Annotated in this window: 52 protein-coding genes and 3 tRNA genes (2 of these 55 cut by a window edge); 33 read left to right on the top strand and 22 right to left on the bottom strand. The window is 68.8% G+C overall.

Going from position 1 to position 55,947, the window contains the following annotated elements:
- The 5 genes from ACWGLC_RS02115 to ACWGLC_RS02095 form a co-directional block, all read left to right on the top strand.
- On the top strand, nt 1–381 hold the 3' portion of the coding sequence (locus ACWGLC_RS02115; RefSeq protein ID WP_452098349.1) for a GAP family protein. It extends 276 nt beyond the left edge of the window; 381 of the gene's 657 nt are visible here — the last part of the coding sequence; its start codon lies beyond the left edge, outside the window; its stop codon occupies nt 379–381.
- Nucleotides 378–2,099, top strand: a complete 1,722-nt coding sequence (locus tag ACWGLC_RS02110; RefSeq protein WP_452098348.1) for a SulP family inorganic anion transporter — start codon at nt 378–380, stop codon at nt 2,097–2,099. Before ACWGLC_RS02115 ends, ACWGLC_RS02110 begins: the two co-directional genes overlap by 4 nt.
- 100 nt (nt 2,100–2,199) lie before the next feature.
- Nucleotides 2,200–2,688 carry a DUF1269 domain-containing protein gene (locus ACWGLC_RS02105; RefSeq protein ID WP_452098347.1) on the top strand — a complete coding sequence of 163 codons (489 nt, stop codon included), beginning with the start codon at nt 2,200–2,202 and terminating at the stop codon, nt 2,686–2,688.
- 54 nt (nt 2,689–2,742) lie between these two features.
- Nucleotides 2,743–3,885 (top strand): AI-2E family transporter, encoded by a 1,143-nt coding sequence (locus ACWGLC_RS02100; RefSeq protein WP_452098346.1) that lies wholly within the window; start codon nt 2,743–2,745, stop codon nt 3,883–3,885.
- A gap of 256 nt (nt 3,886–4,141) precedes the next feature.
- Nucleotides 4,142–4,684 (top strand): hypothetical protein, encoded by a 543-nt coding sequence (locus ACWGLC_RS02095; protein ID WP_452098345.1) that lies wholly within the window; start codon nt 4,142–4,144, stop codon nt 4,682–4,684.
- 22 nt (nt 4,685–4,706) lie between these two features.
- Here ACWGLC_RS02095 and ACWGLC_RS02090 read toward each other — a convergent pair whose 3' ends face one another.
- Nucleotides 4,707–5,522, bottom strand: coding sequence for a recombinase family protein (locus tag ACWGLC_RS02090; RefSeq protein ID WP_452098344.1), 816 nt, complete (start codon nt 5,520–5,522; stop codon nt 4,707–4,709).
- 246 nt (nt 5,523–5,768) lie between these two features.
- Between ACWGLC_RS02090 and ACWGLC_RS02085 the strand changes: the two genes are divergently transcribed.
- The 6 genes from ACWGLC_RS02085 to ACWGLC_RS02060 all read left to right on the top strand — a co-directional run bounded on the left by ACWGLC_RS02085 (nt 5,769) and on the right by ACWGLC_RS02060 (nt 8,918).
- Nucleotides 5,769–6,245 (top strand): hypothetical protein, encoded by a 477-nt coding sequence (locus tag ACWGLC_RS02085; protein WP_452098343.1) that lies wholly within the window; start codon nt 5,769–5,771, stop codon nt 6,243–6,245.
- A 137-nt stretch (nt 6,246–6,382) separates the two neighbouring features.
- Nucleotides 6,383–6,997, top strand: a complete 615-nt coding sequence (locus ACWGLC_RS02080) for a maleylpyruvate isomerase N-terminal domain-containing protein (RefSeq protein ID WP_452098342.1) — start codon at nt 6,383–6,385, stop codon at nt 6,995–6,997.
- Nucleotides 6,998–7,007: 10 nt separating this feature from the next.
- Nucleotides 7,008–7,133, top strand: coding sequence for a hypothetical protein (locus ACWGLC_RS02075; RefSeq protein WP_452098341.1), 126 nt, complete (start codon nt 7,008–7,010; stop codon nt 7,131–7,133).
- Between the two features lie 130 nt (nt 7,134–7,263).
- Nucleotides 7,264–8,166, top strand: coding sequence for an SDR family oxidoreductase (locus ACWGLC_RS02070; protein WP_452098340.1), 903 nt, complete (start codon nt 7,264–7,266; stop codon nt 8,164–8,166).
- 6 nt (nt 8,167–8,172) lie between these two features.
- A complete protein-coding gene (locus ACWGLC_RS02065; RefSeq protein ID WP_452098339.1) occupies nt 8,173–8,430 on the top strand; it encodes a trehalase-like domain-containing protein in 258 nt (85 codons plus the stop codon).
- Nucleotides 8,427–8,918: a hypothetical protein gene (locus ACWGLC_RS02060; protein ID WP_452098338.1), complete on the top strand. Its 492-nt coding sequence runs from the start codon at nt 8,427–8,429 to the stop codon at nt 8,916–8,918. Before ACWGLC_RS02065 ends, ACWGLC_RS02060 begins: the two co-directional genes overlap by 4 nt.
- Before the next feature lie 114 nt (nt 8,919–9,032).
- Here ACWGLC_RS02060 and ACWGLC_RS02055 read toward each other — a convergent pair whose 3' ends face one another.
- Entirely contained in the window at nt 9,033–9,659 is a 627-nt protein-coding gene (locus tag ACWGLC_RS02055) for a TetR/AcrR family transcriptional regulator (protein ID WP_452098337.1), read from the bottom strand.
- 87 nt (nt 9,660–9,746) lie between these two features.
- Here ACWGLC_RS02055 and ACWGLC_RS02050 point away from each other — a divergent pair, with 87 nt between their 5' ends.
- Nucleotides 9,747–10,292 (top strand): DUF4442 domain-containing protein, encoded by a 546-nt coding sequence (locus ACWGLC_RS02050; protein WP_452098336.1) that lies wholly within the window; start codon nt 9,747–9,749, stop codon nt 10,290–10,292.
- Nucleotides 10,293–10,491: 199 nt separating this feature from the next.
- On the opposite strand, the gene pntB is transcribed toward ACWGLC_RS02050, so the two are convergent.
- From pntB to ACWGLC_RS02035, 3 genes are all read right to left on the bottom strand, one after another.
- Nucleotides 10,492–11,913 carry a Re/Si-specific NAD(P)(+) transhydrogenase subunit beta gene (gene pntB / locus ACWGLC_RS02045; protein ID WP_452098335.1) on the bottom strand — a complete coding sequence of 474 codons (1,422 nt, stop codon included), beginning with the start codon at nt 11,911–11,913 and terminating at the stop codon, nt 10,492–10,494.
- A 4-nt stretch (nt 11,914–11,917) separates the two neighbouring features.
- Entirely contained in the window at nt 11,918–13,504 is a 1,587-nt protein-coding gene (locus ACWGLC_RS02040) for a Re/Si-specific NAD(P)(+) transhydrogenase subunit alpha (protein WP_452098334.1), read from the bottom strand.
- 376 nt (nt 13,505–13,880) lie between these two features.
- Complete coding sequence (locus ACWGLC_RS02035; RefSeq protein WP_452098333.1) at nt 13,881–15,188, bottom strand: alpha-hydroxy-acid oxidizing protein; 1,308 nt, start codon at nt 15,186–15,188, stop codon at nt 13,881–13,883.
- 191 nt (nt 15,189–15,379) lie between these two features.
- Here ACWGLC_RS02035 and ACWGLC_RS02030 point away from each other — a divergent pair, with 191 nt between their 5' ends.
- Nucleotides 15,380–16,633 carry an alpha-hydroxy acid oxidase gene (locus ACWGLC_RS02030; RefSeq protein WP_452098332.1) on the top strand — a complete coding sequence of 418 codons (1,254 nt, stop codon included), beginning with the start codon at nt 15,380–15,382 and terminating at the stop codon, nt 16,631–16,633.
- 97 nt (nt 16,634–16,730) lie between these two features.
- On the opposite strand, the gene ACWGLC_RS02025 is transcribed toward ACWGLC_RS02030, so the two are convergent.
- Nucleotides 16,731–16,813 (bottom strand) — tRNA-Leu (locus ACWGLC_RS02025).
- Between the two features lie 221 nt (nt 16,814–17,034).
- Between ACWGLC_RS02025 and ACWGLC_RS02020 the strand changes: the two genes are divergently transcribed.
- The 7 genes from ACWGLC_RS02020 (at nt 17,035) to pknB (ending at nt 26,612) form a co-directional block, all read left to right on the top strand.
- Nucleotides 17,035–17,907 (top strand): DUF3662 and FHA domain-containing protein, encoded by an 873-nt coding sequence (locus ACWGLC_RS02020; RefSeq protein WP_452098331.1) that lies wholly within the window; start codon nt 17,035–17,037, stop codon nt 17,905–17,907.
- A gap of 89 nt (nt 17,908–17,996) precedes the next feature.
- Entirely contained in the window at nt 17,997–18,455 is a 459-nt protein-coding gene (locus tag ACWGLC_RS02015) for an FHA domain-containing protein FhaB/FipA (protein ID WP_452098330.1), read from the top strand.
- Nucleotides 18,452–20,062, top strand: coding sequence for a PP2C family protein-serine/threonine phosphatase (locus ACWGLC_RS02010; protein WP_452098329.1), 1,611 nt, complete (start codon nt 18,452–18,454; stop codon nt 20,060–20,062). The genes ACWGLC_RS02015 and ACWGLC_RS02010 overlap by 4 nt, the downstream gene beginning before the upstream one ends.
- A 2-nt stretch (nt 20,063–20,064) precedes the next feature.
- Nucleotides 20,065–21,525, top strand: a complete 1,461-nt coding sequence (locus ACWGLC_RS02005) for an FtsW/RodA/SpoVE family cell cycle protein (RefSeq protein ID WP_452098328.1) — start codon at nt 20,065–20,067, stop codon at nt 21,523–21,525.
- Nucleotides 21,526–21,532: 7 nt separating this feature from the next.
- Entirely contained in the window at nt 21,533–23,005 is a 1,473-nt protein-coding gene (locus ACWGLC_RS02000) for a penicillin-binding transpeptidase domain-containing protein (RefSeq protein WP_452098327.1), read from the top strand.
- On the top strand, nt 23,002–24,567 hold the full coding sequence (locus ACWGLC_RS01995; protein ID WP_452098326.1) for a protein kinase domain-containing protein: 1,566 nt from the start codon (nt 23,002–23,004) through the stop codon (nt 24,565–24,567). Before ACWGLC_RS02000 ends, ACWGLC_RS01995 begins: the two co-directional genes overlap by 4 nt.
- Nucleotides 24,564–26,612: a Stk1 family PASTA domain-containing Ser/Thr kinase gene (pknB, locus tag ACWGLC_RS01990; RefSeq protein WP_452098325.1), complete on the top strand. Its 2,049-nt coding sequence runs from the start codon at nt 24,564–24,566 to the stop codon at nt 26,610–26,612. Before ACWGLC_RS01995 ends, pknB begins: the two co-directional genes overlap by 4 nt.
- An 83-nt stretch (nt 26,613–26,695) precedes the next feature.
- Here pknB and ACWGLC_RS01985 read toward each other — a convergent pair whose 3' ends face one another.
- Complete coding sequence (locus ACWGLC_RS01985; protein WP_452098324.1) at nt 26,696–27,376, bottom strand: aminodeoxychorismate/anthranilate synthase component II; 681 nt, start codon at nt 27,374–27,376, stop codon at nt 26,696–26,698.
- Nucleotides 27,377–27,468: 92 nt separating this feature from the next.
- Here ACWGLC_RS01985 and crgA point away from each other — a divergent pair, with 92 nt between their 5' ends.
- Complete coding sequence (gene crgA / locus ACWGLC_RS01980; RefSeq protein ID WP_344995699.1) at nt 27,469–27,735, top strand: cell division protein CrgA; 267 nt, start codon at nt 27,469–27,471, stop codon at nt 27,733–27,735.
- A gap of 317 nt (nt 27,736–28,052) precedes the next feature.
- Nucleotides 28,053–28,520, top strand: coding sequence for a PH domain-containing protein (locus tag ACWGLC_RS01975; protein ID WP_452098323.1), 468 nt, complete (start codon nt 28,053–28,055; stop codon nt 28,518–28,520).
- Between the two features lie 33 nt (nt 28,521–28,553).
- Here ACWGLC_RS01975 and ACWGLC_RS01970 read toward each other — a convergent pair whose 3' ends face one another.
- Both ACWGLC_RS01970 and ACWGLC_RS01965 read right to left on the bottom strand, forming a co-directional pair.
- A complete protein-coding gene (locus tag ACWGLC_RS01970; protein ID WP_452098322.1) occupies nt 28,554–29,300 on the bottom strand; it encodes a rhomboid family intramembrane serine protease in 747 nt (248 codons plus the stop codon).
- 100 nt (nt 29,301–29,400) lie between these two features.
- Nucleotides 29,401–29,931, bottom strand: coding sequence for a peptidylprolyl isomerase (locus tag ACWGLC_RS01965; RefSeq protein WP_344995688.1), 531 nt, complete (start codon nt 29,929–29,931; stop codon nt 29,401–29,403).
- Nucleotides 29,932–30,053: 122 nt separating this feature from the next.
- On the opposite strand from ACWGLC_RS01965, the gene ACWGLC_RS01960 reads away from it, so the two are divergent.
- The 4 genes from ACWGLC_RS01960 (at nt 30,054) to ACWGLC_RS01945 (ending at nt 33,586) form a co-directional block, all read left to right on the top strand.
- Nucleotides 30,054–30,740, top strand: coding sequence for a hypothetical protein (locus ACWGLC_RS01960; RefSeq protein ID WP_344995685.1), 687 nt, complete (start codon nt 30,054–30,056; stop codon nt 30,738–30,740).
- Nucleotides 30,737–31,219, top strand: a complete 483-nt coding sequence (locus ACWGLC_RS01955; protein ID WP_344995682.1) for a GNAT family N-acetyltransferase — start codon at nt 30,737–30,739, stop codon at nt 31,217–31,219. The genes ACWGLC_RS01960 and ACWGLC_RS01955 overlap by 4 nt, the downstream gene beginning before the upstream one ends.
- Before the next feature lie 39 nt (nt 31,220–31,258).
- Complete coding sequence (locus ACWGLC_RS01950) at nt 31,259–32,581, top strand: TrpB-like pyridoxal phosphate-dependent enzyme (RefSeq protein WP_452098321.1); 1,323 nt, start codon at nt 31,259–31,261, stop codon at nt 32,579–32,581.
- A gap of 78 nt (nt 32,582–32,659) precedes the next feature.
- Nucleotides 32,660–33,586, top strand: coding sequence for an SDR family NAD(P)-dependent oxidoreductase (locus ACWGLC_RS01945; protein ID WP_452098320.1), 927 nt, complete (start codon nt 32,660–32,662; stop codon nt 33,584–33,586).
- Between the two features lie 194 nt (nt 33,587–33,780).
- Here ACWGLC_RS01945 and ACWGLC_RS01940 read toward each other — a convergent pair whose 3' ends face one another.
- The gene (locus tag ACWGLC_RS01940) at nt 33,781–35,646 is read right to left on the bottom strand and encodes an ABC transporter ATP-binding protein (protein WP_452098372.1); all 1,866 of its coding nucleotides are present in this window, start codon (nt 35,644–35,646) and stop codon (nt 33,781–33,783) included.
- A 244-nt stretch (nt 35,647–35,890) separates the two neighbouring features.
- Here ACWGLC_RS01940 and ACWGLC_RS01935 point away from each other — a divergent pair, with 244 nt between their 5' ends.
- On the top strand, nt 35,891–37,495 hold the full coding sequence (locus ACWGLC_RS01935) for a fatty acid desaturase (RefSeq protein ID WP_344995670.1): 1,605 nt from the start codon (nt 35,891–35,893) through the stop codon (nt 37,493–37,495).
- A gap of 63 nt (nt 37,496–37,558) precedes the next feature.
- Nucleotides 37,559–38,194, top strand: a complete 636-nt coding sequence (locus tag ACWGLC_RS01930) for a TetR/AcrR family transcriptional regulator (RefSeq protein ID WP_230929640.1) — start codon at nt 37,559–37,561, stop codon at nt 38,192–38,194.
- 3 nt (nt 38,195–38,197) lie between these two features.
- On the opposite strand, the gene ACWGLC_RS01925 is transcribed toward ACWGLC_RS01930, so the two are convergent.
- Nucleotides 38,198–38,959: a PaaI family thioesterase gene (locus tag ACWGLC_RS01925; RefSeq protein ID WP_344995664.1), complete on the bottom strand. Its 762-nt coding sequence runs from the start codon at nt 38,957–38,959 to the stop codon at nt 38,198–38,200.
- A gap of 11 nt (nt 38,960–38,970) precedes the next feature.
- Here ACWGLC_RS01925 and ACWGLC_RS01920 point away from each other — a divergent pair, with 11 nt between their 5' ends.
- Nucleotides 38,971–39,789 carry an SDR family NAD(P)-dependent oxidoreductase gene (locus ACWGLC_RS01920; protein WP_344995661.1) on the top strand — a complete coding sequence of 273 codons (819 nt, stop codon included), beginning with the start codon at nt 38,971–38,973 and terminating at the stop codon, nt 39,787–39,789.
- Nucleotides 39,790–39,939: 150 nt separating this feature from the next.
- Here ACWGLC_RS01920 and ACWGLC_RS01915 read toward each other — a convergent pair whose 3' ends face one another.
- Genes ACWGLC_RS01915 through ACWGLC_RS01905 form a run of 3 tightly spaced genes read right to left on the bottom strand, consistent with a single transcriptional unit; the run spans nt 39,940 to nt 42,831 of the window.
- The gene (locus tag ACWGLC_RS01915) at nt 39,940–40,635 is read right to left on the bottom strand and encodes a PaaI family thioesterase (RefSeq protein WP_452098319.1); all 696 of its coding nucleotides are present in this window, start codon (nt 40,633–40,635) and stop codon (nt 39,940–39,942) included.
- Nucleotides 40,636–40,657: 22 nt separating this feature from the next.
- Nucleotides 40,658–41,392: a PaaI family thioesterase gene (locus ACWGLC_RS01910; RefSeq protein ID WP_344995655.1), complete on the bottom strand. Its 735-nt coding sequence runs from the start codon at nt 41,390–41,392 to the stop codon at nt 40,658–40,660.
- Complete coding sequence (locus tag ACWGLC_RS01905) at nt 41,383–42,831, bottom strand: FAD-dependent oxidoreductase (protein WP_452098318.1); 1,449 nt, start codon at nt 42,829–42,831, stop codon at nt 41,383–41,385. The genes ACWGLC_RS01910 and ACWGLC_RS01905 overlap by 10 nt, the downstream gene beginning before the upstream one ends.
- A 53-nt stretch (nt 42,832–42,884) precedes the next feature.
- On the opposite strand from ACWGLC_RS01905, the gene ACWGLC_RS01900 reads away from it, so the two are divergent.
- The 3 genes from ACWGLC_RS01900 to ACWGLC_RS01890 all read left to right on the top strand — a co-directional run bounded on the left by ACWGLC_RS01900 (nt 42,885) and on the right by ACWGLC_RS01890 (nt 45,717).
- A complete protein-coding gene (locus ACWGLC_RS01900) occupies nt 42,885–43,439 on the top strand; it encodes a nuclear transport factor 2 family protein (RefSeq protein ID WP_344995649.1) in 555 nt (184 codons plus the stop codon).
- A 10-nt stretch (nt 43,440–43,449) separates the two neighbouring features.
- Nucleotides 43,450–43,917, top strand: a complete 468-nt coding sequence (locus tag ACWGLC_RS01895; RefSeq protein WP_344995646.1) for a hypothetical protein — start codon at nt 43,450–43,452, stop codon at nt 43,915–43,917.
- A gap of 114 nt (nt 43,918–44,031) precedes the next feature.
- Nucleotides 44,032–45,717 carry an MFS transporter gene (locus ACWGLC_RS01890; RefSeq protein WP_452098317.1) on the top strand — a complete coding sequence of 562 codons (1,686 nt, stop codon included), beginning with the start codon at nt 44,032–44,034 and terminating at the stop codon, nt 45,715–45,717.
- A gap of 2 nt (nt 45,718–45,719) precedes the next feature.
- Here the strand turns inward: ACWGLC_RS01890 and ACWGLC_RS01885 are convergent, their stop codons facing one another.
- The 5 genes from ACWGLC_RS01885 to gyrA all read right to left on the bottom strand — a co-directional run bounded on the left by ACWGLC_RS01885 (nt 45,720) and on the right by gyrA (nt 50,560).
- Nucleotides 45,720–46,931, bottom strand: coding sequence for an MFS transporter (locus tag ACWGLC_RS01885; RefSeq protein ID WP_452098316.1), 1,212 nt, complete (start codon nt 46,929–46,931; stop codon nt 45,720–45,722).
- Between the two features lie 79 nt (nt 46,932–47,010).
- Nucleotides 47,011–47,083 (bottom strand) — tRNA-Ala (locus ACWGLC_RS01880).
- A gap of 83 nt (nt 47,084–47,166) precedes the next feature.
- Nucleotides 47,167–47,240, bottom strand: a tRNA-Ile gene (locus ACWGLC_RS01875).
- Between the two features lie 98 nt (nt 47,241–47,338).
- Nucleotides 47,339–48,028 carry a DUF3566 domain-containing protein gene (locus tag ACWGLC_RS01870; RefSeq protein WP_344995637.1) on the bottom strand — a complete coding sequence of 230 codons (690 nt, stop codon included), beginning with the start codon at nt 48,026–48,028 and terminating at the stop codon, nt 47,339–47,341.
- A gap of 3 nt (nt 48,029–48,031) precedes the next feature.
- Entirely contained in the window at nt 48,032–50,560 is a 2,529-nt protein-coding gene (gene gyrA, locus ACWGLC_RS01865; RefSeq protein WP_452098315.1) for a DNA gyrase subunit A, read from the bottom strand.
- 159 nt (nt 50,561–50,719) lie between these two features.
- On the opposite strand from gyrA, the gene ACWGLC_RS01860 reads away from it, so the two are divergent.
- Nucleotides 50,720–52,066, top strand: coding sequence for an alpha/beta fold hydrolase (locus ACWGLC_RS01860; RefSeq protein WP_452098314.1), 1,347 nt, complete (start codon nt 50,720–50,722; stop codon nt 52,064–52,066).
- Between the two features lie 57 nt (nt 52,067–52,123).
- Here the strand turns inward: ACWGLC_RS01860 and gyrB are convergent, their stop codons facing one another.
- The 3 genes from gyrB to recF all read right to left on the bottom strand — a co-directional run.
- On the bottom strand, nt 52,124–54,244 hold the full coding sequence (gene gyrB, locus ACWGLC_RS01855; RefSeq protein ID WP_452098313.1) for a DNA topoisomerase (ATP-hydrolyzing) subunit B: 2,121 nt from the start codon (nt 54,242–54,244) through the stop codon (nt 52,124–52,126).
- Between the two features lie 88 nt (nt 54,245–54,332).
- Complete coding sequence (locus ACWGLC_RS01850) at nt 54,333–54,887, bottom strand: DciA family protein (protein WP_452098312.1); 555 nt, start codon at nt 54,885–54,887, stop codon at nt 54,333–54,335.
- Nucleotides 54,884–55,947, bottom strand: partial view of a DNA replication/repair protein RecF gene (gene recF, locus ACWGLC_RS01845; RefSeq protein ID WP_452098311.1) — the 3' portion only. The gene runs 235 nt beyond the window's last position; only the last 1,064 of its 1,299 coding nucleotides appear in the window; its start codon lies beyond the right edge, outside the window; its stop codon occupies nt 54,884–54,886. Before recF ends, ACWGLC_RS01850 begins: the two co-directional genes overlap by 4 nt.

Here is a 55,947-nt window from a genome sequence, read left to right as displayed (position 1 = left end):
AGATCACGCGCTGACACCTCACCTCCGAAGTGGATGCAGGCGATCGACGAGTTCACGTTCGTCAAGGCGACCGGTCTTGGGCTCGTACTGTCCGCGGTGAACCCCAAGAATCTGCTGCTATGCGTGTCAGCGGGCGTCGCGATCGGCGGCGCCGATCTGCCCACCGGCAGCGTGATGGTGGTGTGGCTGGTCTTCACGATCTTGGCGGCCTGCTCCGTCCTGATACCTGTCGTCGGCTACGCGGTGGCCGCTGATCGCATGTCCGGCGTCCTCGATCGCACCAAGACCTGGCTGCAGATCAATAACCACGCCGTGATGGCGGTCGTGTTGCTGATCATTGGTGTGACAGTCTTCGGCAAGGGCCTCGGCGGACTGTCATGACAACGCGGGCCACCTCAGCATGGCCGGTCTTCGGCTCACTGCAGGGTTATCGCGCATCGTGGATCCGCCCCGACATCATCGCCGGGATGACCGTGTGGGCCGTCCTCGTGCCAGAGGCGCTGGCATACGCGACCATCGCGGGCGTCCCCCCGGTGATCGGGCTCTACGCGGCCATCCCCTCCCTGATCCTGTACGCGGCAGCGGGGAGCTCACGGCACCTCGTGGTCGGGCCGATGTCGGCCACCGCCGCATTGTCGGCCGCGATAGTCGCGCCGATCGCCGGCGCTGACGACGGTAGGTTTCTCGCGCTGTCGACGGTGCTGGCGATCACGACCGGCATCGTCGGCCTGATCGCCGGTTTCGCCCGTCTCGGATTTATCGCGTCATTCATATCCGAACCAGTGCTCAAGGGCTTCATCGTGGGGCTCGCCTTGACCATCATCATCGGGCAGGTACCCAAGCTCCTCGGGGTCGAAAAGGTCGAGGGAAACTTCTTCGCACAGGCGTGGGGCGTGATCAAAGGGCTGCCCGACACCGAATGGCGAGCCATGGTCGTCGGCGCGGCGTGTCTCATAGTGGTAGTCGGATTGAAGCGATGGATGCCTCTGGTACCCGGGGCCCTCGTCGCCGTCGCGCTCGGGATCGGGCTCGTAGCCCTCTTCGGACTCGACGAGAAGGGCGTGGCGATCGTCGGGCAGATCGATTCCGGCCTACCTGACCTCGGATTGCCCGAGGGCCTTTCGTTCCACGACTACATTGACCTGCTCGGCCCCGCGGTCGGAGTGTTGTTGATCGGGTTCGCGGAAGGCCTGGGAGCCGCCAAGACCTACGCGGTAAAGAATGGCTACACCGTAGACCCCAACCGTGAACTACTCGGTCTCGGTGCCGCCAACCTCGGCTCAGGGCTCAGCTCGGGCATGGTGGTCAACGGGAGTCTGTCCAAGACTGCAGTGAACGGCGGGGCGGGTGCCAGGACGCAGGTCAGCGGTCTCGTCGTGGCTTTGATGGTGGTATTGACGCTGCTATTCCTCACCGGGTTGTTCGAGCAACTACCGGATGCGGCATTGGCTGCGATTGTGATCGCTGCTGTGGTCGAGCTCGTTGATTTCACTGCTTTGCGTCGCCTGTACCGGGTCTGGACTGATCGACTCGGAAGTATCTACGGGCAGGCTGCGCGTCCGGATTTCGCAGCTGCAATCGCCGCGATGCTGGGCGTGCTGCTGTTCGATACGCTCCCTGGACTGATGATCGGGATTGGCATCTCCATGCTTCTGTTGCTGTACCGGTCGTCGCGACCGCACGTCGCGACGCTGGTGGAAGACGGCGATCGGTGGGTGGATATCGAAACGCATCCCCGCGCCGACGACCACAACGGCACTGACAATACGGGGGTGTTGGTCGTGCGGGTCGAGAGCGGTTTGTACTTCGCAAACGCCGACTTCGTGCGCACTCACCTCGAGCAGCGGTGCACCCCAGGGGTACGGCACATTGTTCTGGATGCGCAGACGTCGCCGTTCATCGACGTCAGCGCAGCGCAGATGCTCCTCGAACTGCGCGATGCACTAGCCCGCAAGGGAGTCACACTGCGAGTGGCGCGCGGTATCGGCCAGTTCGACGACGTCTTGAAGCAGACCGGCTCAGACACTATGCCGCTAGCGGTATATCCGACCGTGCGTGCCGCCGTCGCGGATCCCGACGGAACCGGTCACCCCAGCTGACATCTGACGGGATTCACCCCTTGCGTATGAAGAAGGCGGCGCTGCGGCGTCCTAGCGTCCTTGATGTCAGCGTAATCATCTCTCTGGAACGAGGACGATCATGGCCGGAACATTAACCGTATGGAAGTTCGACACCGACTCCGGTGCCGATGCAGCTGTCGAAACGCTCAAAAACCTGCAAAAGCAGGAACTGATCACTGTGCACGATGCAGCCGTCGTGAGCTGGGCCGCGGGAGCGAAGAAGCCGAAGACCAGGCAGCTCAATAATCTCGCTGGGATCGGTGCGCTGGGAGGAACTTTCTGGGGACTATTGTTCGGCATTCTGTTCTTTGTACCGCTTCTCGGTGCAGCAGTCGGTGCAGGCATCGGGGCCTTGTCCGGTTCCCTGTCTGACGTCGGAATCGACGACAGCTTCATCAATCAGCTCAAGGAAAAGATCACGCCGGGGACATCAGCTCTATTCGTCCTGACTTCGGACGCCAAGGTAGACCGGGTCCACGAAGAGTTCAGGGATCAGAGGGCCGAACTGGTGTCCACGAACCTGACCCATGACCAGGAAGCGGCGCTACGCGAGGTATTCGCCGACTAATTCCGGCGTGGCCCAATGACGCACTGACGGGTAGATCAGCCAGGAGGGCCCAGGATGAGCGCGCGCTACACCCCAGTTGACACCCGACCAACGTCACTTCCTTGGGCAATACCTCGTGGACTGATCGTCCTCCTCGCTGTGGCTGCCACGGGTATCTCGGTCGCCGTGGCGAGGGGGCTATCGGGCCTGCTCGGGCCACTATTTCTTGCATTGATGCTCACCATCGCCGCCCAGCCAGTGCGCGCATGGGCGCAAAAGCGCGGACTTCCGTCGTGGGCTGTGGTCATACTCACCACCACCACCGTTTACGCCATTCTTCTCGGGTTAATCGGCGCGCTTGCACTGTCAGTCGCCCAGCTTGCCACGATCCTGCCCACCTATACAGGCAGCCTGGCCGAAATACTCGACGGAGCCCGCTCGATGCTGGGCAACGCCGGTGTAGACGACGGACGGATCGACAACCTGCTGTCCAGTATCGATATCGGCAAAATTGTTGGATATATCGACGGACTGCTGGTCGGCCTACTCGGAGTGGTCTCGAATCTTGCATTTCTCGTAACACTATTGCTGTTCATGGCCGTGGACGGGACCACCATCTCGCACCGTATGCACGTTGTCGATCGCATGCGTCCCGACATTTTCCACGCCTTGTCCGTTTTCGTCACCGGCACACGCAAATACTTACTCGTATCTACAGTATTCGGACTTATCGTCGCAGTGATAGATGGCGCCGCGCTATGGTTGCTGGGTGTGCCATTGCCCGTACTCTGGGCCCTGCTTTCCTTTATCACCAACTACATTCCGAACATTGGGTTCCTCATCGGACTCATCCCACCTGCACTGCTCGCGTTACTCGAAGGCGGGCCGATCCTCATGCTGTGGGTGATCCTCCTATATTGCGCCATCAACATCGTGATTCAATCCATCATTCAACCCAAGTTCGTCGGCGATGCTGTGGGACTAAGCATCACGGTCACATTCTTGTCACTGGTCTTCTGGACAATGGTACTGGGAGCACTCGGCGCGCTACTGGCCGTGCCGTTAACACTCCTAGTCAAAGCACTTCTCATCGACATCGACCCATCCACCCGATGGCTAGATGCCCTAATCGGCGATACGCCAGCCAAACCTGAATTAGAATCAGACCCCATACCTGAACACGTCGGCGGCGACGATCCGCCACGAAACCATTTGTGAAGCCAGAGCAGCGCACAAAATGCGACGTCAACCGCCAGAATAGCCTTGCGCGGTCAACAATATAGATCGATCAGCGCATTTTATAACCTTTCAGCTACGGGGCCTGACCGAAACAACCAGACCACGTCCGACAATAGGGCGATAAACGCTTTCAGCCCGTATTTTCTTGGATAGGGCTCCGTAATTCAATGCTCTTCACTCTACCCCTTGAGTGGTCTTGACCTGCAAGAGCATCGATGTTGATTAGGAAAGTTACGTGGGCGTTCAGCCAACCGCCGCCGACCGAGAAATCCGTCGTATACACCGGATGCTACGCCCAGGGTTCGGGACCGAGGCGGCCGTTTACGGCATTATTATGGTGAGCGGCCTCATCGCCGTTTCATCTGCGCACGGCGAGACCTCCGCAACTGTGCTGACTACCGTCGTAGTCACAATCATCGTGTTTTGGGGAGCACATGTATACGCCGGGACCGTTGTCCGTCTAGGAACAAAGGCGGATATTCGTGGCGTTGAGGTCGTCGGAATGAGGATGGCGTTCGAGCAGTCGATTCAGCACTCACTCGGGATGCTCACCTCAGCCACGCTGCCCACTTTGATCCTACTAGCTGGGACGACGCGACTCATCCCCGATGGGATGGCGAACGATGCCGCCCTTTGGTCTGGGGTCGTCCTACTCGCATTCCTGGGCTACGTCGCTTTCCTCCGCCGCGGAAGTGCCCCGCTCGTCAGAACCGCCGGCGCCTTAGGAACAGCTGCCTTCGGTGTAGTCTTTGTGGTTCTCAAGGCCGTCATTCACTGAACACCCACCGAGTTACACCACTCTATGGGGCACTACTGCGGCCGTGCATGGACTTACTGCGTGTAGTTCGTTGGAGTGCCCGGTATAGCGTGGAGCGGCCAACTCCGAGATCTCGAGCGATTGCCGATGGGCCCTCCCCCGCCTCAACGCGGTCTCGGGCCTTGTTGATTTGCTCGTCTGTCAGGACGCGTTTGCGTCCCTTGTACTTGCCCTTCGTTTTCGCGATGGCGATGCCCTCGGCCTGGCGTTCCCGGATGATGGCCCGCTCGAACTCCGCAAACGCCCCGAGCAACGAGAGCATCAGATCCGCTCGAGGATCCTGGGCGCCAGCAGCATAGGTGGCCCGCTCGTGCACGAACTCCACACTCGCACCCTTCGCGGTGACCTCACCGACGATCTGCTTGAGATCAACCAAGGAACGAGCGAGTCGGTCCATCGAGGCGACAATCAGCTCGTCACCGTCTCGCAGGTACCCGATGCAGTCCGCGAGCTTCACGCGGTCCGCACGAGAGCGAGCCGACTGCTTCTCGATATAGACCCGGTCGCACTCCCCCACCGCCTCGAGCTGACGCGCCTCGTTCTGATCGGCGGCCGACACCCTCACGTACGCCACCCGCTGCCCACGCGGACGCGAGGCCCGGCGAGTCGACTTCGGAGGCGGCTTCGGCTTTGGCGCTACCTCGACGATGTTCTCCGAGTCCGTCGACTCCACCCGAAAGTTCCAACCCAACTCGTCCCGGCGACGAAACCGAGTCCGCACGCTCCCGCGGCTGACGATGAGCACCTCCTCGCCACCATCGCCCGAACGGTTCAGCAACGTCCCGATCCGATCAGCCATCGAAAGACCCTTTCGCCGGGAATCTGTATCAATAGATACTAGATCCCACGAGATGACGTTTCATAAATGGGAAACCCGACCCTGCGACACAGCGAGAACGCCGTCGGCCCCTCCGTCCCACACGGGTGTACCCCACGGTACGAGGCCACCATCGCCGCCATATCAGGACTCGCCGGCGGCGCAGCCCGCATTAGAAATCCCGCCCGCACCGGTTGACGGCGCCTGCAACGGTCGTGCCGTCACGGCATGGCCACCGAGATGTTGCACACGTACATTCAGGACCACCACGCCGGGGCGGCCGCGGGCGTCGACCTGTTCCGTCGCGTCGCCGAGAGCCATGACGACGCCCACATCCGCGAGGTGGTCTCCCGGCTCGGGGACCAGACCGAGGAGGACAAGCGGTCCCTCGAAGACCTGATGACTCTGGTTGGCACTTCGCCCTCCACCCTCAAGGAGCTGCCCGCCCGCGCGGCGGAGAAGGTCGGTCAGCTCAAGCCCAACCAGCGGCTCGCCGAGCGGTCCCCGCTGAGTGATCTGCTGGAGCTCGAGGCGCTGACGCTGGCCGTGACCGGCAAGGAACTCGGGTGGAAGTCACTGATTGACATCGCCGATCCGCGACTCCCCCGCGCCACCCTCGAGGAACTGGCCACCCGCGCCCGAGAGCAGGGCGAGCAACTGGAGAAACTCCGGCTGCGGTGCACGGACGCGCTGCACCAGGACTGAGCGGGGGCCCGGGCCACAGCTGACCGAACCGCGCCAAGGGGCTGCTGTCGCGGTGAAACTGTCGAGCGCGCGGAGATGGCCTCCCGATAGCGCTGTGAGCATTGACTACCCCGATATGCGGCAGGAAGACTTGCCCGATGATGCATCGAACGTGGTTCGATCTGGCGGCCGAGGGATTCATCCATGTCACCGAAGGCCTCCGCTCCACCGATCTCACGCGGCCCGGATTGGGTGACTGGGACCTACGGGCTCTCCTCGGTCACACCACCCGGGCGTTTCTCACCACCGAGTCCTATCTCCGGTCTTCGGCCGGCACGTCAGCACCGGATCTGGCAAGCCCGGCGGCGTACTTTCACGCCGCCGCTGCTGGCGGGCTCGCCGACCCTACCGAGGTCATCGCGCGGGGCCGGGACGCCGGGGCCGCGCTGGGAGAGAATCCAATCAACGCCGCGCTCGACATCGCTCAACGCGTGACCGCCGTGGTCGATGCCAGCCCCGATAATGCACTGGTCGCCACCCCTGTCGGGACGATGACACTCATGGACTACCTCCCCACCCGTGCATTCGAACTGACCGTCCACGGAATCGACCTCGCGTCGGCATCTCAGCAGCCGATCCCACATGCACACACCGAGGCCGCGGCCTACTGTGTGGCACTTCTCGCCGACATCGCGTCCCCGTCCGACCGCATAAAGACGGTGCTGGCCCTCACTGGTCGATCTGGACTACCGGCAGGATTCTCGCTTCTGTGATCAGACCTCAGTGACAATGGCCGACCCGCGGCTCCCCCAGGCCACCCTCGAGGAACTGGCCGCCCGCGCCCGAGAGCAGGGCGAGCAACTGGAGAAGCTCCGGCTGCGGTGCACGGACGCGGTGCACCACGAATGAGCGGGGGCCCGGGCCTCAGCTGACCGACCCGCCGCGGAACACACGGCATCGTCGTCGTCAGGCCCGCGACATCGACCACCGCGGACGCCGACCGGTGGGGCCACGCCTGATCCTCCCCTACGGTCGGGACATGAGCACCACGAGCGATATCGCACGGAATGCCAGAGCACTGACCAACGCAGAGGGCGGCTTCCCCGCGCAGGAGCAGGAGCCCCCCGGCCTGACCGGCGAGATGAGCCCGCGGCCCGACCACGGCGAGCAGAGCTACCGCGGTTCCGGACGGCTCGAGGGGCTGCGCGCACTCATCACCGGTGGCGACTCGGGGATCGGCCGCGCCACCGCCATCGCGTTCGCCCGCGAGGGCGCGGACGTGGCGATCGGCTACCTGCAGGTCGAACAGCCCGACGCCGAGGAGACAGCGGCGTGGGTGGAGAAGGCCGGTCGCAAGGCAGTTCTGCTGCCCGCCGACGTCCGGAATGAGCAGGAGTGCCGGAAGATGGTCCGCGACGCCGCCGCGCAGCTCGGCGGACTGGACGTGCTGGTCAACAATGCCGGCTACCAGCACGCGCGCGGCGCCGGCCTCGAGACGCTGGATACCGAGAACCTCGACCGGGTCATGAAGACCAACCTCTACGCCACCTTCTGGGCCAGCCAGGAGGCCCTGGAGTTCCTCGGCGAGGGCTCGTCGATCATCAACACCACGTCCATCCAGGCCTATCAGCCGGCCCCGCCGCTGCTGGACTACGCCTCCACCAAGGCCGCCCTGAACAACCTCACCGTGAATCTCGCCAACGAGCTGGGCGAGCGGGGCATCCGCGTCAACGCGGTGGCGCCCGGTCCCATCTGGACGCCGCTGCAGCCGGCCACCCAGGACGGCGAGAAGCTCGAGAAGTTCGGCGGCGACACCCCGCTGGGGCGGGCGGGCCAGCCCGGCGAGTGCGCGGGCGCCTACGTGTTCCTCGCCTCGCCCTCCGACGCCAGCTACGTCTCCGGCACCGTGCTCGGTGTGACCGGCGGCAAGCCGATCTTCTAGCAGCCGGTGTCCACGCCGCTCGAGCAGTACGCGCTGCTGTCGGTCCTGAACACCGCCGCGCTCGTCTCCCGCGACGGCAGCATCGACTGGCTGTGTCTGCCCCGTTTCGACTCCCCGTCCGTGTTCTCCGCCCTACTCAGCGGAGCCGAGGACGGACGGTGGTCGCTCACCGCGGTCGACGGTGAGGTGACCGGGCGCCGGTACCTCCCCGGCACGTTCGTCCTGGAGACCCGTGGCGCGCCCCGGGCGGAACGGTGCGGGTGATCGACTTCCTGCCCCGCGCCGCCGGCAGCGGCGACTTGGCGCGACGGGTGAGGTGCGACGACGGCGAGGTGGACGTCGAGCACGACGTGCGCATACGCTCCGACTACGCTCGGGCCACCCCGTGGACGCGCGCTGTCGACCTGGACGGCGGCGAACGGGCCCTGCTGGCCATCGCCGGCCCGGACGGGTTGATCGTCACCGGGCCGGAGCTGCACTGGCCGGACGAGGAGGAGGACACGCGGACCGGCTGCCGGGCCGACCGGCTCATGGGCCGGTTCTCGCTGACCGCCGGCGAGGTGCTCGACTGGGACATGTCGTGGTTCCCCTCCTACCAGGACCCGCCCCCACACCCGGACACCGACGAGGCGCTTCGGTCCACCGTCGAGTTCTGGGAACGCTGGTCGGAGGGCATGATCGTCACAGACTCGGTGCCCGAGCTGGTCTCGCGCCTACGTCAATACGAGGACCTGGGCGTCGACGAGATCTAACTCCACCACGTGGCCGCGGACCAGGGCCCGTTCCTCGAGCTGGCCGAGGAGGAGCTGCTTCCCGCACTACTCCGCCCCGGACCGCCGAGTTCCACGTGAAACTCGCCGCTCCGGTCAGGAGATGACTCCGGCGCGATTCACTTCGGCCTCGTACAGCGTCCGGATGGCCTGCGCGGCCTCATCGAGCGGGCTGATCCCCCGACGCGCCCGAGACACGGCCACCGCCCCTTCGAGAATGCACAGCGACTGCAGGGCGAGGCGATCCGCCGACGTCGCGGTCATCCCTCTCTCCCCCAACATCCGCGCTAACACCGACTGCCACCGCCCAAACGCCTCCCCCGCCTGCTCGGTCAGCTCGGGCAATGCCGGATCGGAGTCCACCACCACGGCGAGCACCGGACATCCCGCGCGGTAGTCGCTGGCGACCAACTGCTCGCGCCAGAGCGCGACGAACGCGTCCAGCGCGACAGCCGGATCGCCCTCCCCCGCCGCCCCGGCGAGCTCGATGATCGAGTCCGTCGCGAACTCGACCGCCTCCGACAGCAGTTGCGCGCGTCCGCGGGGAAAGTGGTGGTAGACGGACCCTCGCGGTGCACCGCTGGCCGCCAGGACCTTGTCGATGGTCGTCCCCGCCACCCCGTTTTCCCGCAACAGGACCGCGGCGGTGCGGACCATCTTCTCGCGCGTCGCACCGCGACGCGTCCGCCCGGCCTCCGGCGTACTCGATCTCCCTGTGGGCATGCCCTGCACTCTACGCACTATGCTCTATGCCATAGTAAAGCTGCGACAGGGCGAACCCATCGATCGTCCCCGGGGAACGGAGCAGGCATGTCACAGCAGGTCGGACCCATCAAGCGGGCACTGTCCTCCGCGCGGGGGATGCAGATCGGGATGAGCCTCTGGCCGCCCTATCTCGCGGCGGGCGTCCGCGTCGAGCACATCGCCCCGGACTTCAGCCGGGCTCGCGTGCGGCTGAACCGCCGGCCGTGGAACACCAACTACGTCGGCACGGCGTTCGGCGGCTCACTGTTCTCCATGTCCGACCCGTTCTGGATGTTCCTGCTGATGCGCCGCCTGGGGTCGGAGTACGTGGTGTGGGACGTCGCCGGTGAGATCGACTTCGTCTCCCCCGGGCGCACGGCCGTCCACGCGGAGTTCGAGGTAACCGCCGAGCAGGTCACCGAGATCCGCGACGCGGCCGCCGGCGGTGAGAAGGTACTGCGGTGGTTCAGCACCGACCTGACCGACGACAACGGCCAGGTCGTGGCGCGGGTGCGCAAGCAGATCTACGTGCGGCGCAAGCGTGATGCGGCCGCGCCGACTCTCGGCGGTGCGGCCGTCACGGCAACCGAGATGTCGGCCACACGGCCCTGAAGCCGCCTCCGTCGGGCTCTGCCCGGAACGGTCAGGCGAATGGCGCTCCGGGATCAGCGCCGACGCGATGGGCGCGGTGACCCCCCACCATCGACAAGAGGGTTTCGGCCACATCTACTCGCACGATGTGGTCGAAACCCTCTTATCGATGAGACCGGCGGGAGCTCGAGCGCCAATCGGTCGCGCCCCGCCCGCAACGTCAGGCGTTCGCGCCCTGCTGCTCCTTGACGGCGGTCAGGATGTCGCCGACGCGGTCCTTGGCGTCACCGAACAGCATGTCGGTGTTGTCGCGGAAGAACAGCGGGTTCTGGACACCGGCGTAACCGGCGGCCATGGAGCGCTTGAACACGATGACGTTCGAGGCCTCCCACACGTGCAGCACGGGCATGCCGGCGATCGGGCTGCCCGGGTCCTCGGCGGCGTCCGGGTTGACCGTGTCGTTGGCGCCGATGACCAGCACGACGTCGGTGTCGGCGAAGTCGTCGTTGATCTCGTCGAGCTCGAGCACGATGTCGTACGGCACCTTGGCCTCGGCCAGCAGCACGTTCATGTGGCCGGGCAGACGACCGGCGACGGGGTGGACGGCGAACCGCACGTCCACGCCGCGGTCCCGCAGGGTGCGGGTCAGGTCAGCGACCGGGTACTGCGCCTGGGCCACGGCCATGCCGTAACCCGGCGCGATGATCACCGAGTTCGCATTGGCGAGCATCTCGGCCGCGCCGGCCACGTCGATCTCGGTGTGCTCGCCGTGGTCCTTGCCCTCACCGGACGAGGCCTCGATACCGAAGCCGCCCATGATGACGGAGAAGAACGAGCGGTTCATCGCCTTGCACATGATGTAGGACAGGTAGGCGCCCGAGGAGCCGACGAGCGCGCCGGTCACGATCAGCAGGTCGTTGCCGAGCAGGAAGCCGGTGGCCGCGGCCGCCCAGCCGGAGTACGAGTTGAGCATCGACACCACGACGGGCATGTCGCCGCCGCCGATGGAGGCCACCAGGTGCCAGCCCAGCGCCAGGGCGAGGACGGTGACGACGACGAGCATCCACAGCGCCGGCGTGATCACGAACCACACCGTCAGCACGATGAACGCCACGATGATTCCGGCGTTGATCAGGTTCTTGCCGGGCAGGACCAGCGGCGCGGACTTCATCTTGGCCGAGAGCTTGAGGTAGGCCACGATCGAGCCGGTGAAGGTCACCGCACCGATGAACACACCGATGAACACCTCGGCGTGGTGGATGCCCAGCAGGGAGCCGGTCAGCTCACCGTGGAGCTCGGGCTCGAGGTAGCCGTTCCAGCCCACCAGCACGGCGGCCAGACCGACGAACGAATGCAGGAGAGCGATGAGCTCGGGCATCTCGGTCATCTGCACGCTCCGCGCGCGCATCAGGCCGATCCCGGCACCGACGATGACGGCGACGGCCATCAGGGCGATGCCGATCGTGGCGGGCTGGTGATCGAGAACCAGGACGACGGTGGCCACCAGGGCGATGGCCATGCCGGCGATACCGAAGGTCAGCCCGCGACGGGCGGTCTCATGCTTGGACAGGCCTGCCAGGGACAGGATGAACAGCAGCGCTGCGACGAGGTAGGCCGCGTTGGCGGCGGTCACGAGTGACATGGTCTCAGGCTCCCTTCGAGAACATGCCGAGCATGCGACGGGTCACGGCGAAACCGCCGAAGACGTTGATGGACGCGACGAGGATCGCGATGGCGGCCAGGGCCAGGCCGACGGAGTTGTCGATGCCCACCTGCAGCAGGGCGCCGACGACGATCACGCCGGAGATCGCGTTGGTGACCGACATCAGCGGGGTGTGCAACGCGTGGTGCACGTTGCCGATGACGTAGTAGCCGATCACGATCGCCAGCACGAACACCGTGATGTGCTGCGGCATATCGCCCGGGGCGATCGCGATCAGCACCAGCAGCAGCGCCATGCCGAGGCCGATCAGGCCCATCTTGGCGCCGGACGACATCTTCTTCTTCTCTTCGGGCACCTCGGCCGGCGCAGCGGCAGCCGCGACGGCCGGGGCTGCGCTGACCTGCACGGGCGGCGGCGGCCACATGAGCTCGCCGCCCTTGGTGACGGTGACCCCGCGCTGGACGACGTCCTCCATGTCCAGGGCCCACACGCCGTCCTTCTCGGGCGTGACGAGCTTGGTCAGGTTGACCAGGTTCGTGCCGTACAGCTGCGAGGCCTGCGCCGGCAGACGCCCCGCCAGGTCGGTGTAGCCGATGATCGTGACGCCGTTCTCGGTCACCACGACCTCGTCGGCGACACTGCCCTCGACGTTCCCGCCCTGGGCGGCGGCCATGTCGACGATGACCGATCCGCGCTTCATCGAGGCCACATCGGCGGCGGTGATCAGGCGCGGGGCGGCGCGGCCCGGTATCAGGGCCGTGGTGATGATGATGTCCACGTCCGCGGCCTGCGTGGTGTACAGATCGGCGGCAGCGCGGTCGTAGGCCTCACTTGTGGCCTTGGCATAGCCGTCGGAGGAGACCTCTTTCTCCTCGTCCGGAACCTCGACCGGTAGATACTCGCCACCAATCGACTTGACCTGGTCCGCGACCTCGGGCCGCGGGTCGGTCGCACGCACGATCGCGCCGAGGCTCGAGGCCGCACCGATGGCGGCCAGGCCGGCGACACCGGCGCCCGCGACGAGGACCTTGGCCGGCGGGACCTTGCCCGCGGCGGTGACCTGGCCGGTGAAGAAACGGCCGAAGTGGTGGGCGGCCTCGATCACGGCGCGGTAGCCGGCGATGTTGGCCATCGACGACAGCACGTCCATCGACTGGGCACGCGAGATACGCGGCACCGCGTCCATGGCCAGCGCGGTCACGCCACGCTCGGTCAGCAGGGTGAGCAGACGCTCGTTCTGCGCGGGGGCCAGAAGGCTCACCAGCGTCGCGCCGGATCGAAGTCGTCCGACCTCGTCCTCGGTGGGGACGGCGACCTTCATCACGACATCGCTCGACCAGGCAGTGTCACCGTCGACCAGCTCGGCACCGGACTCGGTGTAAGACGCGTCGGCGAACTCGGCACGCGTGCCGGCACCGGACTCCACGACGACCCGGTACCCCAGGCCGATCAGCTTGGCCACGGTCGCGGGGGTGGCCGCGACGCGGTTCTCCGCAGGGCCTGACTCCGCGACCACACCGATCACCGAGGGTGCCTCCGCGGCATCCCGGACGTCAGTGTCCGGGGTCATATCTGGGATCTCTTCAAGGCTCGAGGCCATTAGGGTTTCCTTTGACAGCGTTGTGAACGAGCCGGTGCTGCGCACCGGCTCCGACGTTCATCTCTGCGAGACGTATCTATTTGTCTCTCGGATCCCGAGACGTGCTCGGGCCCGAGCGCTCCAGTCAACGATCGACCGATCGGAGCTCACGAGGCGGTGCAGGGCAAAAGGGTGGCCCGTACCTCGTCCGCCGTGGCGGCGTCTCCCCCGGGAGCAGACGGGGGTGCCGCCTTGACTGCCGGGAGAACTTCCGGCTGAGCCTACGGGACATCGTCGCACCGATTCGACCCGGTACAGCCCGGGCGGCTCATTCTGTGAGACATCCCACAAAAACGTGAGGGGCGCCTCAGCTCAGAAGTGACCCGTCGATCTCGTCCCACGAGTTCACGCCGCTCAGCGACAGCGTCAGGTCGATCTCGGCGAGCAGGTTGTCGAGGACCTCACCGACTCCGCGCCGTCCCGCGATGGCGAGTCCGTAGAGGTGCGGTCGGCCCAGGGTGACGGCGTCGGCGCCGCAGGCCATCGCCTTGATGACGTCCGCACCACCGCGAATGCCCGAGTCGAGCAGGACGGTGGGCTCGGCGCCGACGGCTTCGCGGATCCGGACCAGTGCGTCGAGGGTGCCGACGGACCCGTCGACCTGCCGTCCGCCGTGGTTGGAGACCATCACCGCGTCGACGCCGTTATCGAACGCGCGCCGCGCGTCGTCCGGGTGCAGGACGCCCTTGAGCACGATCGGCAGACGCGTCCGCTCGCGCAATGTGGCGAGGTGATCCCAGCTGAGGGCGGGGTTGGAGAACGTGTCGAGGAAGGTCTGGACCGCGGCGCGGGTCTCGGGCGCGCGGAGGTTGTCGAGGAGTCGGCCCGGGTGGTTGCGAGCCATCTCCAGCATCGTCCGGACCGCCTGCGGCGTCACCGTCACCGGTTCGTCCTCCACATCGGTGGCCACCCGCTCGGCGACGAGCTCGGCGAACCGCGGATCCGAGGTGTACTGGGCGATGCCGACCCCGCGGGTGAACGGCAGCGAGCCCAGGTCGAGGTCCCAGGGCCGCCACCCGAGCAGCGTCGTGTCGAGCGTGACGACCAGGGCACCGGCATCGATGGCCTCCGCGCGGGCGATGAAGCTGTCGACCAGCGCCTCGTCCTTGCTCCAGTACAGCTGGAACCACCGCGGGGCGGAGCCCGTAGAGGACGCTTCGTCCATCGCGGCGGCGGTCGCCTCCATCGGCGAGGAGCCCTGCGAGGACAGGATGTAGGGCAGACCTCGCTCCGCGGCCGCCGCTCCCACATCGAGGTCCGCGTCGCGGGTGATGAGCCCAGCCGCGCCTATCGGGGCGACCAGCACCGGGGCGGGCAGCCGTCGGCCGAACAGTTCCACCGAGAGGTCACGCTCGGAGGTGTCCCGCAGCATCCGAGGCACGATCCGGCGGCGGTCGAACGCCTCGCGGTTGGCATCCATCGTGGCACCCGAGCCCGCGCCGCCGTAGATATACGCCCACGCCCGGCGGCCGCCCGGGCGCCGCAGCAGCGAACGCCTCGCCGCGGCCTCCAGGCGGCCCGCCTCGGTCGGCACCTTCGGCGTGATCCCGGAGATCCCCGCTCGGTAGATGACGTTCTGGCGGGCGCGTCCGAGCGGGTTCGAGGGTGCGGGCATGGCCGTCACGCTACCCGGGCCGCCCACCGGCCGCCGGGTCTGAACCTGTATCGCCCGAGCGTGACCGCAGCGCTCCCAGCGAGTGCGTCGCCTTGTTTCCGACCACGGTCGCCCGCCAGCACGATGACCCCTACCGTGTGACGTAAGGCACGCACTGTGCGGGAACAGACGACGAAAGGCGGCCGATCGTCATGGTCAAGCGTCAGGTACCGAAGCCGAGCGAGATCTTCGAACTCATGCAGTTCCGCAAGCCGAGTCTGGATTTCCGGGCCAACCGCCTGTCCCGCGCGCAGTCGATTCCGGATCTCCGTGCGATCGCCAAGCGGCGTACTCCCGCCGCGGCGTTCGACTACACCGACGGCTCGGCGGACCGGGAGATCTCCCTCGCTCGCGCACGAAAGGCGTTCGAGGATGTCGAACTCCACCCGGGCGTGCTCACCGACGTCTCGGACCTCGACACCACCACTACGATTCTCGGTGGCCCGTCCGCTCTGCCGTTCGGCATCGCGCCGATCGGGTTCACCCGGCTCATGCAGACCGAGGGCGAGATCGCCGGAGCCGGGGCTGCGGCCGCTGCCGGTATCCCGTTCTCCCTCTCCACCCTGGGGACCACGTCGATCGAGGACGTCCGCGCCACCGCGGCGGACGGTCGCCTCTGGTACCAGCTGTACGTGATGAAAGACCGCGACATCTCCTACGGCCTGGTCGACCGCGCGGCGGCGGCCGGATTCGACACCCTGCTCTTCACCGTCGACACCCCGATCGCCGGCAACCGCATGCGGGACGCCCGCAACGGGTTCTCCATCCCGCCGCAGCTCACCGCCAAGACGATCCTCGACGCCATCCCGCGGCCCTGGTGGTGGTGGGACTTCCTCACCACGCCGAAGTTGGAGTTCGCCTCGCTCACGACCACCGGCGGCACGGTCGGTCAGTTGCTCGACAGCGCGATGGACCCGTCGATCGACTTCGACGACCTCGCGGAGATCCGCCGGATGTGGCCCGGGAAGCTCGCCATCAAGGGGGTCCAGAACGTCGAGGACGCCCGAAAGCTCGTGGACCTGGGTGTGGACGCCATCATCCTGTCCAACCACGGTGGTCGCCAGCTCGACACCGCGCCGGTGCCGTTCCACCTGCTCCCGGACGTCAGGAAAGCGGTCGGGGGCGACGTGGACATCATCATCGACACCGGCATCATGCACGGCGCCGACATCGTCGCCGCCATCGCGATGGGCGCCTCGTTCACCCTCGTAGGCAGGGCCTACCTCTACGGCCTCATGGCCGGGGGCCGCGAGGGCGTGGACCGGGCCATCGAGATCCTGTCCTCCGAGGTGCGGCGCACCATGAAACTGCTGCAGGTCGGATCCGTGGAGGAACTCGAGCCGCGGCACGTCACCCAGCTGCGTTCGCTCGTGCCGATCGAGCACGGCGTGCAGAAACCGGTGTAGCGGCGGCACCCCAGGAGTGACGGAGCACAACCTGCCAGACAGCGAGCCGGGCAAATGAGTAATGTCCCGGATCATCTGATCCGGGACATCTCGACTGTGGGCGAAGGGGGACTTGAACCCCCACGTCCCGAAGGACACTGGCACCTGAAGCCAGCGCGTCTGCCATTCCGCCACTCGCCCGAGTAACGCTCGAATACGTTAACACGGCCTGTCCGATCACTACTAATCAGCAGGTGGGGGCTGGTACGCGGCTCCGCGCGGGGAATCACCGAACGAGTAGTCGCAACTCTGGCGCGTGCTTAGAGCGGCCTCCGCCTCTATGATCGACCGGATGCCGCCGAGGGCGGCTCGACCGGTCGTGCCCGAGAGGCCACGACATGTGGTGAGAGAGGAGGCGCGACGTGGGCATAGTCGGCAAGTTCGAACGGACCCTGCAGGGCGCTGTGGGCGACGCGTTCGCCCGTCTCTTCGGCGGCAAGGTGGTCGCGGCCGAGGTGGAGGCCCAGCTACGCAAGCAGGCGGAGGCCTCCCTCAAGGTGGTCGACGGCCACCTGTTGGTGTCGAACAGCTACACCATCACCCTGGCCCGGTCCGACTACGCGTCGTTCACCGAGGACGAGGCACTGGCCGTCAAGACCTTCTCCCGCCATCTCTCGGACCACATCGGCGAGCAGGGCTGGGAGACGTACGGTCCGGTGGCCGTGACATTCGTCGAGCGTGACGATCTCCACACCGGACAGATGCGCATCGACGGGGTCGTGGATCCCGATGCCGTTCCGTTCCACATCTCGGCCGCCGCGCCGGCTCCGGCCCCGGATCATCCGGCGCCGTCGTCGCCCGCGTCCGATTCGTCGTGGGCGAGCAAGGAGAGCAACGACATGCAGGCACCCGCGTCCAACTATCCCGTCTCGGCACGGCAGCCCGACCAGGGCGCCGGCTGGGGTGGCCCGTCCGACGCCCCGACCCGGATCACCCAGGGCCGATCATCGCTGACGGTGACGCTGCACCTCGAGGACGGCTCCGGCCGCACCTTCCGCCTGCAGCGGGGTTCCAACCTGCTCGGCCGCGGTCAGGATGCGGCGTTCCGCCTGCCGGACACCGGTGTGTCGCGGCAGCACGCGGACATCCGGTTCGACGGCCGCGAGGTACTCCTGACCGACCTCGGTTCGACCAACGGCACCACGGTCAACGGTGGACCCGTGCAGGATTGGCAATTGGCCGACGGGGATGTGATCCGCGTCGGGCACTCGGAGATCGTCGTACGGTTCGACTAGCCTCCACTACAGCGGAATGTCCCCCGGAACCCCGGGGGACGATGACACGTTGGTAGAGGTGACAGACCGGCGAGGGGAGGACAACAGCGATGCAGGGACTCGTTCTGCAGCTTTCGCGTGGCCTTCTGCTGGTCTTGCTGTGGCTGTTCATCTATCTGACGTTGCGCGCGCTCAGGACCGACGTGTTCGGAAATGTGGGGATGCGCTCGGGCGGTCGCGGTGACCGCACGGGGGGTTTCCTCAGCCGCGGTTCCAAGACGATCCGGCACCTGGTGGTCACGCAGGGCGCCCTGGCGGGCACCCGCATCACGCTGTCCGAGCAACCGGTCCTGTTGGGCCGGGCCGACTCGTGCACGCTGGTGATCGACGACGATTACGCGTCGAACCAACACGCCAGACTGTCTCCACACGGCCCTGACTGGTTCCTCGAGGACCTCGGGTCGACAAACGGGACCTATCTGGACAGATCGAGGGTCACCACCCCGGTCAAGGTGGAGGCCGGGACGCCGATCCGTATCGGCAAGACCGTGATCGAGCTACGCGCGTGACGCCGGCACTCGTCTACACGGCGCGGTCCCATCTGGGGATGGTGCGGGAGAACAACGAGGACTCGGCCTACGCCGGTCCCCGGCTTCTCGCGCTCGCCGACGGGATGGGTGGCCACGCGGCCGGCGAGATAGCCAGCCAGTTCGTGGTGGCGGCCCTGGCCAAGTTGGACGAGGACGAGCCCGGGCAGGACCTCACCGGCACCCTGAGCAGGGCCCTCACCGTCGGCAACAGCGCGATCGCCGCGCACGTGAACGCCCACCCGGAGACCGACGGCATGGGTTGCACGGCTACGGCGCTCCTGTTCGACGGCCGCCGCATGGGCCTGATCCACGTCGGTGATTCGCGTGCCTACCTGTTGCGCGACGGCGAGCTGTCGCAGATCACCAAAGACGACACCTTCGTGCAGTCGCTGGTCGACCGCGGTGAACTGTCGGAGGACGATGCCCACTCGCATCCGCGCCGCTCACTGATCCTCAAGGCGCTCACCGGCGAACCGGTCGAGCCGACCGTGGTCACGCGCGAGGCGCGGATCGGCGACCGCTACCTGCTGTGCTCGGACGGCCTCTCCGACCCGGTGAGCACCGCGACGATCTCGGAGACCCTCGCCGCCGGCTCCGTCGACGAGGCCGCCGACCGTTTGGTGCAGTTGGCGCTGCGCTCGGGCGGGCCGGACAACATCACCGTCGTGGTGGCCGACGTGGTCGAGTCCGCCCGCGACACCCCTGTCATCCCGGTGGTCGTGGGTGCCGCCTCCTCGGACGAGCCGGGCGTCGTGGACCCCGCCGCCGATCCCTACTCCGCCACCGCGGCGGGCAAGGCCGCCGCGTTCTCACGCTCCCGGGTCGCCTCCCGGAACGGCGAGGGCGCCGACGGTGACAGCGCCGACGGCGCTGGTGACGGACGTTCGGGCGGGCAGGCCGGAAGCACCGGGCGCGCCGGGTCCGAGTCCGACGACGAAGCCGACGCCGACCCGCCCCGCGGCAGCCGCTGGCGATTCGCCCTGAGCGTGGTCGGGGTGCTCGTCGTGATCGCCGGGATCGTGGGCGTCTCGACGCTGCTGGTGCGCAGCAACTATTTCGTCACCGATCAGGAGAGCCAGGTCGTGGTCAAGCGGGGCATTTCCGGGGACGTGTTCGGGATCGCCCTGTCCTCCGTCAGCCGTGTCGCATGCCTGACCCCCGAGGGCATGCTGACGATGCACGAGCCGGATTCGATCCCCTCCGGCTGCGACGTGTTCACCCTCGGTGACCTCCGTGAGCCCGCCAGGGAGACCGTCCGCGCCGGCATGCCCTCGGGCAGCCTGTCCGAGGCCAACTCCCAGGTCCTCCGGCTCGCTCAGGACAATCTCCTGCCCCCCTGCGAGCCCGAGGAGGAGCAGGCCCGCGCGGGCGAGGGCGGTGCCGGCGACGCGCCGTCGTCGTCGCCCGCTCCGACCCCCGATCCCGCCGATCCCGAGCCGGGTGCCGACGCTCCTCCGCGCGGCACCGACGATCCCGCCGCCGAGCCGGCCGACCCCGCACCCGGCAGGGACGGCGGCGAGCCGTCTCCCACGGCGCGTCCCGCCCCACCGCAGGTCCCCGGGGAGAACTGCCGGGCGGTGAGCTGACCATGACCGGTCCCGCAACCAACCCCCGCGGGCAGGCGATCCCCGACCGACCGCGCCGCGGCAAGGAGCTCGTCCTCCTGATCGCCGCCACGGTGATCGTCGGCTTCTCGCTGCTCATCGTCCAGCTCGCCCAGGAGCAGGAGCTCTCGCTCGCGCTGCTGTGGATCACGCTCGCGTTCTTCGGCCTGACCGGCGGCGCGCACCTGCTCATCCGCTGGTTGGCCCCCTACGCCGATCCCGTCCTGCTGCCCGGGGTCGCGCTGCTCAACGGGCTGGGGCTGGTCCTCATCTACCGGCTCGACCTCGCCTACGCGTCACGCGCCGTCGCGAACGGCAACGACCCGCCCGGCATGGACGTCACCCGCCAACTGCTGTGGACGTTCATCGGTCTCGCCGTGATGGCCGGCGTGCTCTTCTTCCTGCGCGACCACCGCGTGCTGGCCCGATACGGCTACACCACCGGCTTCGCGGGACTGCTGCTCCTGGCGATCCCCGCGGTGCTGCCCGCCCGGTTCTCCGAGATCAACGGCGCCAAGAACTGGATCATCCTGCCCGGCTTCACCATCCAGCCCGGCGAGTTCGCCAAGATCCTGCTCATCGTGTTCTTCGCGTCGATCCTCGTGGAGAAGCGGGAGCTGTTCACCACTGCCGGTAAGCGCGTGCTCGGCGTGGACCTGCCGCGTGCGCGTGACCTCGGGCCGATCATCGTGGCCTGGTTCTTGTCGCTGGGCGTGCTGGTGTTCAACACCGACCTCGGCATGGCGCTGCTGATCTTCGCCACCGTGCTGACGATGCTGTACGTGGCCACCGAGCGCGTGAGCTGGCTGCTCATCGGCGTGGTGCTGGTGGCGATCGGCGGTGTGCTCGCGTACGCCCTGTTCGGGCACGTGCGGGTGCGGTTCCAGATCTGGCAGGACCCGTTCGCCTACTTCGACACGGGCGGCTACCAGAGCTCGCAGGCGCTGTTCGGGCTCGCGTCCGGCGGGATGGGTGGCACCGGGCTCGGCAACGGTCGGCCCGACCAGGTGCCGTTCGCGAACACCGACTTCATCACCTCCACCGTCGGCGAGGAACTGGGCCTGATCGGCCTGGCCGCCGTCCTGATGGTGTACCTGATCCTCGTGCTGCGCGGGATCCGCGTGGGGCTGACCATCCGCGACAGCTTCGGCAAGCTCGTGGCCGTGGGCCTGGCGTTCACCGTCGTGATCCAGGTGTTCGTGGTGGTGGGCGGCGTGTCCACCCTCATCCCACTGACCGGCCTGACGCTGCCGTTCATGGCGTACGGCGGGTCGAGTCTGCTCGCCAACTATGCGCTGCTCGCGGTCCTGCTGCGGCTGTCCAACGACGCCCGTCGTCCCCTGCCCACCCCGCGCCAGGCCCCGGCACTGGCCGATGCCGCCACCGGCATGATGCGCGCGCCGCGGCTGTCACCGGGCCGCGCGTCCGACCGCAGGAACGGGTGAGCGCCGTATGAACACCGCTATCCGCAGAGTCGCCGTCGCCGCCATGGTCATGGTCGTGGCGCTGCTCCTCCAGCTCACCTGGGTGCAGGTCTTCCGTGCCGACGAACTGCGCGCCGACTCCCGCAACACGCGCATGCTCCTCGACGAGTACTCGCGGCAGCGCGGGCAGATCACCGCGGGCGGGCGCGTGCTGGCCATGTCGCTGCCCTCGGACGGGCGCTTCGAGTTCGAGCGCACCTACCCCACCGCCCCGTACTCGTTCGGGCCCACGGTCGGCTACTACTCGCTGCAGTACGCCACCGCCGGCATCGAGCATTCCCAGGACGCGTTCCTCAACGGCTCCGACCCGCGGCTGCTGTCCCAGCGCATCACCGGGCTCATCTCCGGCCGCACCCCGCAGGGCGGCAACGTCGAACTGACCCTCGACCCGGCGGCCCAGGAGGTCGCCTTCCAGGCCCTCCAGCGCGGCGCCGGGCAGGGCCCCTTCGTCGGCTCGGTCGCCGCCGTGCGGCCCTCGACCGGCGAGGTTCTGTCCCTGGTCTCGAGCCCGTCCTACGATCCAGGCGAGCTGTCCAGCCAGGACCAAGCCGTGCGCACGGACGCCATGCAACGTATCGAGGCGAGCCCCGATCGTCCCCTGCTCAACCACGCCACCCAGCAGTCGCTGCCGCCCGGCTCGACCATGAAGGTCATCACCACCGCCGCCGCCCTCGAGCAGGGCATCGGCCCCGAGACCCCGGTCTCCGGCGCCGACCGCACCCTCCTGCCGGGCACCTCCACCTACCTGCAGAACTACGCGGGCCAGACCTGCGGTGGCGGAACCGTCACCCTGCGCACCGCGTTCGAGCTGTCCTGCAATGTGCCGTTCGTCGAACTCAGCCAGGACATCGGCGACGAGGCCTTCACCGACATGTCCGCCCGATTCGGCGTCGACGGCACCGCTCCGGACAACTTCGGTCTCCCCGTCGCGCCGTCCGGCCTCGGCGAGATGGACGACGCCGCCCAGTTGGCGATGAGCTCCATCGGGCAGAGTGACGTCCGCATGACGACCCTGCAGAACGCGATGGTCGCCGCAACCGTCTCCAACGGCGGCGTGCGGATGCAGCCGCAGCTCATCAAGGCCCTCACCGCGCCAGACCTCTCGGTGATCGAGGGCTTCACCCCCCGCGACGCCGGCCGCGCCCTCACCGACGAGCAGGCCGCCACCATGACCGAGCTGATGGTGGGCGCCGAGGCTCACGCCGGCGGTGGTCTGCCCGGGGTCACCATTGCCTCCAAGACCGGCACCGCCGAGCACGGCGCCGACTCCTCCGAGTCGATCCCCTACACCTGGTACATCGCGTTCGTACCCGGCCAGGACATCGCCGTGGCCGTGGCGCTCGAGTCGGGCCCCGGCATCACGCGCGACACCGTCGGCGCAACCTACGCCGCACCCATCGGCCGCGAGGTCCTGGGCGCGCTGATGGGGGGTACGCCGTGAGCTTGAACTCCGGCGCGGTGTTGTCCGGCCGCTATCGACTGCTGCGGCTGATCGCCACCGGCGGCATGGGCCAGGTGTGGGAAGCCGACGACGCCGTACTCGACCGGCGGGTCGCGGTGAAGATCCTCAAGCCCGAGTTCTCCTCCGACCCCGAGTTCGTGGAACGATTCCGCTCCGAGGCCAAGGTCACGGCGCGGATCTCGCATCCGGGGATCGCGACGGTCTACGACTACGGTCAAGTGGAGGACCCCGCCTCCGGCAGCCCGCTGTCCTACCTGGTCATGGAGCTCGTCGTGGGCGAGCCATTGTCGGACGTGTTGGCCCGCGAGGGCAGGCTGCCGCTGCGACACACCCTGGACATGCTCGAGCAGACCGGCCGGGCCCTCAACGCCGCGCACGCGATCGGCCTGGTCCATCGCGACGTCAAACCCGGCAACATCCTCATCACGCCGGCCGGGCAGGTGAAACTCACCGACTTCGGGATCGCCAAGTCAATGGGCGCCTCGGCCGTCACCCAGACCGGCATGGTCGTGGGCACGGCCCAGTACATCTCGCCCGAGCAGGCAATGGGCCACCACACCTCCCCGGCCGGCGACGTGTACTCACTCGGGGTGGTGGGCTACGAATGCCTGGCCGGGCGGCGGCCGTTCGTGGCCGATTCCCCTGTGACCATCGCGATGATGCACGTCCGCGACACCCCCGAGCCGTTGCCGGACTCCGTGCCCGAACCCGTGCGCCGGGTCCTCGCCGAGGCCATGGCCAAGGACCCCGCCCGCCGTTATCCCGACGGCGGTGCCTTCGCCGACGCCATCTCCGACGTGCGGGCCGGCCGGGACCCCAGGCCGGCGAGTGCGTTCATCACCGCGGCAGGTGTTTCCGGGGCCGCGGGCGCGGCCGCCGGGTACTTGGCCGGTGACACCGCGGCGACCACCGTCCTATCCGACGGCCCGGGCGGCCAACCACCGACTCAGCAGCAGGGGCCCACGCCCACCCGGCAGTTCACGCAGATGCAGCCCGGGGCCGCCGGTTATCCCGGCACCGCCCGGGGGCAGCGCCCACCGCAGGCGGGCGTCCGCCCCGGGGCCGCACAGACGTCCACGCAGCGGGTCGCCGCGCCGCCGGCCACCACCCGGGCGCCGAAGCGCCGGTCGAACAGCGGGTGCGTGGGCTGGTTCCTCGTCGTGTTCCTCCTGGTGGCGGCTATCGCCGTCGCCGCTGTGGTCGCCCTGTCCAACGCGGGCGTCTTCGGCCCGGGCGGACTGTTCGGTGGCTCCACCACCACCCCCACCACGCCGACGTCCCCGCCGGTCACCGTCACCACCACGCAGGAACCCACCCAGCAGCCGACCGCCACGCCGTCACCCTCGCCGACGCCCGAGCCGAGCCCGACGACCTCCGATGTCCCACCGCCACCGGACCTGAACGACATGCTCGATTCGATCACCTCGGAGTTCAACTCGCTGGTGCCGCAGCCCGGGCAGGGCCAGGACCAGCAGGGACAGGGCCAGCAGGGACAGAGCGTTCCGGGCGCGGGCGGACAAGGCGGAGGAGAGCGCGGATGACCACTCCCTCGATCCTCGCCGGGCGCTACGAGATCGGTGACGCCCTCGGCTTCGGCGGCATGTCCGAGGTCCGCCGCGGCCGCGACACCGTCCTCGGCCGGGACGTCGCCGTGAAGATCATGCGGCCCGAGCTCGCCCGCGACGAGAGCTTTTATCAGCGGTTCCGACGCGAGGCCCAGAATTCGGCGTCGCTCAACCATCCCTCGATCGTCGCGATCTACGACCAGGGCGAGGAGCCGACGGCCGACGGCGCCCTGCCGTACATCGTGATGGAGATCGTCGAGGGCGACACCCTGCGCGACATCGTCAAGATGGACGGCGCGATGGACATCGACCGCTCCCTGGGTGTCATGGCCGATGTCTGCGGGGCGCTGGACTTCTCGCACAAGAAGGGCATCATCCACCGCGACGTCAAACCCGCGAACATCATGATCTCCCGCGACGGCGCGGTGAAGGTCATGGACTTCGGGATCGCGCGCGCGGTCAGCGACGCCACCTCGACACTCACCAAGACGTCCTCGGTCCTGGGCACCGCCCAGTACCTGAGCCCGGAGCAGGCCCGCGGGGAGACCGTCGACGCCCGCTCGGATCTGTACTCGGCGGGCTGTGTGCTCTACGAGATGGTGACCGGCGAGCCGCCCTTCACGGGTGAATCTCCGGTCGCCGTGGCGTACCAGCACGTGCGCGAGACCCCCCAGCCGCCGTCCTCGGTGAACCCGCAGGTCAGTCGGTACGTCGACGCGGTGATCATGCAGGCGATGGCCAAGAACCCGGAGAACCGGTACGCCTCGGCCGGAGAGATGCGCTCAGACCTGCTCGCCGTGCTGTCGGGCGGTCGACCGTCCGCGCCGCTGGTCCTGTCCGACGACGAACTCGACGACGACCAGCGGCCCGACGCCCCGCACGGCTTCACCGGCGCCGGTTTCGGTTCGGGGCGGTCGGACTGGTCGTCGCCGTCCGAGACCCTGACCGAGGCGCACGATCTCGGCGGGACTCCCGGTGACGGCGCGGCGGCGGGTGGCGCCGGGGTCGCGGCGGCGTCGACCGCAGCGCCCTCCTCCGGTAGCCGGGGCTCCGGGCGCGGGGAGAGTAAGCGTCCGCGCGCCGTCATCATCGCGCTGTCCGCTTTGCTCGTCCTGGGTGTGATCGCGGGGGTGTCGATCTGGGCGACCGGAGACGGAGGCACCGGTTTCTCGCGTCCGCAACAGGAGGTCTCCATCCCCGAGGTCGCGCAGCGGCCCGTGGAGGAGGTCGTCGAGGAGCTCACCGCTCTCGGACTGGAGCCGGTACAGGTCCCGCAGACCGATCCGCAGATCCCCGTGGGTCATGTGATCTCGTCGGATCCCATCGCCGGCAAGCGGCTGGCGGTCGGCTCGGAGATCACGCTGGTGGTCTCCACCGGTAAGCCGATCCTGTCCGTGCCGAACGTCATGGGGATGTCCCCGGTCGACGCCCGCCGCGCCCTCGAAGAGGCCGGCTTCCAGGTGGTTCCGGACAACGAGGCCCGACCGTCGACGATCGAGGACCAGGACAAGGTCGTCGACACCGACCCGTCGCCGGGCTCGCAGGTCCCCTCCGACCGGCCCGTCCGCCTGACCGTCGGGTCGGGACCGGAAGAGGTGCAGGTCCCCGACGTGGTGGGTCAGAACGCCAACACCGCCAGGGCGACTCTCGAGGCCGCCGGCTTCCGGGTGGACACCCGACGCGTCGACGGCACCGCCCCCGAGGGCCAGGTCGTCGAGCAGTCGACCTCGGCCGGCCAGACCCAGCTCAAGGGCGCGACCATCACCGTGCAGGTGTCCGCAGGCAACCGGTTCGAGATGCCGAACATCGTCGGCGACAGAGTCGACGAGGCGCTGGCCAAGCTCGAGCAGGCCGGATGGCGCGGCGGCCGTGGACAGCTGGTGGAGCTCCCCCAGAACGATCCCGATCTCGCGCGGGTCGGCCAGATCTACTCCCAGCAGCCACCGGTGGGTGAGGCGGGCGTGAACGACCAGGTCGTGGTCCGCGTCATCCGATTCGGCCTGGTCCCCGGGCCCGGCTGAGCCGGCCCGCCCACCGCGCGCTTGGGCGCCGGCCTGCCGCTCTGGGCTCACCCCCGGCCCGGGCCAGCCGGGAGGTGCACTGCTCAGGCGAGGGCGGCGCCGCGGGTGCGGTCGAGTTCGGTCTCGAGGCGCGTCACGAGCGTCTCCGACGGCCGCTCCCCACATATCCCCAGCCAGTTGGCGAGCATCCTGTGGCCGCCGTCGCTCATCACCGACTCCGGATGGAACTGCACGCCGTGGATCGGCAGATCCCGGTGCCGCATCCCCATGAGCAGTCCAGACTCCGTCCAGGCCGTGGCGATGAGCTCGTCCGGAAGCGTCTCCGGCAGGACGGTCAGCGAGTGGTAGCGGGTGGCGGTGAACGGGCTGGGGAGCCCCGCGAGCACAGCTGAATCGTCATGGGTGACCTGGCTGGTCTTGCCGTGCATCAGCTCGGCGGCCCGGTCGACGGTCGCGCCGAAGGCCGCGCCGATCGCCTGATGGCCCAGGCAGACGCCGAGCACCGGAACGCCGGCCCGCCCACAGACCTCGATGAGCGGAATCGTGACGCCCGCGCGGTCAGGAGTACCGGGCCCGGGGCTGAGCAAAACGCCGTCGAACCCCGCCACGACGTCCCGGAGGACCGACGGATCGTTGACACCCTCCGGGCCGCAGAATCTCTCGTCGTCGTTCCTCCACACCTCACACACCGCGCCCAACTGCCCCAGGTACTGGACGAGGTTGTAGACGAAGCTGTCGTAGTTGTCGACGACGAGGATGCGCATAGATGCAGCGTACTGCGCCCGGATGAGGTGAACGTCCCGGGCGCGGCTTGGTAGGGTATCGCCAGACATCCCCCAGCAGTTCGAGGACTGAAATGCCCAAGTCAAAGGTACGGTCGAAGACCGAGTACACCGACGCGGCCGTCAGCCGCACGCCCGTCAAGGTCAAGGGCTCGCCGACGCCGCGCTGGTACCTCGTCGTGATGCTCGGGCTGATGATCATCGGCCTGGCGTGGCTGGTGGTCTACTACCTCGCCGGTGAGCAGATCCCGTTCATGATGGCTCTGGAGACGTGGCAGAATTTCGCGATCGGCTTCGGTCTGGCGGTCGTGGGCCTGCTCATGACGATGAACTGGCGCTGACGCCCCGCTTTTTATCCACAGCTTCATCCACAGGTCACCCCCCGCGACACGCGGGGGGTGACCTGCATTTTCGCCTCTTACCACCATTTATGCAGGTCAACAGGCCTTCACGTGAATGTTCCGCCTGTTGACCTGCGAATTTCCCAGCCCTCACACGCTGTGGATAACTCCCTCCACACTGTGGATTGCAAGAAATGGACGACGACGACGACCCCGCCGCAGGTCGGACGCTCGTCTGGTCGAACAGCACTCGAACTCCACCCGTGTTATTCATCCACAGTGTGGATAGAGCCTGTGGATAAGGGAGGATGGGCGGCATGAGTGGTGGAGACGCGTCAGACGCCGGGCCGAAGGTCGCATCGTGGTCCCCGAGCGTGCTGTGGCCGAGCGTTCAGATCGTTATCGGCTTCGGCCTGGTGCTGGTGGGTCTCCTGCGTCAGGATCCCCTTGCGCTCCTGCTCACGGGCTTGGCCGCACTGATTCTCATCCCCACCGCGGTCTCACAGCTGCTGCGTCGGCCCCGTCTGGAGGTCGTGGACGGCTCGCTCGCGGTCAGGAAGCTGAGCGGCACGATCTTCGTTCCCAGGGAGGAGGTCGTGGAGGTGAGATCGCTGGGAGTGGCCCGGTGGGGTGCGCGGCAGCACCTCATGCGCCTGGAATATGTGGATGACCGTGGGCGCGAGCAGCTCGACGTGTTCACCCGTCTGGACCTGGGGACGGATCCCCGGGATGTGGTGGAGACCCTGACCGGCCTCGGTTTCCGCGGCCGGCCCACCGACGAGTGACGTGAGCCGGCGCCGCGGCGTCGACGCCAGGGGTCAGAGGCCCGACAGGGCGGCCCCCGCGAGTTCGGAGAGCAGCGCCTGCGCGGAGAACCACGCCACGACGCCCAGCAGCACGGCCACCACGAGGTAGCCGGTCCACGAGGCGGCCTCACGCCCCGCACGGCCGGTGCGGGAGGGCAGCAGGCGGGGCAGAACGACCAGGGCCAGCGCGGCGATCGCGCCCACGACCAGACCCCCGAGGTGGGCGGCGAGTGAGATCCCGGGGACGACGATGCTGATGCCGATGTTGAGGGCCAGCAGGACGGCGACCCCCTTGACGTCCAGCTTCATGGACATCGCGACGATCGCGTAGGCGCCCATGAGGCCGAAGATCGCGCCGGACGCGCCCGCGGTGAGGGCGATCGGGCTGAAGTGTAGGACGGCGACGGAGCCACCGATCGCCGATATCAGGTAGAGCGCCAGGAACCGGAGATGCCCGATGCTGCGCTCGATGCCGTAGCCCAGGATCCACAGCATGTACATGTTGAGCAGCAGGTGCATGGGCCCGAAGTGCTGGAACGCGGAGGTGAGCAGCCGCCACCACTCATCCCGGACCACCACCACGGGCGGGAAGAGCGCGGTGGCATCGAACAGCGCCGAATGGTGGTTGTCCATGAAGCTGCGCGACTGGACCACGGTCGCGAGATAGACGGCGAGGTTCGCGGTGATCAGCCACGCGGTGACGGGCTGGAGACGGAAGAAGCGTGCGATGGCGCCGCCGCGGCGGGTCTGGGTGCTCATGATGTCCGGTCGCTCGGGTGCTGCAGGGCCCTGCGGATACGACGGCGGCGCGGGCCCGGTCGAACCGGTTCCCGCGCCGCCGACTGACCGCGGTGGTCGGTCAGGAGATCTCGATCGACTCGATCACGACGTCCTCGGTCGGGCGGTCCATCGCGCCCGTGCGGGTGGCCGCGATCTCGTCGACGACCTTCCGCGAGGCGTCGTCGGCGACCTTGCCGAAGATGGTGTGGCGGTTGTTCAGGTGCGGGGTCTGGCCCACGGTGATGAAGAACTGCGAACCGTTGGTGCCCGGCCCGGCGTTGGCCATGGCCAGCAGGTAGGGCTCGTTGAACTGGAGCTCGGGATGGAACTCGTCCTTGAACTGGTAGCCCGGGCCGCCACGGCCGGTGCCGGTCGGGTCGCCGCCCTGGATCATGAAACCGGAGATGACGCGGTGGAAGATCGAGCCGTCGTAGAACGGACCGGTCTTCTCGCCCTTGGCGTTGGCCTGCGCGTACTCCTTGGACCCGTCGGCCAGGCCGACGAAGTTGCCGACGGTCTCCGGGGCATGGTTACCGAACAGCTCGACGACGATGTCGCCACGATTGGTGCGGATGGTTGCCTTCTGCGTTGCGATGCTCACGCTCCCCATCCTGCCACGCAGCGCAGACGCTCATCGCCGGAGACGCGATCAGAGCCCCACGTTCGCGGTGAGCGGGCCGCTCCCGCCTGATACTGGTGGTCGCTGTCGGACTGCTGTGCCACCATCGTCATATGAGCAAACGAAGCGATCGCGCTGCCGAACGTCGGGCCGTCAAGCAGGCCGAGAAGGACCTGAAGCAGGCCGGTACCGCCGCACGTAAGGCATTCGACCTGAAGGATCCCCGTTTCCTCGGCGAGGCCGCGGTGGCCGCCACCCGGGGCCCCGTCGGCCTCGCCCTCTTCGGTGCCAGCCGTGGCCTCCAGGTGGTGCGGGACCGTCGCGCCGAGCAGGCCGAACTCCTGGGTGAGCTGGCGGCGGACGCCAAGCAGCACGCCGACACGCTGCGCGAGAAGACGTCCGTCCTGGCGGCACCGCCGCAGAAGCGGAGCCCACTGCGCCGATTCGCCCCGCTGTGGATCGCCGGACTCGCCGGCGGCGCCGCTATCGCGGGCGCGACCGCCTACTTCCTGCGCGACCCGGGTGCTCCCTCCGCTGCGCCCACGCCCGCGCCCGCCCCGGCCCCCGCCCAGTCCCCCGCGGCCGGCAGCGCCGCGCCCGGCCCCGCCGCCGGATCCGCACCGCAGCCCGCCGAGGCCGCCGGTGATCCCGCGGAGCCCGCGACCGGGGAGGACGTGTCGATCGACGCGGCGGATCCGGAGGGCCCGGCCGATCAGCAGGCCGACACCTCACCGGCTGCCGGAAGCCCGGTACCCGGACCCGCCGCCGGATCGGCCCCCCAGCCGTCCGAGGACGAGTGAACGAGGCCCCACCGTCGACCGAGACTCCCGAGCTGCGGATAGCGGCCTCGGCGCTCGACCGGCTGGGACCGCTGGACGTCCACGCGTTGTACAAGCTTCGCGTGGACGTCTTCGTGGCCGAGCAGGACTGCCCCTATGCCGAGATCGACGAGGTCGACGCGGACCCCGCGACCACTCACCTGCTGGCGCGGGTCCCCGGCCCGGAGCGGTCGGAGCTCGCGGCCACGCTGCGCATCTACGGCAGCGGCGAGGTCATGCATCTGGGCCGGGTGTGCACGGCCCCACAGTGGCGCGGCCGGGGCGTGGCCGCGCGGCTCATCCGGATGGGGCTCGACCTGTGCGGCGGCCAGCCCGTCGAGATCGGCGCACAGGCGCACCTGCAGCCGTGGTACGAGCAGTTCGGCTTCGTGCGATCCGGTCCCGAATACCTCGATGGGCGGATCCCCCACGTTCCGATGCGGCGTGACCTCTTAGGATGAGGTGTAGATCACCCCTCCCACTCCATCCGAGGACCACACATGACGTCTGACGCCTCCGCAGGTTCGCTGGTCAAGGCACTTCTGCCCGAGAGCGAGATGCCGACCCACTGGTACAACATCCAGGCGGATCTCCCGGAGCCGATGGCTCCCCACCTGCACCCCGGCACCAAGGAGCCATTGGGGCCGGAGGATCTGGCGCCACTGTTCCCCATGGCGCTCATCGAGCAGGAGGTCACCGGCGAGCGGTACGTCGAGATCCCCGAGGCCGTCCAGGAGATCTACCGCCTGTGGCGCCCCGCGCCGCTGATCCGGGCCCGCCGGCTCGAGAAGGCACTGGGCACGTCCGCCCGGATCTATTACAAGTACGAGGGCACGAGTCCGGTCGGCTCGCACAAGCCCAACACCGCTGTCGCGCAGGCCTACTACAACGCCGCCGAGGGCATCACCAAGCTCACCACGGAGACCGGGGCCGGCCAGTGGGGCGCCTCGCTCGCGTTCGCCGGCCAGGCATTCGGGATCGAGGTCGAGGTGTGGCAGGTCAAGGCCTCGTTCGAGTCCAAGCCGTACCGCCGCATGCTCATGGAGACCTTCGGCGCCTCGGTCCACCCGAGCCCGTCGGATCTCACCGAGTCCGGGCGCGCCATGCTCGCCAAGGACCCCGAGACCCCGGGTTCGCTCGGTATGGCCGTGTCGGAGGCCGTCGAGGTCGCGGCCGGGGACCCGGAGGCCCGCTACTCGCTGGGCTCCGTGCTCAATCACGTGTGCCTGCACCAGACCGTGATCGGTGAGGAGGCCATCAAGCAGCTCGCGATGTTCGGCGAGGGTGCGCCGGACTACATCTACGGTTGTGCCGGCGGCGGCTCCAACCTGGCCGGTCTGGCGTTCCCCTTCATCCGGGAGAACCTGGCCGGGGCCACGACCAAGATCATCGCCGTCGAGCCCTCCGCCTGCCCGTCGCTCACCGAGGGCGAGTTCCGCTACGACCACGGTGATGTAGCCGGCCTGACGCCCCTGATGAAGATGTACACCCTTGGTCAGGACTTCGTGCCGGACCCGATCCACTCCGGTGGGCTGCGCTACCACGGCATGGCGCCGCTGGTCAGCCACGTCAAGCACCTCGGGCTGATCGACTCGATGGCGGTGGAGCAGAACGTCGCGTTCGAGGCGGGCGTCGAGTTCGCCAAGGCGGAGGGCGTCGTGCCCGCGCCCGAGTCGACCCACGCCATCGCCGGCGCGCTCGCCAAGGCCCGCGAGCACACCGGAGAAACCGGCACCGGCCCGTCCATCGTGATCGGCCTGTCCGGCCACGGCTTCCTCGATCTACCCGCCTACCAGTCCTACGTCCGCGGCGAACTGGGCTGACCCCTCCGCCGACACGGCGAACCGCCCGCTCGTCACCGTCGTCCCACAAGAGACGACCCACCCGAACAGGAGCACTTCATGACATCGATCGACTTCACCGACCGCGTCGCGATCATCACCGGTGCCGGCGGCGGCCTCGGCCGCGCCTACGCCATCGCCCTGGCCGAACGTGGCGCCAAGGTCGTCGTCAACGATCTCGGCGGCGACGTGCACGGCGGTGCCGGCGACTCCTCCCCCGCCCAGCTGGTCGTCAACGAGATCACCGCCGCGGGCGGCGAGGCGATCGTCGACGGCAGCGACATCACCGACGAGGCCGCCGTCCAGCAGATGGTCGCCACCGTCATGGACACCTGGGGCCGCATCGACGTCCTCATCAACAACGCGGGCATCCTGCGTGACAAATCCTTCGCCAAGATGGATTCCACCGACTTCCGCAAGGTGGTCGAGGTCCACCTCATGGGTTCGGTCAACTGCACCAGGGCCGTGTGGCCCCACATGGCCGAGGCCGGCTACGGCCGCATCCTCATGACCACCTCCACCTCCGGCATCTACGGCAACTTCGGCCAGTCCAACTACGCGGCCGCCAAGTCCGGCCTGGTCGGTCTGATGAACGTGCTCGCCATCGAGGGCGCCAAGAAGAACATCAAGGTCAACTCGATCGCCCCGACCGCCGCGACCCGGATGACCGAGGACCTGCTTCCGCAGCGGGTGCTGGACATCATGGGCCCGGAGACCATCGCCCCCGGCGCCCTGTTCATGGTCAGCGACGACGCCCCCACAAAGACGATCCTCGGCGCCGGCGCCGGCGTGTTCGCCGTCTCCCAGATGGTCGAGTCGCGCGGCGTCTACCTGCCCGACGGTGCCCGCACCCCCGAGGTCGTGGCAGAGCGTTGGGCCGAGATCGCCGACATGAACGACGTCAACCCGCTCGAGTCGGCCTTCGAGCAGACCTCGAAGTACGCGGCACTGGCCGCGCGTGAACTGGGCCTGCACCTGGAGAGCTGAGGCCACCGCAGCCCGCGCCGCCACCCACGCCCCCGCCACCCGCGCCGCCCCACGCCCCCGCACACCCGCGCCCGGCTCCGCGCATCGAGAAGAGGGTTCCGCACACATCGCCCGAGTAAGGGTGTGCGGAACGCTCTTTTCGTTGGTCCGCAGGGCGGGCTCAGGCTGGCGGATGGCGCGGCCGGCCGGGCAACCTATTCCTGGTCGGCGAACTGAGTCTCGTAGAGCTCGGTGTAGCGGCCGCCCGCGGCGAGCAGTTCGGCGTGCGTGCCGGACTCCACCACGCGCCCGGCCTCCAGCACGAGGATCCGGTCGGCGGCCCGCACGGTGGACAGCCGGTGCGCGATCACCAGCGAGGTGCGGTGCGCCATGGCCTCGCCGAGCGCCTCCTGCACCGCGGACTCGTTGGTCGAGTCGAGCGCGCTCGTGGCCTCGTCGAGCACCACCACCGCCGGAGCGGCCAGCAGTAGCCGGGCGATGGTCAGGCGCTGCCGCTCGCCGCCGGACAGCCGGTACCCGCGGTCGCCGATCACCGTGTCCAGGCCGTCGGGGAGCTCGCGGACGAGGTCCTCGAGCCGCGCGCGCCGCAGCGCGTCCCACACCTCGTCGTCGCCGACCTCGGGCCGCGCGAACGCCAGGTTGGCGCGGATCGTGTCATGGAAGAGGTGGCCGTCCTGCGTGACCATGCCCACCGTTCGACGCAACGACGACGACGAGACCTCTCGCACGTCCAGACCGGATACCCGGACCGCGCCGGAATCCACGTCGTAGAGCCGCGGCAGCAGCGAGGCGATGGTGGATTTGCCCGCCCCGGAGGAACCGACGAGGGCCACCATCTGGCCGGGCTCGGCGCGGAAGGAGATCCCGTGGAGCACCTCTTGCCCGCCGCGGGTGTCCAGCACGGCGACCTCCTCGAGCGAGGCCAGTGACACCTTGTCCGCGGAGGGGTAGGAGAAGCGGACGTCGTCGAACTCGATGGTCGCGGGCCCCTCCGGGAGGTCCACGGCGTCGGGGGCATCGGCAAGCACGGGCTTGAGGTCCAACACCTCGAAGACACGCTCGAAGCTGACGATCGCGGTGACGACGTCCATGGGCGCGTTGGCCAGTGCCGTGAGCGGGCCGTAGAGCCGGGTGAGCAGCAGCGCCAGTGCCACGACCGAGCCGGCGTCCAGGCCGCCGTTGAGAGCAAACCAGCCGCCCAGGCCGTAGACCAGCGCCAGCGCGAGTGTGGAGACAAGGGTCAGCGAGTTCATGAACACGCTCATGAGCAGCGCGGTGCGCACCCCGATACCGCGGACGCGACCGGCGCGAGCGGCGAACTCCGCCGACTCGGCGTGGGGCCGGCCGAACAGCTTGACCAGGGTGGCGCCGCCGGCGTTGAAACGCTCGGTCATCTGGTCGTTCATCGACGCGTTGAGATCCGCGGCCTCGCGTCGCAGTGTCGCCAGGCGACGTCCGACGTACCGGGCCGGGAACAGGAAGATCGGCAGCAGCAGCACGGACAGGACCGTGAGCTGCCAGTTGATGCCGGCCATCACGATGAGCGTCAGTATCAGCTGGACGAGGTTGGACACGACGCCGGACAGCGTGTCGGAGAACGCGCGTTGTGCGCCCATGACGTCGTTGTTCAGGCGGCTGACCAGCGCACCGGTCCGGGTCCGCATGAAGAAGGCGATCGGCATAGTCTGCACGTGGTCGAAGACCGAGCGCCGCAGATCCAGGATCAAGCCCTCGCCGATCCGCGCCGACCACAGCCGCGTGAACACCGAGGTCACGGCCTCGATCACGCCGATCGCGGCGATCGCCACCGCGAGGCCGATCACGATCCGGACCGACTGGTGGTCCACGATCGCGGTCACCACACGTCCCGCGAGCAGCGGGGTGAGGACCGCGAGCGAGGCCCCGAAGACCGAGAGCACCAGGAAGACGACGATCAGCCTGGTGTGCGGCCGGGCGAACTGACCGATCCTGCGGAAGTTCTCCCTCGTGAACACGCTCCGGTCGAGCGTGATGTTGTTGTTCTCCGCCCGCATCAGAGTGCGCATCGCTGCTTGTTGCATCGTCACGTCGGACCACTCCTTCCGGGTCGGATGACTGATCCGACGACCTGCCCGTACAACCAGGTCAGCGGTTCAGATATTCCGGCTCGCGCGGGTGATCGAGGTCCTCGTCGTCGTCGTACCGCGCGAACTCTTTGGACAAAGAACCCCCGCGTGTCTAGACATCGCCCGGCAATTTGTCTAAAGTCGAGGCAACAGAGTGGCATATGCCACACCGTCGTGAGTCTGGGGAAGGTCGTCAGCCATGTCGAGCATCGAGTACATCCGACCCGCCGGAGGGGACGGCGCCGACCGTCATGACGACGAGAGCGCCGGTGCTCACGGCCACACACACAACGACGCGCACGGCCGCGCGCACGATCACGATGACGCGGTGGAGCCCTACGCGTGGACCGATGCCAAGCGGTACCTCTGGCTGCTCGGCCTCATCCCCGCGGCCGGGCTGTTCCTCTCGCTTCCGCTGGTGGCCGGCTTCAACGCGCTCGGCTGGGGCGTGGCCGCCACCATCGCGTGGTACCTGCTGCCGTTCCTCGTCTACGTGGCCGTGCCGTGGGGTGACTATCGCGTCGGTGTCGACGGCGAGAACCCGCCGGACGAGGTGATGGACCGGCTCGAGGCCGATCCGTACTACCGCTGGTGCACCTACCTGTACCTCCCCTTCCAGTACGGCGCGCTGATCCTGGCCTGCTACCTGTGGAGCGCCGACGACCTGTCATGGCTCGGGTACGACGGCGGGCTCGGCATCGCCGCGTCGATCGGCGTGGCGTGGACGGTCGCGATCACCGGCGGCATCGGCATCAACACCGCGCACGAACTCGGCCACAAGATCTCCGGCAGCGAGAAGTGGCTGTCCAAGATCGCGCTCGCCACCACCGGCTACGGTCACTTCTTCATCGAGCACAACCGCGGACACCACGCGCGCGTCGCCACCCCGGAGGACCCCGCCAGCTCGCGGTTCGGCGAGTCGTTCTGGGTCTTCCTGCCGCGCAGCGTCGTGGGTTCGGCGCGGTCCGCGTGGGCGCTGGAGAAGGAGCGGCTGGGCCGAATGGGCAAGGGCCCCTGGACCCTCCGTAATGACAATCTCAACGCCTGGCTCATGACCGTCGTGCTGTACGGCGCGCTGATCGCGGTGTTCGGCTGGCAGGTGGCCCCGTGGCTGATCGTCCAGGCGGTCTTCGGCTTCTCCCTCCTGGAGGTCGTCAACTACCTCGAGCACTACGGGCTGCTGCGGCAGAAGACCTCGGCCGGCCGCTACCAGCGCTGCCGTCCCGAGCACTCGTGGAACTCCGACCACCTGGTCACGAACATCTTCCTCTATCACCTGCAGCGTCACTCCGATCATCACGCCAACCCGATGCGTCGCTACCAGGTGTTGCGCAGCTTCGACGAGGCCCCGCAGCTGCCGTCCGGCTACGCGGCGATGATGGTCGTGGCGTACATCCCGCCGCTGTGGCGCAGGGTCATGGACAAGCGCGTCCTCGCGCACTATGACGGCGACATCACCCGCGCCAACATCCAGCCGTCCAAGCGGGACAAGATCCTCGCGCGCTACGCCACCACCCCCGTCGAGGGTCCGACGGTCGAGGCTGCCACCCCAGCCGGAGATCCCGGCGGCGCCGAGACCTCGGCCGCGGAGCAGGTCATCGCGGACGCTGACACCGCAGTCGCGGAGCAGAACTCCGCGACCGGCGAGTACGTCTGCCCCAACTGCGGAAACCACTACTCGGAGGCCGCCGGCCTGCCCCGCGAGGGATTCCCGCCCGGCACCCCCTGGTCCGCCATCCCCGACTCGTGGAGCTGCTCGGACTGCGGAGTCCGCGACAAGATCGACTTCCTGCCCGTCGCCTAGTTGTTCGGCCCGTCACACGGTCCCCGCCCACGCGACGCGCGCGCTTCGGGAACAATGGTCACCATGCCGCGTCACCGCTCGACCACCGCCAGCCGCTCCCCCGCCGGGGACCGCCCGGAGCGTCGGTCGTTACGTTCCACGGTGTTCGACGCGATGCACGGCCTGCTGGAGAACCGCGACTGGTCGGCCGTGACCATGTCGGACGTGGCCAAGGCCGCCGGGCTGAGCCGCCAGACCCTCTACAGCACGTTCGGCAACAGGCAGGGGCTGGCGCAGGCCTACGCGCTCCAGCTGTCGGAGCGGTTCGCCGGGGAGATCCGCGACTCGATCAACCGCAACCCGGGTGAGATCGAGACGGCGCTGAGTGAGGGGATCAACGGCTTCCTGCTCTCCAGCAGCCGTGATCCCCTCATCCGCGCGCTGCTCACCGGCGATATCAAGCCGGAGTTGCTGCGGATCATCACCACCGAGGCGGGCCCGCTCATCGAGCGGGCCACCGAGGTCCTGACCCCGGCCCTGTCCCAGAGCTGGATGCAGATCGCGCCCGAGCAGGCGCGGCTCGCCGCCTCGATCATCGCGCGCATCGGCATCAGCTTCATCTCGCTGCCGCCCGAGGATCCCGACCAGCTCGCCAGCGGCCTGACCGAGGTGATCGCGCCCTACCTTCGGGAGGTCGTTCACCTGGACCTGCAGGCCTGAGGCCTACTCGCTGCCGTCTGCGACGGTCGAGCGGGATCCGGGCTGGCCGGGCACCGGCACGCTGGCCTCGAGGAACAGGCCACGAGCCTCCACACACAGCCGGTCACCGGCGTGGATCGTGCCGTGCGTCCACGTCTTGCGACCCTCGGTCTCGTGCACCCAGCACCGGAAGGTCAGCGGCACCAGCAGCGGCGTCGGCGACCGGTAGTCGAGCTCGTAGTGAGCGGTCATGCCGAAGCGGCCGCCCCAGTGGTTGGCCAGCCCCATCATGTGGTCGATGATCAGCGCGCTCATGCCACCGTGCACACAACCGGGGGGGCCCTGGTAGACGGGACCGAGCGTGACCGTCGCCGTGACCGAGCCGTCGTCGCAACCCACGAAGTCCACGGGTGGCGCGATCGGGTTCTCCGGACCGGATACCGGGTTCGAACGACGGGTGCCGGCGCCCGTCCACATGTTCGCGAGCCGATCGGAGGGGCTGGGCACCCGCGGTTCGAGCAGGTCGGCCACCTCGGCGAGACGATCAGCGATGTCGCCGAGCTCGACCTCCGAGTGGGCGAGCCCCGCGGTGGCCTCCCGCAGCCGGCGCAGCTCGGACACGACCCGGTCGAGTTCCGGATCCGCAGGTGGAAGGGCCGGAACGGGGATCGGATCGAACGAATCCCCCAGGAGCTTGCGCGCCTCCTCGAACGAGAACACCTCGTCCGCCTTCAACCCCGGCAGGGGTACTCCACCGAAACCTGGCCGATCGCTGTCAGTCGTCATACTCTGAGAGTATGTCGACACCTGTCAATCCGAAACCTTTCGATCCATCCAGCTACGGCCCGTGGGCCCTCGTCGTTGGCGGCAGCGAGGGCGTGGGCGCCGAGATCGCGTTCCGCCTCGCCGATCAGGGCGTCTCGTCCGTCCTCGTCGCCCGCAAACTCGAGGCCCTCGAGGAGACCGCCGAGGCCGTCCGCGCCAAGGGTGTCGAGTGCCGTGTCGTGTCCGCGGACCTGACCGAGTCCGACTCGACCGACAAGATCGCCGCCGCCTGCGACGGCCTCGATCTGGGCCTGCTCGTGCTCAACGCCGGCGCCAACACCTACGGCGCCGAGTTCGTCGAGTCCGACATGGCGCAGGTGCAGAAGGTCATCGACCTCAACATCACCTCGCCGATGCAGATCATCCGCCGCTTCGGCCCCGGCCTGAAGGCCCGCGGCAAGGGCGGCATCGTGGTGATGGGCTCCATGGCCGGCTACCTCGGTCACGCCGACATGAGCATCTACTCCGCCGCCAAGGCCTTCAGCCGTGTCTTCGTCGAGGGCCTCTGGCTCGAGATGCGTGAGCACGGTGTCGATGTCGTCGAGGTCATCCTCGGCGTCACCCGCACCCCCGCCATGATCCGCGCCGGCCTGGACATGGACCTGCCCGGCATGACCGTGAGCGAGCCGCACGAGGTCGCCGACGAGGTCATCGCCTCCATCGGCAACGGCCCCGTCCACGTCTGCGGTGGCGAGGGCAACGAGAAGGGCGTCGAGTTCTCCTCCGGCGTCAACCGCGGCCGCATCGTGGCCGGCGCCCACAAGCGCATGAAGGCGCTGCGCGGGGAGTAACCCACCCCGCGCCCCCCCGTCGATAAGCGGGTTCCGCCCATATCGGCCGAGAGGGCCTGTGCGGAACCCGCTTATCAACGGCGCGGGTCAACTCTCGCGCAAGCCGGCCCTCGCGCGGGTCAGCCCTCGATGGGCCGGCCCTCGCGCGGGTCAGCCCTCGATGGGCCGGCTGCGCTCGTCGTCCCGGATGCCGCGGGGCTCGACGAACAGGCCCTCGGCGCTGGCACACAGCGTGTCCCCGGCATGCAGGGTCGCACTGGCCCAGATCTTGCGGCCCTCCACGCGGTCCTGCCGGGCCTCGAACCGCAGCGGCGCATAGAGCGGCGTGGGCGAGGAGTAGGTGATCCGCAGGTCCGCGGTCATGCCGACGCTCTTGGACGCGGCGTTGGCCAGCCCCAGCATCTCGTCGAACAGCAGCGCCACGATCCCGCCGTGCACGCAGCCGGGAGGGCCCTGATACTCGATCCCGAGCTCGAGATCGGCGCGCACAGTCGCGTCGGGGAACACCACGGGTTCCAGCGGCGGTGAGACCGGGTTGCGCTGACCGATCGCCGGGTTGGCACCGATGTGCTCGGGCGTGCCCCAGGTTCCGTAATCCTTCGGACGGACCGGCTTCCCCACGGCCTCCAGATGATCGGCCAGCTCACGGACCGTCCGGACCGCGTCATGGACGTCCTCGTACACCGAGCCCGCGACCAGGCCGCGGAGGCGCCGCAGTTCGCGAGCGAGCTCCGTGGAGCCGGAGGGTGTCTCGTCCTGCGGCAGGAGCGGTATCCCCTCGCTGCTCGCGGCGGCGGGATCGGCCGTGCCGACCTGGTTCTGTTCGGCTTCGTTACTGGCGGTCACGCGTCCGAATCTACTCGGACGGTCAGTGTCCGCCGTCCCGAACCCAGCCCTCGGGCCTCACGAACAGCCCCTCCGCGGTGGCGCAGAGACGGTTGCCCGCGTGGATCGCCCCCTGCGCCCACACCTTGCGGCCCTCCACTCGCACCGGACGGCCCGTCACCACGATGGGCTCCAGGAGCGGGGTGGCGCCCCGGTAGTCGATGTCCAGGTACATGGTCATCCCGGTGGTGCCCGCGTGATGGTTCGCCCGACCCAGGACCGCGTCGAACAGCAGCGAGACGATTCCCCCGTGCACGCGGCCGGGCGGGCCCTGGTACTCGATCCCGAGGGTCAACTCCGCCCGCAGCGTGCCGTCCTCGAGGAGTTCGTACTCCGCCGGCAGGGCGACCAGGTTCGCCCGTCCGACCACCGGGCAGTTGGTCATGTAGCGACGATTCGACCACATGGTCTCCAACCTGTGCTGCGGTGTCGCCGACGCGGCCTCCAACTCGTCGGCCACCCCGCGGAGCCGCTCGGTGAGCGGACCCAGGTCGGTGTCGAAGATCCCGCCGGTGGTCAGGGCACGAATCCGACGCACCTGATCGACCAAGGCGAAGAGCCCGGCCTCGTCGTCGTCGGCACGATCCACGGGTGCCCCGGGGCCACGTGTTGGATCCAGGGGGCCCAGGTCGATCTCGGGGCGTGCCCTGCGCACGGCCCCGGGCGCCGGGGCCCCGCCCGACGCGGCCACGACCCCGTCGACCTCGTTCACGAGCACGCGGCCGCCCCGCGACCGGCGCGGCGGCCGAAGAACGAGCCGTCGCCCAGCGACGTACCCGAGATGTAGCCGTCGCCGTGCAGGCCGTGCGTGCAGCGCCCGGCCGCGAACAGGCCCGGGATCGGCTCGCCGGCGCGGTCGAGCACCCGCGCGTCCAGATCGGTGTGCAGGCCGCCGAGCGTGAAGCCCTGCGCCTTGAGCGGCAGGCCGTTGAAGCTGTCCGGCCCGCCGGCGCCGGTGGGGTACGCGCCGAACGGCGGCTCGAGCGGCCGCACCCAGCCCGCGCTCTTACCGAACTGCGGATCCTCGCCGCGCTCGGCGCCGGCGTTGTAGCGGCGGAGCTGGTCGGCCAGCGCGTCGGCGGGCAGGCCGCAGTCCGCGGCCAGTTCCTCGATGGTCTCCGCGGCGTGCATCGGCTGCATCCCCCACAGCTCGGACTCGGGGACGTCCTCGATGCCCTTCTCGTCGATGATCACCCAGACCGGCGGCCGGCGATGATGCACGGCGGCGTGGCAGTACAGGCCCGGGTAGACCTCCTCGTTGATGAAGCGCTGGCCGTCGCCGTCGACGAGCATCGCGCCCACGACCAGGCGCGGGATGATGAGCATCGCGGTCTCGGTCTGGTGCATGCGGCGCACCGCGGCGCCGATCTCCATGCCCATCTCGATTCCCGAGCCGTCGTCACGGCCGTCGGACACCGCGTCCTTGCCCAGCTGCTGGGGCGCCCACTGCTCGATCATGCGCTCGTTGTCCACGAACCCGCCGGTGGCCAGGACGACGCCGCCGGTGGCGCGGTACTCGCGCTCCGCACCGAACTCGGTGGCGCGCACGCCCACCACCTCGTCGTCCTCAACGATCAGCGACCGGGCCTTGATGTCGCACTGGAGGGTGACGCCGACCTTCTCGGCGGTGGCCACGAGCGCGTCCATGAGGAGGTTGCCGGCGAAGTTGGGGCCGGGCGGGCGGTGGCCGCGCGCGGCGGGCTTCGCGACCGAGGCGTACGGCTCGGCGCGCTCGCCCATCCACATCAGTCCCGAGTCGTCGCCGGGCATCCAGGTGGGGGTGTCCCACAGCTTGTGGTTGAAGACCGCGCCGTGCGCCACGAGCCAGTCGTGGTGCTCGACCGCGCCGGTGCAGTAGGCCTCGATCTTGGCCTCGTCGGCGTTCGGGCCGAGCGCCGCGGTGAGGAACGCGCGCATGTCCTCCACCGTGTCGGAGATGCCCAGCGCCTGTTGAGTGGCGGTGCCGCCACCCAGATAGACCTCGCCGCCGGACTGCGCGGACGAGCCGCCCGGCCCGGAGGCACCCTCCAGCACGATCACCGTCGAGCCGGCCTCGGCCGCCTCGATGGCCGCGCACGCTCCCGCGATACCCATCCCCACCACCACGACATCGGCCGTGACGATCGATGGACTGGTGTCCGAATAAGTGTCCGTCATGAGGAAAACTATAACGTGTTCACCGATTGAGACGGCGCTTTAATATGGAAGACATGACTTCTCCCTCCGACACCCCCGGCCTGGACGCCCTCGACGCACGGCTCGCCTCCGTCGAGGCCCGGATCGACCAGACCGAAGGCCGCCTGGCCGCCGCAGAAGACGAGCTGGCGATCCTGCGGATCCTCGGCTCCTACTCACCCCGCGTCGACTCCGGCGACGCCGAGGGCGTGGCCGAGTTGTGGACCTCCGACGGCGTGTACGACGTCGACACCGGTCGTCTGGACGGCCACGACGGATTGAGGGAGATGGTCAACGGCGACGACCACCAGGGACTCATCGCCCACGGCTGTGGGCACATCCCGAGCCTGCCGGTGGTGCTGCTGAGCGGCGAACGTGCCGTGGCCACCGGGTACACCCAGCTCGTCGTGCGGTCCTCACGACCGGGCCGGTACACGGTGCTGCGGGTCACCGCCAGCAGGTGGGAGTTCGAGCGACGCGGCCCGGTGGACGCGCCCGACCGAGGGTGGCGCGTCGTGCTGCGCACCGCACGTGCGGTGACCGACGACGGCGAGGGCCGTCAGCTCCTGGCACGGTCACGGGAGGGGTAGCCTGGCGGGCATGAAGCGTCGTCGGCCCGCGTCCGATCCGACCCTGCGTGCGGGCCGCCTCGCGCTGCTCACCACCTCGGCCATCACGCTCGGGTTCCAGTCCATCGTCAGCTCCGTGGTGTACCCCCAGCTGTTCGACGGCACCACCCACGGCATCGCGGAACGGCAGTCCGACCACGCCCGACGCATCGCGCCGGTCGCGCTGACGCTCTACGCCACCTCGCTGGGTGCGGCCGTCTGGGCGACGTACGGGTCCGTGCGGTCCGGGGAGCGCACCGGGCGGGTTGCCACGGCGGTGGCGTGCGCGAGCAGCCTCGCCGGCCCGGTCATCACGGCCGGTGTGGTGCCGCTACACGCGAGCATCGCGCAGGAGCAGATCACCCGGCCGCGGATCGCCGCACTGATGGCCTCGGACCGGCTGCGCACCGGGCTCGCCGCCGTCGGGATGGTGGCCGCGGCCCAGTCGCTCAGCAACTGACGGCCCGGCTCGACCAGCCCTGCCACGCCGCCCCGGGGCCTCAACCTTTCGGTTGAGGCCGACATCATCCTCTTTCACGATGTGACCGAGGTGTCTACATGATGAGATGGGGCCATGACCAAGCATGCCCCTGGTGGGGATGACGCCATCACCCCGGAATCGACGCTGCCGGATGACGTCGCGGACGTAGCCGCCCGCTCGCGCCGGGACTGGGCCGGGCTGGCCATGCTCTCGATCGCCCTCGGACTGATCGTGCTGGACGGCACGATAGTGGGCGTGGCGCTGCCCACGATCATCGTCGACCTGGGCCTCGACCTGACCGACGCGCAGTGGGTCAACAGCCTCTACGCCGTCCTGCTCGCCGCCCTTCTGCTCTCGACGGGCACCCTCGCCGACCGGCTCGGTAGGCGGCGCCTCGTCCTGGCCGGCATCGTGGTGTTCGTCGGCGGCAGCCTGCTGGCGGCGGCCGCCTCGTCGGCGGGACCGCTACTCGCCGCCCGCGCGGTGCAGGCGGTCGGCGCGGCGTTCATCATGCCCGCCACCCTGTCGTCGGTGAACACGCTGTTCCGCGGCCGGTACCGGGCCGCGGCGTTCGGGGTGTGGGGAGCGGTGATCTCGGCCGCCGCGGCGATCGGGCCACTGCTCGGCGGCGCGCTGACCCAGTGGGCCTCGTGGCACTGGATCTTCCTCGTCAACCTCCCGCTGGGCGCGATCCTGTTCGTCGCGGTGGTCTTCACGGTCCCCGAGACGCGCGGGGAGAAGGCCCGTCCAGGGGTGGACGTCGACGGCGCACTGCTCAGCGCGATCGGGTTCGGCGCCCTGGTGTTCGCCGTGATCGAGGGCCCCGACCTGGGTTGGTGGACCCCGAAGGCCGATCTGTCCCTGTTCGGCCTGACCTGGCCGGCCGACGCCCCCGTCTCGGCGACCCCGGTCGCTCTCGCGATAGCCGCGGTGGCCCTGACACTGTTCATCCTGTGGGAACGCCACCGCGAGAAGGTCCGCCGGTCCGCCCTTCTCGACCTGTCGCTGTTCTCCCTCCGCACCTTCTCGTGGGGCAACCTCACCGCCGGCACGGTGGCCGTCGGCGAGTTCGCACTCCTTTTTATCCTGCCGCTCTACCTCGTCAACGTGCTCGGTCTCGAGGTGATCAGCGCGGGCCTGGTGCTGGCCGCGATGGCGTTCGGCGCATTCCTGTCGGGTGCCTCGGCCCGCCATCTGGCCGCCAGGTTCGGCTCCCCGGGGACGGTGCTCATCGGGCTGGGGCTGGAACTGATCGGCGTCCTGGCCCTGGTCCTGGTCATCCGCGACGACACCCACGCCTGGCTGGTCGCGATCCCGCTGACCGTGTACGGCCTGGGCTTGGGCCTGGCCTCCGCCCAGCTCACGGGCACGGTGCTCCGTGACGTGCCGGTGGCCATCTCCGGGCAGGGCTCGGCCACCCAGAGCACGGTCCGGCAGATCGGCTCGGCGCTCGGCACCGCCTTCGCGGGCGCCGCCCTGTCCATCTCGTTGGCGCGAACGCTGCCCGCGGCCCTCGAGAACGCGGGCCTCGCCGGCGGCCCGGCCGATCAGCTCGCGGAGTCGACTCGTCAGTCCGCCGGCAGCACCATCGGTGTGCTCCGCGACCACGGTGACGCCGGCCCGCTCGGGGACCACACGGCCGCGGCCGTGGACGCACTGGCCCACGGGTTTGCCGACGCCAGTCGGTGGGCGATGCTGGTGGCCGCGGCGTTCCTCGCCCTGGGCTTCCTCGGAGCCGCCTTCCTACGACGCGCCTCCGCGACCCCCGTCGCGCAGTAGCGTCAGCGCTCGCGCCCGCGACCTCGTACAGCCACCACCGCCAGTGCCACGAGACCGGTCGTACCGACGATCGCCGCCAACAGGTGATACGCCGGGATCAGTCCGATCCGCTCGGCGGCCAGCGCCGCGAGCACGGCGGGCACCCCGAGCGCGGTGTACGCCACGAGGTACAGCGCGGCGAACACCTGCCCCCGGGCCTCGGCGGGAGCGCTCTGTGCCACGAGCGTGGTGCCGATGAGGAACAGCAGGCCCATCCCCAGTCCGGTGAGAAGGGCCGCGAGCAGGAATCCCGGCACCGTGCGCCACTCCAGCGAGAACGAGGCCACGACGAGCCCCGGCAGCAGCAGCGCCACCCCGACGCTCATGCCGCGCCGCCACTGGTCCGGCCCCGCGCGCAGGTTCCACACCAACTGCGCGACGCCCGCGGCGCCCTGGAGCGCCGCCACGACCAGGCCGGTGACCAGGTAATCGGATCGGCCCAGCAGATCGCGCGCTATGGCCCCGCCGAGTCCCAGGAACACTCCGCCGACCGACCACGAGACGATCACGCAGATCGCCGCCAGCGCGAACGTCGACCTCATCCGCGCGGGCACGGTCGGCGGCCGCAGCCGCAACGACTCGCGCACGGTCGAGGAACCGCCGGCGGTCTCCGGCACGCACGCCCACACCGCGGCGAGCAGGGCCAGGGTCGCCGCCGCGATCACCTGGTACGGGAGGGTCAGGGGCGACGACGACACCGTGGCCACCGCGCCCGAGAGGAGAACACCGCCGGCGATGCCGAAGTTCGTGGTTGAGCTGCTGGTGAGCGCGCCGATCCGGGAATCACGGCGTGGGTGGAGCTCGATCAGCGCTGCCGCGGCGGGGCCGGTGATCAGCCCGACCGACACGCCCTGCGTGATGCGGGCCGCGATGAGCCAGCCCACGTTCGGCGCGGCGGCGAGGACCGCCATGCTCACCGCCAGCAGTACGAGCCCGGCGAGGATGACCGGCCGGCGCCCGACCGCGTCGGAGAGCCTGCCGAGAAGCAGCAGCGGGATCAGCACGGCCAGGGCGTACACGGCGTAGACGACCGTGATCATGGTGCCGCTGGTACCCCACGCCTGTTGATAGTCGACGTAGAGCGGGGTGGGGGTCGCGCTGGAGGCCAGCGCCACGGTCACCACGAGGGCGATCAGGACGAAGGGGCGCCACGAGGGTCGAGGGGTCGTTTCCACGGTCTGCCTCTCCGCCGAAAGGGGGCGGCGTGCGAACTGCGTGCCTGGCATGGGGCATGGGCGACGCGTCTGATTTCAGTGGAGCCTAGGGGATTCGAACCCCTGACATCTGCCTTGCAAAGGCAGCGCTCTACCAACTGAGCTAAGGCCCCGCACATCGGCGAGGTGGCCGATGCGTACCTCCAAGCATAAACGCCGGACCCGGCTTTGCGGATCCGGCGTCTGCCTGTCGGAGTGGGCCTAGGAGGACTTGAACCTCCGACCTCCAAATTATCAGTTTGGCGCTCTAACCACCTGAGCTATAGGCCCTCGTACCGATGGATTAATCTACCCGACGCCCTCGCATTACCCCAAATCGGCCGCCGACCTGCATCGTTTCGGCGGTCCGGAGTCGCGATCCGAGACGGTCAGTTTCGCCGGTCGGCGAGCGTCACCTGCACGCCTCCGCCGGTCAGGCCGGCGGCGAGGTTGTAGATGAACACGGCCAGCGTGCACAGGATCGACAACAGCAGCACGTTGAGCAGGCCGACTCCACCGCTGTAGAGGAAGATCGTCGACGGCCCGATGACAGACGCCGACTCGTCACCCGCCACGCCGGACAGGAGCCCACCGAGGCGATCCCAGACGCCCATGCCGGACAGCAGCAGGTACGTCACGCCGATCGCGACCATCCACACGAGATAGAGCGCGAACATCAGGCCCAGGACCGTGGTGAACGCGGACCACGGATCGATCCGGCGCAGCACCAGGACCGACTCGAGCGGACCGCGGCGGTCCGTCGGGGAGATGATCGGTGCGGCGCGTCCGGCGGCGCCGCCGGAGGGAGCCGTGGAGACCCCGCCGAACCCGCCCTCGGCGCGGTGCTGGGTGGCGGCGGGGAACCGGGTGGTTTCCGCACTGCTCGGGGTCGTGTCGGTCGGGGCGACCGCCGGTGCGCCCGGTGACGGGTCCGACGACGACGAAAACGCCGGCGTCGAGGCCGTCGACCCGGCCGATGACGCGGTGGCGGAGGTGTCCCCCGAGGCGCCGTAACCGGGCGCCGGGGCGGACCCCTTCGGTGTGGGGCCGCTGGCGGCCGGATCGGTCGGCTCGGTCATGGCTTACGCCTCCTCGACGGACTCGGCCTCGGACCGGTCCTCTTCGTCGGGCTCGTCGGCGTTACGGGCGATGGCCAGCAACGCGTCGCCCTCGGCCAGGTTCATCAGGCGCACGCCCTTGGTCTGGCGACCCGCCTTGCGGACCTGCTTGGCGAACGTACGGATCACGCCACCGCTGGAGGTGATGGCGTACAGCTCGTCCTGCAACTCCACGATCGTCGCACCGACGAGCTTGCCGCGCTTGGGATCGAACATGAGCGTGAGCACGCCCTTGCCGCCGCGTCCCTGCGCCGTGTACTCGTTCAGCGCGGTGCGCTTGGAGTAGCCGCGCTCGGTGGCCACCAGGAGGAAGTACTTCTCCTGGTCCGAGGTGTCGGCCCGCACGACGGACATGCTCAGCAGTGCATCGCCGTCGTTGAACCGCATGCCCATGACACCGGACGTGGCGCGGCCCATCGGGCGTAGCGTGTCGTCGTTGGCGTGGAAGCGGATCGACTGGCCCTTCTCCGAGACCAGCAGCAGGTCGTCGTCGGGGCCGGCGAGTGCCGCGCCGACGAGCTCGTCGCCATCACGCAGGTTGACGGCGATGAGGCCGCCCGAACGCGGGGAGTCATAGTCCTCGAGACGCGACTTCTTGACCAGACCGTTCCGCGTGGACAGGACCAGGTACGGAGCGTCCTGGTAGCCCTTGATCCGGATGACGCTGGCGATCCGCTCCTCCGGCTGGAACGCCAGCAGGTTGGCCACGTGCTGGCCGCGCGCGGTGCGGTTGGCCTCCGGCAGTGCGTACGCCTTGATCCGGTAGACGCGGCCCTTGGTGGTGAAGAACAGCAACCAGTCGTGTGTCGAGGAGACGAAGAAGTGGCGGACGATGTCGTCCTGCTTCAGCTCCGCACCGCGCACGCCCTTGCCGCCGCGCTTCTGGGCGCGGTACAGGTCGGTGCGGGTCCGCTTGGCGTACCCGGTCTCGGTGATCGTGACCACCACGTCCTCGCGGGCGATGAGGTCCTCGTCGCGTACGTCGCCGTCGGCCGGGATGATGACCGTACGGCGGTCGTCGCCGTACTTTTCGACGATCTCGCGGAGCTCGTCGCCGACGATCGCGCGCTGGCGCTCGGGCCGGGCGAGGATGTCCTTGTAGTCCGCGATCTCGAGCTCGATGGATGCGAGCTGGTCGATGATCTTCTGCCGCTCGAGCGCCGCGAGGCGCCGCAGCTGCATGTCGAGGATCGCCTGTGCCTGGTCGTCGTCGATGTCCAGGAGGTCCTTGAGGCCCTGGCGCGCGATGTCGACGGTCTCGGACCGGCGGATCAGCGCGATCACCTCGTCCAGCGCGTCGAGTGCCTTGACCAGACCGCGCAGGATGTGGGCGCGCTTCTCGGCCTCGTCCAGCAGGTACTGGGTGCGGCGGACGATCACTTCGATCTGGTGCGTGACGTACAGGCGCACCAGCTGGTCGATGGGCAGGGTCCGCGGGACGCCCTCGACGATCGAGAGCATGTTGGCGCCGAACGATGTCTGCAGCTGCGAATGCTTGTACAGGTTGTTGAGGACGACCTTCGCGACGGCGTCCCGCTTGAGCGTGATGACGATGCGCAGGCCGACGCGGTCCGAGGACTCGTCGTCGATCTTGGAGATGCCGGCGATCTTGCCGTCGCGCAGCTGCTCCGCGATCGACAGGATCATGTTGTCCGGGTTGACCTCGTACGGCAGCTCGGTGATCACGATGACCGTGCGGCTGCCCTCCTCCTCGATGGAGGTCTTGCCCCGCATGCGGATCGAGCCGCGTCCGGTGCGGTAGGCGTCCTTGATCCCCTGGTCACCCACGATGAACCCGGCGGTCGGGAAGTCCGGGCCATTGATGCGTGCCATGCACGCCTCGAGCGACTCCTCCTCGGTCGCGTCAGGATGCTCGAGCACCCAGTAGACCGCTTCCGCGACCTCGCGCAGGTTGTGCGGCGGCATCTTGGTGGCCATACCCACGGCGATACCGCTCGAGCCGTTGATCAACAGGCTCGGAACACGGGACGGCAGGACCACGGGCTCCTGCGTCTTGCCGTCGTAGTTCGGCTGGAAGTCGACCGTGTTCTTCTCGATGTCCCGCACCATCTCCATGGCGAGCGGGGTCATCTTGCACTCGGTGTAACGCATGGCGGCCGCGCCGTCGTTGCCGCGGGAACCGAAGTTGCCCTGGCCGTCGACCATCGGATAGCGCATCGCCCACGGCTGGGCCAGGCGCACCAGCGTGTCGTAGATCGCCGAGTCGCCGTGCGGGTGGAAGTTACCCATCGTGTCGGCGACCGGCTTGGCCGACTTCACGTAACTGCGGTCCGGGCGGTAGCCGTTGTCCCACATCGCGTAGAGGATGCGGCGGTGCACGGGCTTGAGGCCGTCCCGAACGTCCGGCAACGCGCGCCCGACGATGACGCTCATCGAGTAGTCGATGTAGCTTCTCTGCATCTCGGCCTGGATGTCGACCGGCTCGATGCGGTCGTGTCCCCCGGCTTCGGGCGGCAGCGTGGTGTCCGTCATGGGCTCCTCTTCGTCTCGCTTTCGAAGCGGCGCCTGGAAGCGTCACTTCGACCGGTCCAGTCTATAGGTCCTGCGGAAACAGCACGTACGGGCACGCGGCACTGTCCTCTATATCCTCGATCTCCTGCCGCGCGGTGTTGACGGTCCTAGCATCCGGGCATGAGCCAGCACTCGAATCCGGTCCGCCGACGGCGCCGCGCGGGGGTCGCCGTGGCGGCGTCCCTCACCCTGTGCGCGACGGCCATGCCCGCCGTGATGACGACGACGACAACGTCGGCAGCGGCCGCTGCCACGCCCGGAGAGCGGTTCGATCAGCCCGGCGGCTTCTACGACACCTCCGGACTGCCCGCCGCCGAACCCGGCACGGTCCTGCGCACTGAACCCACCTCGTTGCCGCTGGCCGTCGAGGTCCCCGGGCTCCCACCGCTGGCCTCGCCGCTACCGGCCGGCGCCCAGCGGCTGATCTACCAGACCGCGGACGTCCACGGCGCGCCCGTCGCGACCTCGGCGGCGCTGTACGACTCCACCGGCCCGTGGACGGGCGCCGGGCCGCGGCCGACGGTGGTGATCGGGCCGGGGACCCAGGGCCAGGGCGACGCATGCGCGCCGTCCCGGAACATCAAATCCGCGGTGGGCGTCAACCCGCAGACCGGTGGTGCGGTCCCGTCGTATGAGGAGGCGTTCGCTCTCGCGCTCGCGTCCCAGGGGTTCCGGGTGATGGTCATCGACTACATCGGTCTCGGCACGCCGGGGGTCCACACGTACTCCGACCGTGTGGAGCAGGCGCACGCCATGCTCGACGGCGCCCGCGCGGCACGATCCCTGGCGGGTGAGGCACCCGTGCTGTTCTGGGGCCACTCCCAGGGCGGCGGTGCTTCGGCCGCGGCCGCCGAACTCGCGCCGGACTACGCCCCGGACGTCGATCTGCGGGCGGCCTACGCCTCGGCGCCGCCGGCGGACCTGCTCGCGGTACTCGATCACATCGACGGCTCCACCCTCACCGGCGCGATCGGATTCGCGATCAACGGGATGGTGGACCGCTACCCGTCACTGCGCGACGTGATCGAGCGCAACATCAACGACAGCGGCCGCGCGGCACTGGACGACATCTCCGGGCTGTGCACCCTCGATCTGCGGTCGACCTACGCCGGCCGGACCACCGACGAGTGGACGTCCACGGGACGCCGCCTGGGCGAGGTCATCCGTGAGGAGCCGGCCGCGCTGGCCGTACTCGATCACCAGCGCATCGGCAACGCGGCGCCCTCGGTCCCGGTGATGCTGGCGGGCGGGGTCAATGACGACATCATCCCCGTCGGCCAGGTCGAGCAGTTGGGTCGCGACTGGTGTGCGAAGGGTGCGACCGTGCACTTCCACCACGAGACGACGCCGCCGGTCGCGGGGGTCACCCACGCCGCCGCGGCGGTGACCAACTTCCCGTTGGCGCTGCAGTTCGTCCATGACCGGCTCGCCGGGCTCCCCGCCCCGGACGACTGCGGCGCCTTCTGACCCACACCCCCGGATCGGCCCACGCCGACACGGTGGACCTGCCCGGGGGTCGCGGCGTCAGACGTCCAGGAAGCGCACGTCGCGGGCGTTGCGGGTGATGAAGCTGCGTCGCGCGTCCACATCCTCGCCCATGAGAATCGAGAACAGTTCGTCCGCGGCAGCGGCGTCGTCGAGCGTGACCAGGCTCAGCGTGCGGACCGTCGGATCCATGGTGGTTTCCCACAGCTCCTTGGGGTTCATCTCGCCGAGACCCTTGTAGCGCTGGATGCCGTCGTCGACGTTGATCTTGCGCTTGTTCTCGAGGCCGATCTTGAGCAGCTCGTCGCGCTCGCGGTCCGAGTAGGCGAAGTCCGGCTCGCCCTTGCCCCACTTGAGCTTGTACAGCGGCGGCCGCGCCAGGTAGACGTGACCGTTCTCGACGAGCGGCTTCATGAACCGGAAGATCAGGGTGAGCAGCAGCGTCGCGATGTGCTGGCCGTCGACGTCGGCGTCGGCCATGAGCACGATCTTGTGATAGCGCAGCTTCTCGATGTCGAATTCCTCGTGGATGCCGGTGCCCAGGGCCGTGATGATGGCCTGGACCTCGGCGTTCTTGAGGACCTTGTCGATTCGCGACTTCTCGACGTTGATGATCTTTCCGCGCAGCGGCAGGATCGCCTGGAACATCGAGTCCCGGCCCGACTTGGCCGAGCCGCCGGCGGAGTCGCCCTCCACGATGTACAGCTCGGACTTGGACGGATCCTTGGAGCGGCAGTCGGCGAGCTTGCCGGGCAGACCGCCGATATCGGTGGCGGACTTGCGGCGCACCATCTCACGGGCCTTGCGCGCGGCGACGCGAGCCTGACTCGAGGCGATCGCCTTGTTGACGATCGTCTTGGCCTCCGCCGGGTTGGCCTCGAACCAGTGCCCCACGTGCTCGGCGACCTGGCGCTGCACGAACCCCTTGACCTCGGTGTTGCCGAGCTTGGTCTTGGTCTGCCCCTCGAACTGCGGGTCGGCGATCTTGGCGGACAGCACCGCGGCCAGGCCCTCACGGATGTCGTCACCCGTGAGGTTGGGGTCCTTCTCCTTGAGCAGCTTCTTGTCGCGGGCATACTTGTTGACCAGGGAGGTCAGCGCCGCTCGGAAACCCTCCTCGTGGGTGCCGCCCTCGTGGGTGTTGATGGTGTTGGCGAACGTGTGGACCGACTCCGAGTAGCCGGAGTTCCACTGCATCGCGACCTCGACCTCGTGGCCGGTGCCCTTGCCCTCGAAGTAGAGGATCGTCGGGTGGATCGAGGTCTTGGACTTGTTGATCGCGGTGACGTAGTCCTTCAGCCCGTCCGGGTAGTGGAAGGTGCGCTTGCGCTCGCGGACCTTGGCGGGCTCGACCTCGACCTCCGCCTCGTCCGCAGCAGCCGCCTCGGCGCCCTCATTGAACGCCTTCTCCGCGTCGACCGCGTTCTCGACATCCGACGCCTCGTCCGAGCCCGGACCCGAGTCGCCCCCGGCGCCCTCGCTGTCCGCGATGGCGTCGAGTTCCGCCGCCTGCTGGGCACGGGCGCGCCGGTCGATGAGCGTGATGGTCAGGCCCTTGTTGAGGAACGCCATCTCCTGGAGGCGACGGGCCACCACGTCGAAGTCGTACTCCGTGGTCTCGAAGATCGACGGGTCCGCCCAGAAACGGACGCGCGTCCCTGTGCCCTCCGCCGGGCCGGCGTCGACGATCTCCGCCGGCACCGCCATATCGAAGTCCTGGAGCCACAGCCGTCCGTCGCGCTTGATCTGCACCTCGACGCGGGTCGACAGCGCGTTGACCACGGAGATGCCGACACCGTGCAGACCACCGGAGACCGCGTAGGAGTCCGAGTCGAACTTGCCGCCCGCGTGCAGCTGGGTCATGACCACCTGGACGGTCGGCATGCCCTGCTCGTGCATCTCCACGGGGATGCCGCGGCCGTCATCGATGACCTCGACGCCGCCGTCCTCGAGCAGCGTGACCTGGACGCCGCTCGCGTAGCCCGCCATGGCCTCGTCGATCGAGTTGTCGACGACCTCCCAGATCAGGTGGTGCAGACCCCGGGGGCCGGTCGAGCCGATGTACATGCCCGGACGCATCCGGACGGCCTCGAGCCCCTCGAGGACGGTGATCGAGGATGCACCGTATTCACTGGGGCTCTTGCTCTTGGCGTCCGCCACGTGCGAACTCCTCGCGTCTCGTCGGGTCTGGGACCGTGCCAGTCTACCTGCGGGAACCGCGGGACGGCCCACAGGCACGCCCGGCGGCCTATCCGTACGTATCGCGCGGACCGCGTCCGGACACGTGCAACGGCCCCTTGCGCCAGCTCGGCTTCTCCGGCCCCTCGATCTTGAGCCGGCGCACGTGCCCCGGTCCCATCGCCGCCGCGATCTTGCGCAGGATGTCCGCGGACATCAGTCGCAGCTGCGTGGCCCACGCGGTGCTCGAGGCCCGGACGTAGAGGATCCCCTCCTCCAACCGGTCGGGCGTCGCGTGCGCCGAGACGTCCGCGCCGACGATGCGCCCCCACTCCGCGAAGAGCCGGCCGGTCGTGACCTTGTCGTCCCAGCCGCGCTTCTTGGCGATCTGACCGAAGAGCTTGCCGAGGGGCTGCGGATCCCACGGGTCGGCGCCGGACCCTGTCCACCCGCGCTTGCGCAGACGTCGGCCGGTGCCCACCGGAGCGGAGCGGCCACGACCGACCTGCTTGCCCTCGGCACGCGCCCGGGCCCGCGCCTCCTCGAGCGCCTGCTTGGCGATGTCATAACCACGTTGTGGCGGGTCAGACGGTGTTACCGAATCCCCACCCGGCCTGTTCGTCACAGCGAAACCCCACTTCCGGTATCGGTGTCGCGGCTCTCGCCGTCGTCGTCATACCCGTCGGCGCCCGGGCCGCCCACCTCATCACCCGGGCCACCGTCCCGGCCACCCACGTCGTCGTCCCGCCGTTGTGACAGTGTCATCCCGGAGTGACGATCGGCTCCCTCGCCCGTCATCACGACGTCATGACGCACCCCGCGGAGCCCGCTCGGCACGTCCTCGCCGACCGCCGCGGTGATGAGAACCTGCTCCACGCCGGCCGCCACATCAGCCAGTGCGGCGCGGCGGTGACGGTCGAGTTCGGCGAACACGTCGTCGAGTAGGAGGACCGGTTCGATGCCGTCGGCACGGAACAGTTCGAGCGATCCGAGGCGTAGCGCGAGCGCGAACGACCACGTCTCGCCGTGGCTCGCGAAGCCCTTCGCCGGCTCCTCGCCGAGGGTGAGGATCAGGTCGTCCCGGTGCGGTCCGACGAGTGACTGGCCGCGCTCGATCTCCTCACGGCGGCGCCGCCCGAGTTCGCTCAGCAGGAGCGCCTCGACGAACTCGGGATCGGTCAGCTCCGACTCCGCGGGGGGCGACGCGACCCGGAACCGGTAGGCGAGAGCGGCCGGGCGGGACTCCGGTGCGAGGGTCCGATAGGCGTCGACGGCGAGGGGACGCAGCTGCTCGAGGAGAGTCACCCGCCCGGCGACGATCTGCGCCCCCAGCCCCGCCAGACGGCCGTCCCACACGTCGAGGGTGTCCAGGGCGGCGGCGGATTCCTCCGGTCGGCCCCGGCGAAGTGCGCTCGACGCCGACTTGAGAAGAGCCGTGCGCTGGCGGAGCACCGAGGCGTAGTCCGCGAGATCGCCGCCGAGTGCGGGCCGGCGCTGGGACATCAGCTCGTCGAGCAGCCTCCGACGTTCGGCGGGCTCGCCCCGGACCAGGGCGAGGTCCTCCGGTGCGAACAGCACGGACTGGACCACGCCGAGGATGTCACCGAGCCGCCGGCACGGCGACGTGTTCAGACGCGCACGGTTGGCCTTGCCCGAATTGAGCGCGAGCTCGACGGTGAGCTCGC

The sequence above is a fragment of the Dietzia sp. NPDC055877 genome, assembly GCF_053615975.1.
This window is presented reverse-complemented; position numbering and strand designations above follow the sequence as displayed.

Excerpts from the sequence above, each read along its gene's own strand:
- ACWGLC_RS02105 (WP_452098347.1), top strand. The coding sequence starts at position 2,200 with ATGGCCGGAACATTAACCGTATGGAAGTTCGACACCGACTCCGGTGCC.
- ACWGLC_RS01960 (WP_344995685.1), top strand. The coding sequence starts at position 30,054 with ATGAGCAAACGAAGCGATCGCGCTGCCGAACGTCGGGCCGTCAAGCAG.
- ACWGLC_RS02040 (WP_452098334.1), bottom strand. The coding sequence starts at position 13,504 with ATGACCCCGGACACTGACGTCCGGGATGCCGCGGAGGCACCCTCGGTG.
- ACWGLC_RS01920 (WP_344995661.1), top strand. The coding sequence starts at position 38,971 with ATGTCGACACCTGTCAATCCGAAACCTTTCGATCCATCCAGCTACGGC.
- ACWGLC_RS01895 (WP_344995646.1), top strand. The coding sequence starts at position 43,450 with ATGAAGCGTCGTCGGCCCGCGTCCGATCCGACCCTGCGTGCGGGCCGC.
- ACWGLC_RS02015 (WP_452098330.1), top strand. The coding sequence starts at position 17,997 with ATGCAGGGACTCGTTCTGCAGCTTTCGCGTGGCCTTCTGCTGGTCTTG.
- ACWGLC_RS02085 (WP_452098343.1), top strand. The coding sequence starts at position 5,769 with ATGGCCACCGAGATGTTGCACACGTACATTCAGGACCACCACGCCGGG.
- ACWGLC_RS02100 (WP_452098346.1), top strand. The coding sequence starts at position 2,743 with ATGAGCGCGCGCTACACCCCAGTTGACACCCGACCAACGTCACTTCCT.
- ACWGLC_RS01930 (WP_230929640.1), top strand. The coding sequence starts at position 37,559 with ATGCCGCGTCACCGCTCGACCACCGCCAGCCGCTCCCCCGCCGGGGAC.
- ACWGLC_RS02000 (WP_452098327.1), top strand. The coding sequence starts at position 21,533 with ATGAACACCGCTATCCGCAGAGTCGCCGTCGCCGCCATGGTCATGGTC.
- ACWGLC_RS02035 (WP_452098333.1), bottom strand. The coding sequence starts at position 15,188 with ATGCCCGCACCCTCGAACCCGCTCGGACGCGCCCGCCAGAACGTCATC.
- ACWGLC_RS01945 (WP_452098320.1), top strand. The coding sequence starts at position 32,660 with ATGACATCGATCGACTTCACCGACCGCGTCGCGATCATCACCGGTGCC.
- ACWGLC_RS01985 (WP_452098324.1), bottom strand. The coding sequence starts at position 27,376 with ATGCGCATCCTCGTCGTCGACAACTACGACAGCTTCGTCTACAACCTC.
- ACWGLC_RS01890 (WP_452098317.1), top strand. The coding sequence starts at position 44,032 with ATGACCAAGCATGCCCCTGGTGGGGATGACGCCATCACCCCGGAATCG.
- pknB (WP_452098325.1), top strand. The coding sequence starts at position 24,564 with ATGACCACTCCCTCGATCCTCGCCGGGCGCTACGAGATCGGTGACGCC.
- ACWGLC_RS01860 (WP_452098314.1), top strand. The coding sequence starts at position 50,720 with ATGAGCCAGCACTCGAATCCGGTCCGCCGACGGCGCCGCGCGGGGGTC.
- ACWGLC_RS01925 (WP_344995664.1), bottom strand. The coding sequence starts at position 38,959 with ATGACGACTGACAGCGATCGGCCAGGTTTCGGTGGAGTACCCCTGCCG.
- ACWGLC_RS02030 (WP_452098332.1), top strand. The coding sequence starts at position 15,380 with ATGGTCAAGCGTCAGGTACCGAAGCCGAGCGAGATCTTCGAACTCATG.
- ACWGLC_RS01965 (WP_344995688.1), bottom strand. The coding sequence starts at position 29,931 with ATGGGGAGCGTGAGCATCGCAACGCAGAAGGCAACCATCCGCACCAAT.
- crgA (WP_344995699.1), top strand. The coding sequence starts at position 27,469 with ATGCCCAAGTCAAAGGTACGGTCGAAGACCGAGTACACCGACGCGGCC.
- pntB (WP_452098335.1), bottom strand. The coding sequence starts at position 11,913 with ATGTCACTCGTGACCGCCGCCAACGCGGCCTACCTCGTCGCAGCGCTG.
- ACWGLC_RS02110 (WP_452098348.1), top strand. The coding sequence starts at position 378 with ATGACAACGCGGGCCACCTCAGCATGGCCGGTCTTCGGCTCACTGCAG.
- ACWGLC_RS02090 (WP_452098344.1), bottom strand. The coding sequence starts at position 5,522 with ATGGCTGATCGGATCGGGACGTTGCTGAACCGTTCGGGCGATGGTGGC.
- ACWGLC_RS02055 (WP_452098337.1), bottom strand. The coding sequence starts at position 9,659 with ATGCCCACAGGGAGATCGAGTACGCCGGAGGCCGGGCGGACGCGTCGC.
- ACWGLC_RS02050 (WP_452098336.1), top strand. The coding sequence starts at position 9,747 with ATGTCACAGCAGGTCGGACCCATCAAGCGGGCACTGTCCTCCGCGCGG.
- ACWGLC_RS02080 (WP_452098342.1), top strand. The coding sequence starts at position 6,383 with ATGATGCATCGAACGTGGTTCGATCTGGCGGCCGAGGGATTCATCCAT.
- ACWGLC_RS01940 (WP_452098372.1), bottom strand. The coding sequence starts at position 35,646 with ATGCAACAAGCAGCGATGCGCACTCTGATGCGGGCGGAGAACAACAAC.
- ACWGLC_RS01900 (WP_344995649.1), top strand. The coding sequence starts at position 42,885 with ATGACTTCTCCCTCCGACACCCCCGGCCTGGACGCCCTCGACGCACGG.
- ACWGLC_RS02005 (WP_452098328.1), top strand. The coding sequence starts at position 20,065 with ATGACCGGTCCCGCAACCAACCCCCGCGGGCAGGCGATCCCCGACCGA.
- ACWGLC_RS01870 (WP_344995637.1), bottom strand. The coding sequence starts at position 48,028 with ATGACCGAGCCGACCGATCCGGCCGCCAGCGGCCCCACACCGAAGGGG.
- gyrA (WP_452098315.1), bottom strand. The coding sequence starts at position 50,560 with ATGACGGACACCACGCTGCCGCCCGAAGCCGGGGGACACGACCGCATC.
- ACWGLC_RS02070 (WP_452098340.1), top strand. The coding sequence starts at position 7,264 with ATGAGCACCACGAGCGATATCGCACGGAATGCCAGAGCACTGACCAAC.
- ACWGLC_RS01935 (WP_344995670.1), top strand. The coding sequence starts at position 35,891 with ATGTCGAGCATCGAGTACATCCGACCCGCCGGAGGGGACGGCGCCGAC.
- ACWGLC_RS01950 (WP_452098321.1), top strand. The coding sequence starts at position 31,259 with ATGACGTCTGACGCCTCCGCAGGTTCGCTGGTCAAGGCACTTCTGCCC.
- ACWGLC_RS01905 (WP_452098318.1), bottom strand. The coding sequence starts at position 42,831 with ATGACGGACACTTATTCGGACACCAGTCCATCGATCGTCACGGCCGAT.
- ACWGLC_RS01970 (WP_452098322.1), bottom strand. The coding sequence starts at position 29,300 with ATGAGCACCCAGACCCGCCGCGGCGGCGCCATCGCACGCTTCTTCCGT.
- ACWGLC_RS01975 (WP_452098323.1), top strand. The coding sequence starts at position 28,053 with ATGAGTGGTGGAGACGCGTCAGACGCCGGGCCGAAGGTCGCATCGTGG.